General features: G+C 57.9%; 62 protein-coding genes (2 of these 62 cut by a window edge). 34 read left to right on the top strand and 28 right to left on the bottom strand.

Features of this window, described 5'->3' with window-relative positions; translation table 11 throughout:
* On the top strand, positions 1–62 hold the end of the coding sequence (locus ACR0M2_RS07630; protein ID WP_480704431.1) for an MATE family efflux transporter. Its footprint begins 1,291 nt before the window's first position; 62 of the gene's 1,353 nt are visible here — the last part of the coding sequence; the start codon falls outside the window, past its left edge; the stop codon is at positions 60–62.
* An 8-nt stretch (positions 63–70) separates the two neighbouring features.
* Here the strand turns inward: ACR0M2_RS07630 and ACR0M2_RS07625 are convergent, their stop codons facing one another.
* The gene (locus ACR0M2_RS07625; RefSeq protein WP_480704429.1) at positions 71–472 is read right to left on the bottom strand and encodes a hypothetical protein; all 402 of its coding nucleotides are present in this window, start codon (positions 470–472) and stop codon (positions 71–73) included.
* 14 nt (positions 473–486) lie between these two features.
* Positions 487–1,689 (bottom strand): pyridoxal phosphate-dependent aminotransferase, encoded by a 1,203-nt coding sequence (locus ACR0M2_RS07620; protein WP_480704428.1) that lies wholly within the window; start codon positions 1,687–1,689, stop codon positions 487–489.
* 90 nt (positions 1,690–1,779) lie between these two features.
* On the opposite strand from ACR0M2_RS07620, the gene ACR0M2_RS07615 reads away from it, so the two are divergent.
* From ACR0M2_RS07615 to ACR0M2_RS07605, 3 genes are all read left to right on the top strand, one after another.
* Positions 1,780–2,172, top strand: coding sequence for a helix-turn-helix domain-containing protein (locus tag ACR0M2_RS07615; protein WP_170359165.1), 393 nt, complete (start codon positions 1,780–1,782; stop codon positions 2,170–2,172).
* Positions 2,173–2,201: 29 nt separating this feature from the next.
* Positions 2,202–2,426: a succinate dehydrogenase assembly factor 2 gene (locus tag ACR0M2_RS07610; protein WP_170359163.1), complete on the top strand. Its 225-nt coding sequence runs from the start codon at positions 2,202–2,204 to the stop codon at positions 2,424–2,426.
* Between the two features lie 77 nt (positions 2,427–2,503).
* Positions 2,504–3,001: a MarR family winged helix-turn-helix transcriptional regulator gene (locus ACR0M2_RS07605; RefSeq protein ID WP_480704426.1), complete on the top strand. Its 498-nt coding sequence runs from the start codon at positions 2,504–2,506 to the stop codon at positions 2,999–3,001.
* On the opposite strand, the gene ACR0M2_RS07600 is transcribed toward ACR0M2_RS07605, so the two are convergent.
* The 3 genes from ACR0M2_RS07600 to ACR0M2_RS07590 are packed head-to-tail and all read right to left on the bottom strand — an operon-like array spanning position 3,002 to position 4,838.
* A complete protein-coding gene (locus ACR0M2_RS07600) occupies positions 3,002–3,712 on the bottom strand; it encodes a DUF1194 domain-containing protein (RefSeq protein ID WP_480704425.1) in 711 nt (236 codons plus the stop codon). It abuts the gene before it with no gap.
* Positions 3,709–4,413 carry a DUF1194 domain-containing protein gene (locus ACR0M2_RS07595; protein ID WP_170549583.1) on the bottom strand — a complete coding sequence of 235 codons (705 nt, stop codon included), beginning with the start codon at positions 4,411–4,413 and terminating at the stop codon, positions 3,709–3,711. The genes ACR0M2_RS07600 and ACR0M2_RS07595 overlap by 4 nt, the downstream gene beginning before the upstream one ends.
* Positions 4,410–4,838, bottom strand: a complete 429-nt coding sequence (locus ACR0M2_RS07590; protein ID WP_170349169.1) for a VOC family protein — start codon at positions 4,836–4,838, stop codon at positions 4,410–4,412. The genes ACR0M2_RS07595 and ACR0M2_RS07590 overlap by 4 nt, the downstream gene beginning before the upstream one ends.
* A 175-nt stretch (positions 4,839–5,013) precedes the next feature.
* Between ACR0M2_RS07590 and thyX the strand changes: the two genes are divergently transcribed.
* Positions 5,014–5,925: an FAD-dependent thymidylate synthase gene (gene thyX, locus ACR0M2_RS07585; protein WP_170375946.1), complete on the top strand. Its 912-nt coding sequence runs from the start codon at positions 5,014–5,016 to the stop codon at positions 5,923–5,925.
* A gap of 156 nt (positions 5,926–6,081) precedes the next feature.
* Here the strand turns inward: thyX and ACR0M2_RS07580 are convergent, their stop codons facing one another.
* Positions 6,082–6,288, bottom strand: a complete 207-nt coding sequence (locus tag ACR0M2_RS07580; protein WP_010439113.1) for a cold-shock protein — start codon at positions 6,286–6,288, stop codon at positions 6,082–6,084.
* Between the two features lie 215 nt (positions 6,289–6,503).
* On the opposite strand from ACR0M2_RS07580, the gene ACR0M2_RS07575 reads away from it, so the two are divergent.
* Positions 6,504–6,821, top strand: a complete 318-nt coding sequence (locus ACR0M2_RS07575; RefSeq protein ID WP_170375945.1) for an ArsC/Spx/MgsR family protein — start codon at positions 6,504–6,506, stop codon at positions 6,819–6,821.
* Positions 6,822–6,862: 41 nt separating this feature from the next.
* Positions 6,863–7,231, top strand: coding sequence for a hypothetical protein (locus ACR0M2_RS07570; protein ID WP_170349165.1), 369 nt, complete (start codon positions 6,863–6,865; stop codon positions 7,229–7,231).
* A 1-nt stretch (position 7,232) separates the two neighbouring features.
* Here ACR0M2_RS07570 and ACR0M2_RS07565 read toward each other — a convergent pair whose 3' ends face one another.
* From ACR0M2_RS07565 to thrS, 5 genes are all read right to left on the bottom strand, one after another.
* Positions 7,233–7,760, bottom strand: coding sequence for a DoxX family protein (locus tag ACR0M2_RS07565; RefSeq protein ID WP_170349164.1), 528 nt, complete (start codon positions 7,758–7,760; stop codon positions 7,233–7,235).
* Positions 7,757–8,518 carry an HvfC/BufC N-terminal domain-containing protein gene (locus tag ACR0M2_RS07560; protein ID WP_226688275.1) on the bottom strand — a complete coding sequence of 254 codons (762 nt, stop codon included), beginning with the start codon at positions 8,516–8,518 and terminating at the stop codon, positions 7,757–7,759. The genes ACR0M2_RS07565 and ACR0M2_RS07560 overlap by 4 nt, the downstream gene beginning before the upstream one ends.
* On the bottom strand, positions 8,515–9,372 hold the full coding sequence (gene bufB, locus ACR0M2_RS07555; protein WP_480704422.1) for an MNIO family bufferin maturase: 858 nt from the start codon (positions 9,370–9,372) through the stop codon (positions 8,515–8,517). The genes ACR0M2_RS07560 and bufB overlap by 4 nt, the downstream gene beginning before the upstream one ends.
* 70 nt (positions 9,373–9,442) lie before the next feature.
* Complete coding sequence (locus ACR0M2_RS07550) at positions 9,443–9,745, bottom strand: BufA1 family periplasmic bufferin-type metallophore (protein WP_170349161.1); 303 nt, start codon at positions 9,743–9,745, stop codon at positions 9,443–9,445.
* 222 nt (positions 9,746–9,967) lie between these two features.
* Positions 9,968–11,926 carry a threonine--tRNA ligase gene (gene thrS / locus ACR0M2_RS07545; protein WP_170375939.1) on the bottom strand — a complete coding sequence of 653 codons (1,959 nt, stop codon included), beginning with the start codon at positions 11,924–11,926 and terminating at the stop codon, positions 9,968–9,970.
* A gap of 193 nt (positions 11,927–12,119) precedes the next feature.
* Here thrS and ACR0M2_RS07540 point away from each other — a divergent pair, with 193 nt between their 5' ends.
* The 5 genes from ACR0M2_RS07540 to ACR0M2_RS07520 all read left to right on the top strand — a co-directional run bounded on the left by ACR0M2_RS07540 (position 12,120) and on the right by ACR0M2_RS07520 (position 15,723).
* Positions 12,120–12,869, top strand: a complete 750-nt coding sequence (locus tag ACR0M2_RS07540; protein WP_480704420.1) for an alpha/beta hydrolase — start codon at positions 12,120–12,122, stop codon at positions 12,867–12,869.
* Positions 12,869–13,861 carry an alpha/beta hydrolase gene (locus ACR0M2_RS07535; protein WP_480704418.1) on the top strand — a complete coding sequence of 331 codons (993 nt, stop codon included), beginning with the start codon at positions 12,869–12,871 and terminating at the stop codon, positions 13,859–13,861. The genes ACR0M2_RS07540 and ACR0M2_RS07535 overlap by 1 nt, the downstream gene beginning before the upstream one ends.
* On the top strand, positions 13,861–14,289 hold the full coding sequence (locus ACR0M2_RS07530) for a VOC family protein (RefSeq protein WP_480704417.1): 429 nt from the start codon (positions 13,861–13,863) through the stop codon (positions 14,287–14,289). The genes ACR0M2_RS07535 and ACR0M2_RS07530 overlap by 1 nt, the downstream gene beginning before the upstream one ends.
* Positions 14,290–14,306: 17 nt before the next feature.
* A complete protein-coding gene (locus ACR0M2_RS07525) occupies positions 14,307–14,921 on the top strand; it encodes a hypothetical protein (protein WP_170376126.1) in 615 nt (204 codons plus the stop codon).
* A gap of 85 nt (positions 14,922–15,006) precedes the next feature.
* Entirely contained in the window at positions 15,007–15,723 is a 717-nt protein-coding gene (locus tag ACR0M2_RS07520; protein ID WP_480704416.1) for an alpha/beta fold hydrolase, read from the top strand.
* On the opposite strand, the gene ACR0M2_RS07515 is transcribed toward ACR0M2_RS07520, so the two are convergent.
* Both ACR0M2_RS07515 and phaZ read right to left on the bottom strand, forming a co-directional pair.
* Entirely contained in the window at positions 15,714–16,274 is a 561-nt protein-coding gene (locus ACR0M2_RS07515; RefSeq protein WP_480704415.1) for a DUF6151 family protein, read from the bottom strand. The genes ACR0M2_RS07520 and ACR0M2_RS07515 overlap by 10 nt on opposite strands.
* A 29-nt stretch (positions 16,275–16,303) precedes the next feature.
* Positions 16,304–17,575: a polyhydroxyalkanoate depolymerase gene (phaZ, locus tag ACR0M2_RS07510; RefSeq protein ID WP_170349154.1), complete on the bottom strand. Its 1,272-nt coding sequence runs from the start codon at positions 17,573–17,575 to the stop codon at positions 16,304–16,306.
* 114 nt (positions 17,576–17,689) lie between these two features.
* Between phaZ and ACR0M2_RS07505 the strand changes: the two genes are divergently transcribed.
* The 4 genes from ACR0M2_RS07505 to ACR0M2_RS07490 all read left to right on the top strand — a co-directional run bounded on the left by ACR0M2_RS07505 (position 17,690) and on the right by ACR0M2_RS07490 (position 21,530).
* Positions 17,690–19,492, top strand: coding sequence for a PHA/PHB synthase family protein (locus ACR0M2_RS07505; protein ID WP_480704414.1), 1,803 nt, complete (start codon positions 17,690–17,692; stop codon positions 19,490–19,492).
* 131 nt (positions 19,493–19,623) lie between these two features.
* Positions 19,624–20,070 (top strand): phasin family protein, encoded by a 447-nt coding sequence (locus ACR0M2_RS07500; RefSeq protein ID WP_170349152.1) that lies wholly within the window; start codon positions 19,624–19,626, stop codon positions 20,068–20,070.
* Between the two features lie 135 nt (positions 20,071–20,205).
* Positions 20,206–20,760: a polyhydroxyalkanoate synthesis repressor PhaR gene (phaR, locus tag ACR0M2_RS07495; protein WP_170375923.1), complete on the top strand. Its 555-nt coding sequence runs from the start codon at positions 20,206–20,208 to the stop codon at positions 20,758–20,760.
* Positions 20,761–20,864: 104 nt separating this feature from the next.
* Positions 20,865–21,530: a trypsin-like serine peptidase gene (locus ACR0M2_RS07490; RefSeq protein ID WP_480704413.1), complete on the top strand. Its 666-nt coding sequence runs from the start codon at positions 20,865–20,867 to the stop codon at positions 21,528–21,530.
* A 6-nt stretch (positions 21,531–21,536) separates the two neighbouring features.
* On the opposite strand, the gene ACR0M2_RS07485 is transcribed toward ACR0M2_RS07490, so the two are convergent.
* The gene (locus ACR0M2_RS07485; protein ID WP_170349150.1) at positions 21,537–22,751 is read right to left on the bottom strand and encodes a DegT/DnrJ/EryC1/StrS family aminotransferase; all 1,215 of its coding nucleotides are present in this window, start codon (positions 22,749–22,751) and stop codon (positions 21,537–21,539) included.
* 257 nt (positions 22,752–23,008) lie between these two features.
* Between ACR0M2_RS07485 and ACR0M2_RS07480 the strand changes: the two genes are divergently transcribed.
* Positions 23,009–23,944, top strand: a complete 936-nt coding sequence (locus tag ACR0M2_RS07480; protein WP_170549566.1) for a formylglycine-generating enzyme family protein — start codon at positions 23,009–23,011, stop codon at positions 23,942–23,944.
* Between the two features lie 16 nt (positions 23,945–23,960).
* On the opposite strand, the gene ACR0M2_RS07475 is transcribed toward ACR0M2_RS07480, so the two are convergent.
* The 6 genes from ACR0M2_RS07475 to ACR0M2_RS07450 form a co-directional block, all read right to left on the bottom strand.
* Positions 23,961–25,265: an NAD(P)/FAD-dependent oxidoreductase gene (locus tag ACR0M2_RS07475; RefSeq protein WP_170533004.1), complete on the bottom strand. Its 1,305-nt coding sequence runs from the start codon at positions 25,263–25,265 to the stop codon at positions 23,961–23,963.
* Between the two features lie 8 nt (positions 25,266–25,273).
* A complete protein-coding gene (locus ACR0M2_RS07470) occupies positions 25,274–26,632 on the bottom strand; it encodes a glutamine synthetase family protein (RefSeq protein ID WP_170349147.1) in 1,359 nt (452 codons plus the stop codon).
* Positions 26,632–27,312, bottom strand: coding sequence for a type 1 glutamine amidotransferase (locus tag ACR0M2_RS07465; protein WP_425080404.1), 681 nt, complete (start codon positions 27,310–27,312; stop codon positions 26,632–26,634). Before ACR0M2_RS07465 ends, ACR0M2_RS07470 begins: the two co-directional genes overlap by 1 nt.
* A gap of 58 nt (positions 27,313–27,370) precedes the next feature.
* A complete protein-coding gene (locus ACR0M2_RS07460) occupies positions 27,371–28,690 on the bottom strand; it encodes a glutamine synthetase family protein (RefSeq protein ID WP_480704412.1) in 1,320 nt (439 codons plus the stop codon).
* A gap of 137 nt (positions 28,691–28,827) precedes the next feature.
* Positions 28,828–31,014 (bottom strand): xanthine dehydrogenase family protein molybdopterin-binding subunit, encoded by a 2,187-nt coding sequence (locus ACR0M2_RS07455; protein ID WP_480704411.1) that lies wholly within the window; start codon positions 31,012–31,014, stop codon positions 28,828–28,830.
* 3 nt (positions 31,015–31,017) lie between these two features.
* Positions 31,018–31,482, bottom strand: coding sequence for a (2Fe-2S)-binding protein (locus ACR0M2_RS07450; protein WP_170349143.1), 465 nt, complete (start codon positions 31,480–31,482; stop codon positions 31,018–31,020).
* Positions 31,483–31,621: 139 nt separating this feature from the next.
* Between ACR0M2_RS07450 and ACR0M2_RS07445 the strand changes: the two genes are divergently transcribed.
* From ACR0M2_RS07445 to ACR0M2_RS07425, 5 genes are all read left to right on the top strand, one after another.
* Positions 31,622–32,224 carry a TetR/AcrR family transcriptional regulator gene (locus ACR0M2_RS07445; protein ID WP_480661593.1) on the top strand — a complete coding sequence of 201 codons (603 nt, stop codon included), beginning with the start codon at positions 31,622–31,624 and terminating at the stop codon, positions 32,222–32,224.
* A gap of 154 nt (positions 32,225–32,378) precedes the next feature.
* Positions 32,379–33,404 (top strand): tRNA dihydrouridine(20/20a) synthase DusA, encoded by a 1,026-nt coding sequence (dusA, locus tag ACR0M2_RS07440; protein ID WP_480704410.1) that lies wholly within the window; start codon positions 32,379–32,381, stop codon positions 33,402–33,404.
* A 39-nt stretch (positions 33,405–33,443) separates the two neighbouring features.
* On the top strand, positions 33,444–34,268 hold the full coding sequence (locus tag ACR0M2_RS07435; RefSeq protein ID WP_480704409.1) for a sulfite exporter TauE/SafE family protein: 825 nt from the start codon (positions 33,444–33,446) through the stop codon (positions 34,266–34,268).
* A complete protein-coding gene (locus tag ACR0M2_RS07430) occupies positions 34,265–35,047 on the top strand; it encodes a hypothetical protein (protein WP_480704408.1) in 783 nt (260 codons plus the stop codon). Before ACR0M2_RS07435 ends, ACR0M2_RS07430 begins: the two co-directional genes overlap by 4 nt.
* A 34-nt stretch (positions 35,048–35,081) precedes the next feature.
* A complete protein-coding gene (locus ACR0M2_RS07425) occupies positions 35,082–35,810 on the top strand; it encodes a SpoIIAA family protein (protein ID WP_480704407.1) in 729 nt (242 codons plus the stop codon).
* Positions 35,811–36,060: 250 nt separating this feature from the next.
* Here the strand turns inward: ACR0M2_RS07425 and ACR0M2_RS07420 are convergent, their stop codons facing one another.
* From ACR0M2_RS07420 to ACR0M2_RS07405, 4 genes are read right to left on the bottom strand one after another with little or no spacing between them, the layout of a single operon-like run.
* Positions 36,061–36,294, bottom strand: coding sequence for a DUF1289 domain-containing protein (locus ACR0M2_RS07420; RefSeq protein ID WP_170359116.1), 234 nt, complete (start codon positions 36,292–36,294; stop codon positions 36,061–36,063).
* A gap of 18 nt (positions 36,295–36,312) precedes the next feature.
* Positions 36,313–36,777 carry a Holliday junction resolvase RuvX gene (gene ruvX / locus ACR0M2_RS07415; RefSeq protein ID WP_480704406.1) on the bottom strand — a complete coding sequence of 155 codons (465 nt, stop codon included), beginning with the start codon at positions 36,775–36,777 and terminating at the stop codon, positions 36,313–36,315.
* Complete coding sequence (gene ccmI, locus ACR0M2_RS07410; RefSeq protein ID WP_480704405.1) at positions 36,774–37,994, bottom strand: c-type cytochrome biogenesis protein CcmI; 1,221 nt, start codon at positions 37,992–37,994, stop codon at positions 36,774–36,776. Before ccmI ends, ruvX begins: the two co-directional genes overlap by 4 nt.
* A gap of 26 nt (positions 37,995–38,020) precedes the next feature.
* Positions 38,021–38,191 (bottom strand): hypothetical protein, encoded by a 171-nt coding sequence (locus ACR0M2_RS07405; RefSeq protein WP_170349134.1) that lies wholly within the window; start codon positions 38,189–38,191, stop codon positions 38,021–38,023.
* Here ACR0M2_RS07405 and ACR0M2_RS07400 point away from each other — a divergent pair.
* The 5 genes from ACR0M2_RS07400 to ACR0M2_RS07380 all read left to right on the top strand — a co-directional run bounded on the left by ACR0M2_RS07400 (position 38,190) and on the right by ACR0M2_RS07380 (position 44,090).
* A complete protein-coding gene (locus tag ACR0M2_RS07400; protein WP_170375896.1) occupies positions 38,190–39,434 on the top strand; it encodes a sarcosine oxidase subunit beta family protein in 1,245 nt (414 codons plus the stop codon). The two genes, ACR0M2_RS07405 and ACR0M2_RS07400, sit on opposite strands and share 2 nt — an antisense overlap.
* A gap of 76 nt (positions 39,435–39,510) precedes the next feature.
* On the top strand, positions 39,511–39,840 hold the full coding sequence (locus ACR0M2_RS07395; RefSeq protein ID WP_170349132.1) for a sarcosine oxidase subunit delta: 330 nt from the start codon (positions 39,511–39,513) through the stop codon (positions 39,838–39,840).
* Positions 39,841–39,883: 43 nt separating this feature from the next.
* Positions 39,884–42,898, top strand: coding sequence for a sarcosine oxidase subunit alpha family protein (locus ACR0M2_RS07390; RefSeq protein ID WP_480704404.1), 3,015 nt, complete (start codon positions 39,884–39,886; stop codon positions 42,896–42,898).
* Positions 42,891–43,457, top strand: coding sequence for a sarcosine oxidase subunit gamma (locus tag ACR0M2_RS07385; protein WP_480704403.1), 567 nt, complete (start codon positions 42,891–42,893; stop codon positions 43,455–43,457). Before ACR0M2_RS07390 ends, ACR0M2_RS07385 begins: the two co-directional genes overlap by 8 nt.
* A 204-nt stretch (positions 43,458–43,661) precedes the next feature.
* A complete protein-coding gene (locus ACR0M2_RS07380) occupies positions 43,662–44,090 on the top strand; it encodes a hypothetical protein (protein ID WP_170375888.1) in 429 nt (142 codons plus the stop codon).
* Between the two features lie 67 nt (positions 44,091–44,157).
* Here ACR0M2_RS07380 and ACR0M2_RS07375 read toward each other — a convergent pair whose 3' ends face one another.
* The gene (locus ACR0M2_RS07375) at positions 44,158–44,547 is read right to left on the bottom strand and encodes a hypothetical protein (RefSeq protein WP_480704402.1); all 390 of its coding nucleotides are present in this window, start codon (positions 44,545–44,547) and stop codon (positions 44,158–44,160) included.
* Positions 44,548–44,647: 100 nt separating this feature from the next.
* Positions 44,648–45,409, bottom strand: coding sequence for an FkbM family methyltransferase (locus tag ACR0M2_RS07370; RefSeq protein ID WP_480704401.1), 762 nt, complete (start codon positions 45,407–45,409; stop codon positions 44,648–44,650).
* Between the two features lie 101 nt (positions 45,410–45,510).
* Here ACR0M2_RS07370 and ACR0M2_RS07365 point away from each other — a divergent pair, with 101 nt between their 5' ends.
* The 3 genes from ACR0M2_RS07365 to ACR0M2_RS07355 all read left to right on the top strand — a co-directional run bounded on the left by ACR0M2_RS07365 (position 45,511) and on the right by ACR0M2_RS07355 (position 47,649).
* On the top strand, positions 45,511–46,110 hold the full coding sequence (locus ACR0M2_RS07365) for a superoxide dismutase (RefSeq protein WP_113789565.1): 600 nt from the start codon (positions 45,511–45,513) through the stop codon (positions 46,108–46,110).
* Between the two features lie 3 nt (positions 46,111–46,113).
* Entirely contained in the window at positions 46,114–46,992 is an 879-nt protein-coding gene (locus tag ACR0M2_RS07360) for a metallophosphoesterase (protein WP_480704400.1), read from the top strand.
* A 207-nt stretch (positions 46,993–47,199) separates the two neighbouring features.
* Positions 47,200–47,649: a host attachment family protein gene (locus ACR0M2_RS07355; protein WP_170349125.1), complete on the top strand. Its 450-nt coding sequence runs from the start codon at positions 47,200–47,202 to the stop codon at positions 47,647–47,649.
* 44 nt (positions 47,650–47,693) lie between these two features.
* Here the strand turns inward: ACR0M2_RS07355 and ACR0M2_RS07350 are convergent, their stop codons facing one another.
* On the bottom strand, positions 47,694–48,245 hold the full coding sequence (locus tag ACR0M2_RS07350; RefSeq protein WP_480704399.1) for an LOG family protein: 552 nt from the start codon (positions 48,243–48,245) through the stop codon (positions 47,694–47,696).
* A 126-nt stretch (positions 48,246–48,371) separates the two neighbouring features.
* On the opposite strand from ACR0M2_RS07350, the gene ACR0M2_RS07345 reads away from it, so the two are divergent.
* From ACR0M2_RS07345 to ACR0M2_RS07330, 4 genes are all read left to right on the top strand, one after another.
* Positions 48,372–49,718, top strand: coding sequence for a LysM peptidoglycan-binding domain-containing protein (locus ACR0M2_RS07345; protein ID WP_480704398.1), 1,347 nt, complete (start codon positions 48,372–48,374; stop codon positions 49,716–49,718).
* Between the two features lie 79 nt (positions 49,719–49,797).
* A complete protein-coding gene (locus ACR0M2_RS07340) occupies positions 49,798–51,603 on the top strand; it encodes an ABCB family ABC transporter ATP-binding protein/permease (RefSeq protein WP_480704540.1) in 1,806 nt (601 codons plus the stop codon).
* A gap of 64 nt (positions 51,604–51,667) precedes the next feature.
* A complete protein-coding gene (locus ACR0M2_RS07335; protein ID WP_480704397.1) occupies positions 51,668–52,072 on the top strand; it encodes a DUF2147 domain-containing protein in 405 nt (134 codons plus the stop codon).
* A 153-nt stretch (positions 52,073–52,225) separates the two neighbouring features.
* Positions 52,226–52,549 (top strand): hypothetical protein, encoded by a 324-nt coding sequence (locus ACR0M2_RS07330; protein ID WP_480704396.1) that lies wholly within the window; start codon positions 52,226–52,228, stop codon positions 52,547–52,549.
* A gap of 46 nt (positions 52,550–52,595) precedes the next feature.
* Here the strand turns inward: ACR0M2_RS07330 and ACR0M2_RS07325 are convergent, their stop codons facing one another.
* Positions 52,596–54,705, bottom strand: partial view of an efflux RND transporter permease subunit gene (locus tag ACR0M2_RS07325; protein WP_480704395.1) — the 3' portion only. 1,667 nt of this gene lie beyond the right edge of the window; only the last 2,110 of its 3,777 coding nucleotides appear in the window; its start codon lies beyond the right edge, outside the window; the stop codon is at positions 52,596–52,598.

The raw sequence follows: 54,705 nt of genomic DNA, 5'->3' as shown, positions 1-54,705 counted from the left end.
TCTTGCTGATGGCCCGTTTCTGGATGCGCTCGGTTCAGACCGTAGGGGTGCCTGCGGAATAGCCGCGCTTTCAGCCTTTGCTTAGCCGATCCGCCTTTTTGCGCACCAGAACGCTACGCAGGTCGTGCATCGCCAGCAACAACCGGTCGGTGATATCCTCAAGCTGTTCGTCCGACGCCTTGGATTGTGCCCATTGCGTGGTCAGATTCAAATAGTCGACCGCGCGGTGAATGTCGTCGATATCCCGTTGCGCCAGCAGGGCTTTGCGGGCGTCCATCCAACGTGCGATTTCCGCCTGATCCGCCGCTGTCAGGGTGCGCTGGCCCTGTGGCTTGACCTCGCCATTGCGGATGTTGATGACCGCGATCTGATCCATCTCGATCCGCCGTTGACGGTTTTCGGTATCGATCCGAAAAACCGCTGCGCCATTCTCGCGGACACGAAAGTAGTATTCAGGCAGTTCTGCGGTCATCAGAGGCCTCCGGATCAGGTCAGGGACGCGCAAAAGCGCTGGATGCGGGTGCAGGCCTCGGTCAGGGCTTCGTCCGAGGTCGCATAGCTGACCCGGAAATTCGGCGACAGGCCAAAGGCCGCGCCAAATACAACGGCCACGTCGGCCTCTTCCAGCAGAGCAGTGGCGAAGGCCTCATCCGAGTCAATTCTGGTGCCGGCCGGAGTGGACTTGCCGATCAGTCCTGCGATCGACGGGTAGACATAGAACGCGCCTTCGGGCGTGGGGCAGGTGATACCGTCGATCTGGTTCAACATCTCGACCACCAAGTTTCGGCGGCGTTTGAACGTCTCGTTGTTCGGGGCCAGGAACGCTTGCGTTCCATTCAGCGCCTCGACCGCCGCCCATTGGCTGACCGAGCAGGGGTTCGAGGTCGACTGTGATTGAATCTTGCGCATGGCGGCGATGATCTCGACCGGTCCCGCCGCATAGCCAATGCGCCAGCCGGTCATAGCATAGGCTTTCGATACGCCGTTGCAGGTCAAGGTACGCTCATAGAGGCCCGGTTCGATCTCGGCCGGAGTGCAGAATTCGAACCCGTCATAGGCCAAATGTTCATACATGTCGTCGGACATAATCCACACATGCGGGTGTCGCATCAGTACATCTGTCAGGGCCTTCAATTCCGAACGGCTATAGCCCGCCCCCGTAGGATTCGACGGAGAGTTGAAGATGAACCACTTGGTCTTGGGCGTGATCGCCGCCTCAAGCTGTTCGGCGGTCAGTTTGAAGCTGTTTTCGAGCGTCGTCTCGACCACGACTGGCGTACCTCCGGCCAGCAGAACCATGTCCGGGTAGCTGACCCAATATGGCGCGGGGATAACAACCTCGTCCCCGTCGTTCATTGTCGCCATCAACGCGTTATACAACGTCTGCTTGCCGCCAGTCCCGACCGAGATCTGTGCGGGCGTGTAATCCAGCCCATGATCACGCTTCATCTTGGCGCAGGCGGCTTGTTTCAATTCGGGAATTCCGTCAGGGGCGGTATACTTTGTCTTGCCCGCTGCAATGGCTGCAACAGCCGCGTCCTTGATGTTCTGTGGCGTGTCGAAATCGGGTTCACCCGCGCTCAGGCCGATCACATCACGCCCCGCCGCCTTCAACTCGGCTGCTTTGGCGGTCATCGCGATGGTTGGTGATGGTTTTACGCGTGACAGTGTCGCAGACAGGAAAGTCATGTTGGCCTCAGTTTGTATGTTCAACCTGTCTGTCATAGGGTGCGCCCGAATGACGATCAAGCAGTATGAGGCCGAGACATGGAGACCCTGATGACCGACGAAAATGACTGGTATAGCCCAGAGGCAGCGACATTTGGGGACCGGCTGGCAGGCGCGCGCGAGGCCGCTGGTATGACTCAGACCCAACTGGCGCGTCGGCTGGGTGTCAAAAAAGCGACTATTGTGGCCTGGGAAAACGATCTGTCCGAACCGCGTGCCAACCGTTTGTCGATGATGGCGGGTATGATCAACGTTTCGATCATGTGGTTGCTGACCGGCGAAGGCGAAGGTATGGACGCCCCCGTCGAAGACGGCGAGGCCAATATCGAGCTGGCGGATGCGGTGGCCGAGCTACGCGCAATCCGGGGCGAGATGCGCGCCAGCGCCGAACGGGCCGCGCGGCTTGAGAAGAAGCTGCGCTTGATGTCGGAGCAGGGAAAGTGACCGAAACACGGGAAGTCAGGATCAAACGCATGAAAATGCGGTCCATGCGACGCGGGATCAAAGAGATGGATTTGATCCTTTCGGCCTATGCCGAACGTAATCTCGACGCGATGGATACAGCGGGTCTGGATCAGTTCGACGCGCTGCTACACGAAAATGATCAGGATCTGTATCAGTGGGTCACCGGGCAGGCCCAGCCGCCCGAGGGGTTTGTCCATCTGGTTTCGGATATCGCGCAGACGTTTCAAAAATAAAGAAAATCCAGCTTAACCGATTCTTGGGGATTTCGATTCATGCTGCCTGAAACAGCGCGACTGAATCGGAGGATCGGATGAGTATGGAAATGCAGGTCTCCGCGCCGGAAACCAAGGGTTTCATGACCAGCTATCTTGAAGCGCTCGCTTTGGTCGAGCGGCTGCACCGTCTACTACTGGACGTTATCAAGGATGAGTTCGAGCGGGTGGGCGTGTTGGAAATCAACGCCGTTCAGGCCCTGCTTCTGTTCAATATCGGCGATCATGAGGTGACGGCGGGTGAGTTGAAAAGCCGTGGCTATTATCAGGGCAGCAACGTCAGCTACAACCTCAAGAAGTTGGTCGAAATGGGCTATATGCACCACCAAAGGTGTGAGATTGACAGGCGCTCGGTTCGGGTTCGGCTGACGCCGCGCGGGCGGGAAATTCGGGATATCGTGTCCGAACTATTCTTGCGCCATGCCGAAGGGCTGCAGACCCGTGGCGTGCTTGGGATGGAGGGAATTGATGACATCACAACCTCTCTGCGCCGGGTTGAGCGGTACTGGACGGATCAGATCCGCTATATCTACTGATCAGGGGTGCAGGTCTGACAGTATCAACCCTTCGAGTTCTCGGATCAGTTTTCGGGTCATGGCGTCCTCGTAGGCCTCAAACCCAAGGGCAACCTCGACAAAGGCATCCGGCCCCAGGATGACCCAAGCGGTGTAATAGGCAGACAGCTCTCCAACCTGCACATAGCGTTTGTCGCCGTGGCTGGGATCATCCGCGCCGATGACCAGGCCGTTGATGGTGATGCCCGAAGCTTCAAGCGCGCTTTTGGCTTCCCGCGGGTGAGTGCCCAGATTGTGTTTGCCGTCGCCGGACAGATCGAGTGTTCGTTTCCAGCAACTTGTTTGGTTGGACAGCAGGTCAGCCCCAAACAGCATCGCTGAGCCAACAGCCGTACCTTGCGGGGCGGCACTGCGCTTGGTTCGGTTCAGTAAAAAGGCGATCCGGTCAAGATCGTTGCCCGAACGTATGGCGATCCAGTCTTGCAACAGACGTTGATGGCCCGGCTCGCTCCACTCGAAAATCGCCAACCGCACAGGGGCAGCAGGGTTTGACAGCAATAGCTGCACCACTTCAGGACGCTGCAAAGCGGCTGCCACACCGTCAAGTTGCAGTCGGTATTCGTGACTGTCCACCGAACCAGAAACATCCAGCCCCAGCGCCAGAGCTTGTCGGCACTCTGCCGTGGCCGAACCAGCGATCAAACTAATGACAAATGCCAATAGCCGCGTCATCTGGGCGAGAAGTCCTGCAGCACGCCGATTTGCAAGCTTGTCAGTTCACGTTCCAGCTTCCGCCGCATGGCGCGTTCGAAATCCTCGAACCCCTGTGCGACTTCTAGAAATGCGCCAGGCCCGTACAGAACATTGTTTTCGAAGTAGGGAATCAGATGAACTTCGCCCTCGAAATCGGCAGCATTGATAACCAGCCCGTTGACCACAATGCCCTCGAACGGAAAGTGGCGATAAGCGGATGCAGGTTGGAAACCGTCATTATTTGCGCCGTCCCCAGACAGGTCGATGGTCTGAAACAAACATGGTGGTGCTTGCTGCATCAGGGTCGCACCAAAAGCCAAAGCTTGCCCCATGGCAGTGGCCGAGTCACCGTCAGATCGGACTGAACGCTGTATGGTCTCTGCCGCCGTTAGCAAATCAGCTTGCGTGTTGATCATCGTCCAGTTCAGGATCATGCGCTGGGTCGAGCGGCTGCCCCACTCATACACAGCCAATGCCACGGGCAAAGGAGAGGAAAAGAACGCCTCGGTCACCTCAGGGGCGATCAGGGCAGCGGCCAGGCCCTGCCGCTGCAGGGTATCCTCGGTTGCATCCACCGAGCTTGAGATATCCATAGCCAACGCCAGGGCCAGGCGACAGGTTTCGGCCCGAAGCGGGCTGGCCAGTCCGGCCAGTCCCAGTGCTGTCAGCCAGCGGATCACCAGTGTCCGGTGCTTTCCATGCTGACCCAGGGTTCGGCGGCTTCCAGCGCGTCACCGTTCTGTAGCAACTCGACCGAGATATTGTCGGGCGACCGTACAAACGCCATACGGCCGTCGCGGGGCGGGCGGTTGATCACCACACCATTGTCCTGCAAGTGCTGGCAGACCTCGTAAATATTGTCGACGCCATAGGCCAAATGCCCGAAATGCCGACTGTCGCTGGGCAGCGCATCGTCACCATCCCAATTGTGGGTCAGCTCAATTGGGCGATCCTCTTGCCCCGGGGGCGCCATGAAGATCAGCGAAAACCGCCCCGCCTCGCTGTCATAGCGGCGGGTTTCCTTCAGGCCCAGCAACTCAAAAAACGCCATCGACTTTTCCAGATCCTTCACGCGGATCATGGTGTGAAGATATCTCAGCCCCATTGTGGCTTCCTTTCCGTTCAGGTGATGGGCTGCAGCTTAGCGCGCGGAAAATGCGTGTCGAGGGGCAGGGCGGACACAATTTTGAAAATGCGCCGCTGGGTGTACATGTCGCGGTTCCGGTCGGGGAATTGCCGATATATAGTGGTGGGCGACTCATTGCTGGAAAGGAACTTTTATGCCGCTGTCCTCTGACCAACTGGCCGAGATCGAAGCGCAACGGGCGCAATCGCATCCAACACGCCGCGTTGTGGCTGCGGGTATGGAAGATCACCTTTATACCGCTCATCAGGTGCTGGACCACGGCTTTGTGCGCGTGATCGACTATATGGGTGACGATGCGGCGATCTGTCAGGCGGCGCGGGTGTCGTATGGCAAAGGCACAAAATCGGTGCAGAACGATGAGGGTCTGATCCGCTATCTGATGCGTCACTGGCATTCGACCCCGTTCGAGATGTGCGAGATCAAGCTGCACGTCAAGCTACCTGTCTTTGTCGCCCGGCAGTGGATTCGTCACCGCACGGCAAATGTGAACGAGTATTCCGCGCGCTATTCGATTCTGGACCGCGAGTTCTATATCCCCGCACCCGATCACGTTGCCGCGCAGTCCGAGGTAAACAACCAAGGCCGGGGTGATGCGCTGCAAGGGGAAGAGGCCGCGCGAGTTCTGGATATCCTCAAGGCCGATAGCGCCCGGTGCTATGACAACTATGAATCGATGATCAACCAAGACGGCCAACAGGGTCTGGCGCGTGAACTGGCGCGGATGAACCTGCCCGCGAATATCTATACGCAGTGGTATTGGAAGGTTGATCTGCACAACCTGTTCCACTTCTTGCGCCTGCGTGCCGACCCGCATGCGCAGTACGAGATCCGGGTCTATGCGGATACCATGTGCAAGATCGTCGCCGACTGGGTGCCCTTCGCCTACAAAGCGTTCGAGGATTATCGGCTGGGTGCGGTGAACCTTTCGGCTCAGATGGTCGACAGCCTGCGCCGGATGCTGGCCGGGGAAAATGTCACGCAGGAAAATTCGGGCATGACCGCTCGGGAATGGCGCGAGTTCGAAGCGGTCATTCGCAAAAGCTGATCTCGCGCATTGCGCATTATTGTGATGGAAAAAGCTAATCCTCTCGCGCCTAAGCCGACCCGGCGCGAGGGTAAGGTTTCTAACCTTTGAATATTGGTCAACGGCCGGAAATTGGCCGTTGGCCTGTTTTGATCACCCGCAGCATGCGGGACTGTTTTACAGTGGCTTTAAATCAGATGCCATTTGTCGGCCGTCGCGTCCGTCTTCCAACTCATACGAGACTTTCTGATTGTCAGCGAGCCCGGTCAGACCGGACCGTTCAACGGCCGAGATATGAACAAATACGTCCTTGCCGCCCTCATCAGGGGCAATAAACCCGTAGCCTTTCGTGGTATTAAACCATTTCACGGTGCCAGTTGGCATTTCCCGTGTCTCCTTCTACTTACGCGTTGTCCCACATAATTGGTGGGGGCAGTGATTGACGTCGCCGCAATTGATTACCGTATCGCCGTAACGATACAGCGCGAATTGTGAGTTTCGTCTTTTTCAACATTGCATGGTGAAGTAAAAAATCAAGAATTTCTGAAACGTGCAGGCAAATTTGCTGAAAATTGAACCAGATACAGGAGACACCCGAAATGCGCCTTTATGGTCTGAAGAACTGTGACACGTGCCGCAAGGCTTTGAAATCACTTCCAGATACTGAGTTTGTCGACGTTCGGACCGATGGCGTACCCAAAGCGATGCTGACGCAGGCGCTGGATCGCTTCGGCGAGGCTTTGCTCAATACCCGTTCGACAACCTGGCGTGGATTAGACGATGCACAACGCGCGCGGCCTCCGCTGGAACTGCTGGCAGATCACCCGACCCTGATGAAGCGCCCCCTGATCGAGCAAGACGGTACCCTGTATCTGGGATGGACGGCGGAAACGAAGGCAGGGCTTGGCGTTGCGTGACCTGATGACTATCTGAATTGACGCAAGTTAGAGGATTTTGAATGCGTAACGCTGCTATGATTTTGGGTGTCATCGCCGGTTTGATCGGGATGATTGTTGGCTTTTTCGGCTATGGCTATGTCGAACTGATTGATCGGTTTGGTGAGATCGACGGGCTGGCCGAGCAGGTGGACAACGCGCAACTCATACAGTTCGCGTCGATCATTGCGCCGCTATTGGCGATTGCTGGCGGTGCAATGGCCCATGCACGGGCCCTGATCGGAGGGGTCTTGTTGCTGATCTCAGCGGCTGGGATGTATTACGCCTTTGGCTTTAACGTGTTCACTATGTTCCCGGTGGCATTTGCGGGTGTTGCGGGCCTCCTTGGACTGGCCGCGGGTAAACCGGACGAGCCCAAGGCGCATTTCTAGATCACTTGATGTGCAGGATGCGATCAACGGACAGCGGCCCTGCGCCGTTGATCACGATCACTGCCAGCAGGAAGGACCAGAGTGTCCGATCATCCAGCAGGCTTACGGCGTTGGTGAAGTAGCTGCCCAATTCCGTACCGTGGCCCGTGACATCTACGATCGTCTGAACCCAGACAAATGCCAGCATACCCAATGCCGCGAACCGCGACAGAAGGCCGATCACGATCAGCGTAGGTAGAAGAAACTCAGCCCAGGTCCCCGCAACAGCAATGGCCCAATGCATGATCCCCAATTGCGAGCTGTCATAGCTGACGGCTTCCATGGCTTTGGGGAAAATCTGCACATAGGCACCGTCGGACGGGAACAGGAACCCAAAGAATCCGCTGCCCAGTTTGGTGGTCGCCGAATTCCAATAATACACCAGCAATGTTGCCGCAAAAACCAGCCTGGCCAAGGTCGGTGTCAACCAGCCAGAGGTCATCTCTAACCGTCCCAGGGTGTTGTTGTGCAATGAGATCAGGGCAGTCATGTTGCCAGCCTTTCGATAGTCACAGAGGTTATTGCGCCGCCTTGTAAAAGCAGCGCCAGAGTGGCCCCAAGGTCAAATTCGGGGAAATGGTTTGCAGTATCTTCAAACGCGCCACCAATGGTTTGCCCGGCCTGAAGGCCCGCAATCCAGTGCGCGCCGCCTTCGGGCAGCAGATGTGGAACCGGGTCATACTCGGCCCGGGTGATCAGAACGTCTTGGGCGGCGGGATCGGGTTTGGGGGCGTTGTCTTCGGTGTTGAAACGCCAGATCGAATAAATCGGCCAGTCCGAGCGCAGAACCCGCATCGACGGGGCAAATCCCAGCCGCGCCCGCATGATGTCTTCGGGCGGAACAGCCAGTGCGTCCGCTGGGGCTGGTTCGCTGTCAGCGGCGTGGTAGGAACGGCGCAAGGCAAGCTCCAATTGCGCCACGTCAGGCAGGTATCCAATATGCGAGAGCTGCTCCATTCCGGCAAGAAATTCGGGGAATTCTTCACCATAAAACATCATCAACGGCGATGAAGGGGGATGTTTGCGCAGGAAAATACCCGACAGCCCATCCATGTTCTGAGCCCCCAGCAATTTGGTGATGACCGGAAATGCCTGATGCATCGCTTCGGTCAGTGACACCGCCACGTTGTTGCGATACACACTGAACCGCCGCCCGGCAGGTTGTGCGACCGCGTCCAGCAGTCCTTTAGGGATGGCGGCTGACGGGTTCATCAGCGCGGCGTGAAAACTCTCTTGCGAAACGCTCATGCCGGGACGCGGTCCAAGGCCGCTTGCGCACGGTCGGCTTCGGCCCGCAGTACGGGCCATTCTGGAACGTCCGTGTCCCACTCGACCAACACGGGTTTGGGGCCAGATCGCTCTAGCACGTAGTCCAGCAGCGCCCAAACCGGATCAACGACTTCGCGCCCATGGCTGTCAATCAGCAGGGGGCGACCATGGTCGTCCTCATCCTCATCATGCCCGCCTAGATGGATTTCCCCCACCTTTTCAATAGGGTAGGCATCGATATAGCCCTGCGGTGAGAATTCCAGATTGGTGGCTGAGACAAAGACGTTGTTCACATCCAGCAGCAGGCCGCACCCAGTGCGACGTGCAACTTCGCGCAGAAAATCGGGCTCGGACCAGGTGCTTTCTTCGAACGCCAGATAGCTGGACGGATTCTCTAACAACATTTGGCGATCGACGGTTTCCTGTACCTGATCGATATGCGCGCAAATGCGTGCAAGCGAGGCATTAGTATAGGGCAGGGGCAGTAGGTCGTTCAGAAAATGGCTGTCATGGGTCGACCATGCCAGATGTTCCGAGAAACTGGCCGGTTTCAGCCAGCCAACCAGGTGTTTCAATCGTGCCAGATGGTCGGCATCCAGCGGGCCTTCGCTGCCGATGGACAGGCCAACCCCATGGACCGAGATCGGAAACTTTTCCGAGAGATGGCGCAATTGCGCCAGCGGACGACCACCGTCACCCATGTAGTTCTCGGCGTGAATTTCCAGCCAGGCAACTGGCTGTGCGTGTTCAAGGATCTGTGCGAAATGCTGCGGCTTGTACCCGACGCCGGGTGCCAGAGGCAGGCGGTTCGAACGGAGTGTGTCATCCAACATTTGGCAGCTCCTTGTTCTAGAAGTAAGGGGCGGGCGAAGTCGCCCGCCCCCTGACTAGCTTAGGCCGGACTTATGCCGGCAGATCGCGGTCCTGAGCTTCCAGCGAGCCTTTGCGCGGTGTGCCGTCAGCCTCGGCCGGCAGTTCGATATCGGCGCAGGTACCTGCATCGACCAGAGTCCAGGCGTTGCCCTGATAGTCTACGGTCGAGGTGCCCGCGCAGGTTGTGCCGGGGCCCGCGGCGCAGTCGTTCTGACCGGCCAGCGAAATGCCATAGCATTTCTCTTTGGCTTGTGCGGTGGCAGTTGTGGCTGCGCCCGAAACGGCGGCTGCGACTGCGGTTGCGATAACCAGTGATTTTGCGGTGTTCGACATCTCGGTAATCCCTTTTGATGACTGCGTATGTCTGCTTGTGACAATGACAAAGGTAGTGGCTTGCGGCCCAGAGTTGAATTCACGAGCCCGTGTCTCACAAGCCCGTCAGGGCGCACAATGCCCCCTTGTAAGTTAATATACTGTTTTTGAATAAGAAAAGAGGAAATATTTCAATTCGGCCCCAAAAGCGGGGCCGAATTCAGGGCAATTCCATGCCGAATGTTACAACAGATCCGGCGGTGTCGCGGCCTGTGAAAGCTCATTTGTTACAGCTTCAAGCGATTGAACCTGCGTTTGTTTTTCGCCCAGCCGGCGAACGCTGACGGTGCGTTCGTCAACTTCGCGATGACCGACGGCCAGAATGACCGGAACCTTGCCGACCGAATGTTCGCGAACCTTGTAGTTGATCTTTTCGTTGCGGATGTCTGCCTCGGCGCGGACACCGGCGGCCTTGAGCGTCTCAACCACTTCGGCCACATAATCATCGGCTTCTGACGTGATCGAGGCGACGACGACCTGACGCGGGGCCAGCCAGAAAGGCAGCTTGCCTGCGTGTTCTTCGATAAGAATGCCGATGAAGCGTTCGAACGAACCCAGCGTTGCCCTGTGCAGCATGAACGGGCGGTGCTTGGCGCCGTCGGCACCGATAAAGCTGGCATCCAGCCGCTCGGGCAGGTTGGGGTCCACCTGCAGGGTCCCGCATTGCCATGTCCTGCCGATCGCGTCGGTCAGAGTGAACTCCAGCTTGGGCCCATAAAACGCGCCTTCGCCTTCTAGCAGCTCATACTCATATCCGGCGGCCTTACAGGCATCGCCCAGCGCCTTTTCGACCAGATCCCAGCTTTCATCCGACCCGATCCGTTTTTCCGGACGAGTAGACAGTTTGATCGTCCAGTCATGGAAGCCCAGATCGGCATAGACCTTAGACAGGAAGGCAATGAACTTGGCGGTCTCGGATTCGATCTGATCCTCGGCACAGAAGATGTGACCATCATCCTGTGTGAATCCACGCACGCGCATGATTCCGTGCAGCGCGCCCGAAGGCTCATAACGGGCACAAGACCCGAATTCAGCCATCCGCAACGGCAGATCACGATAGGATTTCAGGCCCTGATTGAACACCTGCACGTGACAGGGGCAGTTCATCGGTTTCAGCGCGTTGATTGCCTTTTCGCGGGCATGTTCCTCGTCGACTTCGACGATGAACATATTTTCCTGATATTTGTCCCAGTGGCCCGAGGCCTCCCACAGTTTGCGGTCGACAACCTGAGGCGTGTTCACCTCGACATACCCATCGCGCTCCTGCATCCGGCGCATATAGTCCTGCAGGGTGGTGTAGATTTTCCAGCCGTTCGGATGCCAGAAGATTTGGCCGGGGGCCTCTTCCTGCATGTGGAACAGGTTCATTTCGCGGCCCAGCTTGCGGTGGTCGCGCTTGGCGGCCTCTTCCAGCATGTGCAGGTGAGCTTTCAGCTTTTCCTTGCCGGTGAAGGCCACGCCATAGATACGCTGCAGCATCGCGCGGTCGCTGTCACCGCGCCAATAGGCTCCGGCGATGGACATCAGCTTGAACGCATCGCCTGGAACCTGACCGGTATGCTGCAGATGCGGGCCGCGGCACAGGTCCTGCCAGTCGCCATGCCAATACATGCGCAGCGGCTCGTCGCCGGGGATGGCCTCGATCAACTCGACCTTATAGGGCTCATTATTCTGCGTGTAGAAATCAATCGCGCGCTGACGGTCCCAGACTTCGGTGGTTACGGGGTCGCGCTTGTTGATGATTTCCTTCATCTTTTTTTCGATCAGGCCAAGGTCTTCGGGCGTGAAAGGTTCCGCCCGATCAAAGTCATAATACCAGCCATTTTCGATGACGGGGCCGATGGTGACCTTGGTATCGGGCCAGATCTCCTGCACCGCGCGGGCCATGATGTGCGCCAGGTCGTGGCGGATCAGTTCATTAGCCTGAACCTCATCCTTCATGGTGTGAATGGCGATATCGGAATCGGATTCGATGGGCCATTGCAGGTCCCAGTGCTGGCCATTCACCGTGGCCGAGATGGCCTTTTTCGCCAGCGAGGTCGAGATATCGGCAGCCACCTGCGCGGGCGTTACGCCTGCGTCATAAGAACGTGCATTGCCATCGGGAAAGGTGAGTGAGACGGATTTTGCATCCAGGGCCATATCGGCTCTCCTCGTCGGTTTGGCGCCCACTGAACGCCCGGTTGCGGGTTATGGTGTCCGGCTCATGTGGCAGGTGCAGCAAAACCTGTCAAGTGTCGAAGGAAGCAGGACTGACGCTGCGAGACTGCAAAAATCGGGAATTGCGACCACTGGTCTGCCGTGCATGATGTGATGCAAATGGAAAGAGGGTTTCATGGCAGCTACGGAATTTCTGATCACCGCAAAAGACCGGCGGTTGGCCTATCACAAAAGTGAGGGCCATGGCCCGACCGTCGTTTTTCTGGGCGGGCTCAAATCTGACATGGAAGGCACCAAAGCGGTGCATCTGGAAGACTGGGCACAGGCGCGCGGGCAGGCGTTTTTGCGGTTCGACTATTCCGGTCATGGTGAAAGTTCCGAGAAATTCACCGATGGCTGTATCGGCGATTGGCACGAAGATACGATTGAGGCTGTGGCAGCCTTGACCGAAGGGCCGTTAATCGTTGTCGGGTCATCCATGGGCGGGTGGCAGGCGCTGTTGCTTGCCAGAATGATACCCGAACGGATCGCTGGTATGGTGACCATTGCCGCCGCGCCTGATTTCACTGAGGACGGCTATTGGGCGTCGTTCAGCGCCGAACAAAAGGCTGCGCTGGATAGTGTTGGGCATGTGGAACTGCCCTCGGATTATATGGAACCCTACATCATCACCAAGCGGATGATCGAAGACGGGCGGCAACGGTTGGTGCTGCGCGACGCGCTAGACCTGCCTTTCCCGGTGCGCTTTCTGCAGGGCACGGCGGATACGGCGGTGTCCACCGAAACGGCTGTGCGGTTGCTGGAACACGCCAGTGGGCCAGATATGCGTTTATTGCTGGTCAAAGACGCAGATCACCGGTTCTCGGACGGCCCCTGTCTGGGGTTGATCGAAAATGCGGTGCTTGAGGTGATGGAGGCCAGCTGATGCAGCGCTTTGGGTGGTTTCTTGGGCGTCTGCTGCTGGCACTGATTGTTGTCGGTGGCCTGATCTATTGGTTCGGGCCGCGTGAACAGGTCGACCTGCATCCCCGCTTTGATCCGCGCAAATTCGGCGAAGGGGTTCAGGTCTACTTTGAAAGCACAGAATCCGCCTATGACGACATCGTGCCCGGAGTGGAAAAGCGCGTGGTCTGGCAGGACGGGTTCAAAGAACAACGCACGCCTGTTTCGGTTCTCTATGTGCATGGCTTTTCGGCCTCGTCCGAGGAAATCCGTCCGGTGCCGGATAAGGTGGCCGACGCGCTGGGGGCCAATCTGGTCTATACGCGCCTGAAGGGACATGGTCGCGATGGCCCGGCAATGGCCGAAGGGACGGCTACGGGCTGGATGCAGGATATGGCCGAGGGGTTGGCCGCGGCGCGGGCCGTTGGCGACAAGGTTGTTGTCATCTCAACCTCGACCGGCGGAACGCTGGCCGCAGCAGCAGCGTTGGATGAAGAACTGAGCCAAGACGTGGCGGCTTTGGTCTTTGTGTCTCCGAATTTCGGGGTGAACACACCGGGCGCGTGGATTCCCGGCTTGCCGTGGGCGCGGAAGTGGCTGCCCTTGGTGATGGGGGAGGATCGGGATGTCTCAGGGCCGGACCCGGAAAAGAACACCTATTGGACAGCCGTTTACCCGTGGGAGGCCGTGGTACCGATGACCGTACTGGTCGAGACCGTCTATGCGCTGGATTTTTCGGACGCACAGGTGCCGGCGCTTTTCTGGTTCTCGGATGACGACCAGGTCGTGCGGTCCGATCTGACGCATAAAGTGGCCGAGGCCTGGGGTGGACCGAAGACGGTCAATCTGGTGACAATGGGGCCAGGGGATGATCCGGCGTCGCATGTGATCGCGGGTCGGCTGATGTCCCCGGGGCAGACGGACGCGACTGTTGCAGGTATTCTGGACTGGCTGAGTGAGCAGGGGACCGAATAGTGGACCAGCGAGTAAGCTTGATCACAGTTGGGGTGGATGACCCCGAGCTTGCCGCCGGGTTCTATGAGGACATGGGTTGGAAACGGGTCAGCAGCCCCGACGGGGTAATTGCCTTTGACCTTATCGGCCAGACTTTAGGTTTGTACCCGTTGTCTGCATTGGCTGAAGAGATCGGAGTTGACGTTGACACTCTGGGCCATGGTGCGCTGACGCTCAGCTACAATTGCCGGTCAAAGGGCGAGGTTGCGCAGGTGTTGGACAAGGCCGGAGAAGCCGGAGCCGAGATATTGAAACCGGCATCTGATGTTTTCTGGGGCGGGCATCACGGGTATTTCCGCGCCCCCGATAGGACGATCTGGGAAGTGGCCTTCAATCCTTTCTCTGCGCTTGCACCGGACGGTGCCTTTTGCTGGAACGGGTATGGGTAATGCGCAAGCCGGGCAGCATGTGGAGCCTTGAAACGCTTGGGCGTGTACGTCTGTCCCGGCATTTCTTCATGCGGGAATTCCTGTATTCTGAGATTGGAAATTTCCATGAAAAGCAAAACCTCCCAGACAATCCTGACCTTGCCATCGAAACGGGGCGCTCCTTTTGCCAGACCCTGCTGGACCCGCTTGAGGAAACCTTTGGACGTATCGCGGTCCGGTCCGGGTATCGATCACCCTCGTTGAATCAATTCGGGAATGAGAACCGATTGAACTGCGCCCGCAACGACAACCCGTTGGAATGCCATATCTGGGATCGGGGCGAAGGGGATGCCCGGATCGCCGGGGCGTCAATCGTCATCCCTTGGTTCGCCGATCAATACGATACGGGACGTGATTGGCGTGATTTGGCGTGGTGGATGCACGATCATCTGGACTATTCCGAAATCTGGTTCTTTCCCAAGCTCTGCGCCTTTAATCTGGTGTGGAGGCCACACCCCCATCGCCGGATCGACAGCTATATTGCGCCGCGCGGGTGTTTGTTGCGCACCGGGGCTGAGCCGGGCGAAGACCTGAAAACCCGTCGCAACCGATATGCAGATTTCCCGCCTTTCCGGGACATCAAATATCCCTGAAGTTTAACTTGCCCGAACCTGCAAAACCCCTCATCCTGAGTGCAAAGAGCATTGCTTATAAAGTTGAAGTGTTGCGAGGCCCCGCGTGATTGAGCCGCTGGTTTTACTGCCAGAAATGATGTGCGACGCACGGTTGTTTGAACCCCAGATCAACAGCTTGTCGCGGCAGCGCGCGGTTACGGTTGCACCGATTTCACTGGGCGAACGTATCGAAGAGATTGCGTCGTCCCTTCTGGACCAACTGCCGCGACGATTTGCGCTAGCTGGGTCGGGCATGGGGGGCGTGGTTGCGCTGGAGCTGGTTCGGCGCGCGCCGGATCGGGTGTCGCGTCTTTGCCTGATGGCGACGGATGCGCAGGCCGATACACCTCAGACCGCGGCGGCGCGCGAAGAGTTGTTGGTCGCCACGAAAATGGGTCGGCTGGAAGAGGTGATGCGTCGGATAATCAGCTCGAACACGTTGGCACCGGGACCGCGGCGCATACCCATTCTGAACGATTTGGTCGCAATGGCGCTGGATCTGGGGCCCGAGGTGTTCGAACGTCAGATTCGCGCTCTGCAACGGCGTCCCGATCAGCAAAGTGAGCTGCGGCGTATCAAGGTGCCAACACTGGTACTGTCCGGCGCGCATGACACCCTTACACCGCTACGCAAACATACCTTTATGTCCGAACTGATACCGGGTGCCGATTTGAAAGTTATTGACGAGGCCGGGCACCTGCCGACGCTCGAAGCGCCCGATTTCGTGAATGACGCGCTGACACAATGGCTAAGCGCACCCGCTCGCGCAGCTTATGTGTAGAATTTCGCGCGCTCAGTCTTGCTGAGTATCGTTGGTGCGACCACAGGTTTGCCGTCGTCTAGGTCAAAAAACGGCGTGTTTCTCCAACTTCCGGACAGCCACGATTTGCTGAGGCGCGTCAGCATCCCAACCGCCGCATATCGCAGTTTTTCATGCGATTGCTTGCCGTTTGGCTGCGGAACAAAGCCACGGGTTGTGATCGGACCAAGCCCGCTTGGATCGGAGATGCGCTTGACGTCGAACCCCGCAAAAGGAAACTTCGCGGTCCGCGCGGTAGTCGCCAGCGGCGCATTGCAGCAACTGGAATACCACCGGAACATCCCTTTGGGGCTTAGCTGCATCAGCGCAAGTTTTTCCGAGCCCCCTTCGAAGCAGATCTCCTCTGGGCTCATCTGTAGGATGTTGACAGGGCCGGGGGCTGGATCGGGTTGACCGAAGTACAGCTGTGCTGCGCGGCAGTCGCGGCAAAAGCAACCGACATGGGTGCCCGAATGCACTCCTTCAGCGGTGATATGCCCGTGCAAAGTACCGCATTCGCAGGAGAAGGGCATTGGGTGGGCCGCTCTCCTACGCATTTTTGTCAGGCGATCTTGTTCTTATTGGCGGCCCGGCGTTGTGGTTTGCGGGCGTTGGCGGTCATGAAGTCGATCACCAGTGGCCGGATATTGTCACGCCAGCTGCGTCCGGCGAAAATGCCATAGTGCCCGGCTGCTGGTTCAACATGACTGGCCTTCTTCGATGCGGGCAAACCGGTGCAAAGGTCCAACGCAGCGATACACTGGCCGGGGGCCGAGATATCGTCATTTGCGCCTTCAACCGTCTTGACCGCAACATTGGTGATTTTGCCGATGTCCACCTTGTGGCCCGCGACGACGAATTCGTTCCGCGCAATTTCGCGGTTCTTGAACACACGCTCAACCGTCGACAGATAGAATTCGGCGGTCATGTCCATAACGGCCAGATATTCATCGTAGAAACGGTTATGCGCATCATGGTCCGAAGCTTCGTCTTGCATAACGCGCTGAATCTGCTCTGAGAACGCTTTGGAATGACGCTCTGCGTTCATCGACATAAAGGACGCTAGCTGCAACAAGCCGGGGTAGACCATGCGGCCAACGCCTTTGTACTTGAAGCCGACACGCTGGATCATGGTCTCTTCCAGCTGCCCCATGGTGACGCGGCGGCCAAAATCGGTCACATCGGTCGGGGTGGCATCGGGGTCTACCGGTCCACCTATCAGGGTCAGCGTGCTGGGTTGCGCTTTGGGCTCAACCTCGGCCAGATAGGCCGTGGCGGCCAGAGTCAGCGGTGCAGGTTGACAAATCGCCACCACATGAGTGTCGGGACCAAGTTCTTTCATGAAATCGACAAGATAGAGTGTATAGTCCTCTACATCGAACTTGCCTTCGGAAACAGGAATGTCGCGCGCGTTATGCCAATCAGTGATATAGACTTCGCAATTCACCAGCAGGCTTTTCACCGTCGAGCGCAACAACGTCGCATAATGCCCGGACATCGGCGCCACCAGCAACACCTTGAGGGGCTGTTCCTCGCGCCCATTGACCCGGAAATGCACCAGATCACCAAAGGGACGTTCGACAACGGTCGTGATATCGACCAGATGGTCTTTGCCATCCTCGCATGTAAAAGTGCGGATGCCCCAGTCCGGTTTGACGATCATCCGTTGGAAAGTACGTTCGGTGACATCACCCCAGGCAGCCATCATACTAATTGCGGGGTTGGGAATCATGGAAAACGCGGGGTAGGATGCGATTGCGCTGGCAGTTGCGCCCATCCATTGGTTGGTGTTGCGCATCGTTTCCATCAGGTCGTATGTCATCATGTAGCGCATGGAAAAAGGGGCCTCCTAGATGTCAGCCAATAAGATTGGACCATTCGCCGCTTTGCCCCCCGACACCCACGACGTTATTCTGCGTAGCAGCGAGGTTAGGGGGGAATTGTTAAAATGACAACAAGTGAAGATCAGATGCCAGAACTGACCGAAGAAAACGTTGAACGCCTTAAAGAAAATATGGAAAAGGTCGAGGCGCTTTCGAAGCGGCTGATCGAAGTCATGTCGGCCAAAAAGCCTCATACCCCCGCTTTGGATGGCCCGAATCAAGAGCTTTTCGCACGAGCAGCAACAGCTTATTGGGCCGAAGCTTGGCAAAATCCGGCAAAACTGCTGGAACAACAGATAGAATACTGGGGCAAGTCGGTTCTGAACTTCGCCGAAGCCCAAAAAGCAATGACCACGGGCGAGGCTGACGATGACCAGCCCAAACCTCAGGACAAGCGTTTTTCCAACCCCTTATGGGAAACCAACCCCTATTTCCGTCTGATCCGGCAGCAATACCAGACCAACGCAGAAGCCATTGCGCAGGCCGTGGCCTCGGTTGAGGATCTGGATGCCAAGGACAAACGCCGCCTCAAGTACTTCTCGCAGCAAATTGTCGACATGATGTCCCCCACGAATTTCCTGGCGACCAATCCAGACGCCCTGCAAAAGGCGGTTGAAACCGAAGGGCAGTCATTGATCAAAGGGCTGGAAAACCTTGTCTCGGATCTTGAGGCCAATGACGGCGAGCTGGTTGTCAAACTGGCCGATGAAAGCGCGTTTGAGGTCGGCGGCAATCTGGCGACCACTCCAGGCGATGTGGTCTATCGCAATCGTATGATGGAACTGATCCAGTACAAACCCGCGACTGAAACGGTGTATGAAACACCGATCGTGCTGTTCCCGCCCTGGATCAACAAGTTCTATATCCTTGACCTTAAGGCCCAGAACAGCCTGATCAAATGGATCACTGAAAAAGGCTATACACTGTTTGTGGTCAGTTGGATCAATCCTGATGAAAGCTATGCGGATGTTGGGATGGAAGACTATATCGAAGATGGCTTTCTGACCGCGATCGAAGAAACTAAGAAAATCTGCAAGGTCAAGCAGGTGAACGCGATTGGTTATTGCATTGCTGGTACTACTCTAAGTTTGACCCTGGCGTTGCAGAAGCAGCGCGGCGACAAGTCGATCAAATCGGCCACCATGTTTACTGCGCTGACGGATTTTTCCGAACAGGGCGAGTTTACGCCATTTCTGCAGAACGACTTCATCGACGGGGTTGAAGCAGAGGTAAACAAAGAAGGCATTCTGCGCTCATGGATCATGGGGCGCACCATGTCCTTCCTACGTTCGCGCGATCTGGTCTACGGTCCAGCCATCCGCAGCTATATGCTGGGCGAGATGCCGCCAGCCTTTGATCTGCTGTACTGGAATGGGGACGGGGCCAACCTGCCTGCCAAGATGACGGTGCAATACCTGCGCGGGCTATGCCAGCGCAATGAGTTCGCCGAAGGCGGGTTCGAACTTCTCGGGCACAAGCTGCATGTCAGTGACGTGGACGTGCCGTTGATGGCGATCACCTGTCAGACGGATCACATTGCTGCTTGGAAAGACTGCTATCGTGGTGTGCAAAAGATGGGGTCACGTTCCAAGACTTTTGTCGTCTCGGAATCCGGTCACATCGCAGGCATCATCAACCCGCCCAGCAAGAAGAAATACGGCCACTACACCAACCCCGATCTGAAGGTGGACGCGGACACCTGGATGAAAGAGGCCGACTTCCACGAAGGTTCGTGGTGGCCCCTGTGGGAGGCCTGGTTGAAGAAGCGATCCGGCAAGCAGGTTCCTGCCCGCGATACCGGCGATTCGGATCACCCACGGCTTGCACCAGCACCCGGGACCTATGTGGTGGCCGATCCAAACAACTGATTTCATTTTGAAACTTAAGAATTTCTGCAATGCAGCAAGAAAAAACTTGCAATGCTGCATTGCAGCAATCATATTGTCCTCAAGCTGATGAAAGCCGGGGTGGGCCCGGTTCGGCAAAAAGGATTAGGACAATGGCAAAGACTCAAGACTTTACCGCGACCCTGAAAGACATGATGGGTGCATTCCCCGTTGACACCACCGCTCTGGAAGGTGCCTTCAAATCGACCGCTTCGCTGAACGAAAAGCTGTCCGGTGTTGCTCTGGAAGCAGCAGAGAAGTCGGCTGAAATCTCGAACAAATGGACCAAAGACACACTGTCCAAGCTGACCGAGATGTCGAAAGCAAAGGCCGAGCCTGCTGAATACGCAAAAGCCGCAACCGACTTCGCAAGCGCGTCGGCTGAAGTTGCTGCTGAAAACATGGCTGCTTTCGCTGAAATCGCGAAAAAACTGCAGACCGAAACCGTCGAGCTGCTGATGGCTGCTGGTAAAGACGCTGCTGAAGAAGCAACCGTTGCTGTTCAGAAAGCCACCAACGACGTGACTGCTGCTGCCAAAAAAGCTGCAGCCACCAAGTAAAATTTGGGCGCGAGGCGCACCCACTCCTCCCATTTGGTGCAATCGCGCAGGGCAGGTCTTAGGACCTGCCCTTTCTTTTTGTTCTGCGGTCGCATAATCTCTGCTGCAACGCATCATCCTTGGGGAGGGCAAACGGTGCCAGAACAAGAAAAACCGCTGTTGATCAAGCGCTATGCAAGCCGCAGGCTGTATAACACCGAGACCAGCGACTATGTTACGCTCGAAGATATCGCGACCTTCATCCGCGATGGGCGCGAAGTGCAGATCATTGACCTGAAATCTGGCGACGATCTGACTCGGCAATATCTACTGCAAATCATCGCCGAACACGAAAGCCGGGGTGAAAATGTGCTACCGGTCAACGTGCTGAACGATCTGGTGCGCAGCTACATGATTCCGGGTGGCGGGATGATGCCGCAATTCCTGCAAAGTTCATTTGAAATGCTGCGCGAAAGCCAAAGCAAGATGATGGAGAATATGAATGCCATGAACCCGATGTCGCAGATACCGGGTTTCGAAGCGATGCAGGCGCAGCAACAGGCATTCCTCAAGGCGATGACCGGGGGACTGTCAGGCAATTGGTCAGGCCCAGAAGAAGGTGAAGATGCCAATCCGGAATCGAAAGAAGATCTGGATGACATCAAAAAGCAGCTGGCTGAGTTGCAGAAAAAGCTCTCCAAGTTGAACTGACGTCTGTTGTGTTGCGCTGGCTGGTCCTGAGTGTTGCGGTGCTTTGGGCCCACCCGGTGTCATCACAGGGCGTTTTTTCAGAAGGCTGGTCTGCGGTTTGCACGATGGGCACCCAATCTGATGAAGGGTGCGATGCCATTCGTGCGCGCGAGATCCTGGATGCCGATCAGCCTCCATGGCGTGCCATTGGGCGCCTCAATTTCGCCAGCAGGGATCGGCGGTCACATTGTACTGGCGTATTGGTGTCTGACCGGCAGGTCCTGACTGCTGCGCATTGCCTGTACAATTCCCCACGCAAACGCTGGATACCGCCCTCTAGCATCCGGTTTGCCGCTGGCTATCAACGCGGAGAGGCCGCGGCCGTTGCGGGTATCGATGGGTATAAGTTGCATCCGGAACAAGGCGCTGACGGGGCGTTCGACGACCGTACCGAATTGGACTGGGCAGTTCTGGAATTGACCGAGCCTATTGGTCAAACGGTTGGTTATCTGCCGTTGGCACCTGCGTTGACGCCTTCGTCGTTTGTTGCGGGGTATCCCGGTCTTCGGCCTCATGTCCTCAGTCGGACTTTGACCTGTGCGCCGCTCCCCCTTGAAGGTGGAATGGTCTTGTCGCTGTGCCCGGTCATGATGGGAGATTCCGGTGCGCCGCTTTTAGTGGACACGCCGACCGGCCCCCAAGTCGCGGCGATCCTGTCGCGTGTGGGTGTAACCCCCGAGGGGATTACAGCCCTGTTTCTGTCGACCGAGGTGTTTGACCTCGATCCGTAAGCCTTATCAAGTTCCGTAGACGGGAACCGGACCGGTCACCTCGCCGACCGAAGCCAGCAGAATATCGGCGATCACGTCTAGTTCTTCCTTGGTCAGCCGTACAGGCAGACGGACGTCGCACGCTTTCATCAGCATGTCCCGTGTCTGCGGCAAGTCGAACTTCTCGGGCAGGAATTGCCAGTTCCAGAAGGCGCGGGCGTTGTCTTCGCTCAGGCCGAAAACCTGAACTTTGACACCGCGTGCCTCTGAAGCCGCCGCAAAGGCGCGGATTTCGGCCTCATTCATTCCGACCAGATTGAACTGGATCGAATCCGGTGCCCGGCGTTCGGGTGTCAGGGGGGCAGGGACGTCGATATGGGACGAGGTGTTCAGCCGTTCGGCCACATAGTCGTGGTTAGACAGGCCATCACGCACGCGCCGCGCCAGTTCGGGGATTTGGGGGCGGATCACGGCAGCGCTCAGGTTGCTCATCCGCAGGTTATACAGCGGCAACTGGTTCTGCCAGCGGGCAAAGGCTTGCTCCAACTCGGGCGAGTTGTCGCCATGCGGGGTTTTGTGCTTCTTCCAGTTGTGCTCATAAGCGCCCGACATGATCACGGCCTGGGCCACCAGGTCGGCATCGTCGGTGATCAGGATGCCGCCTTCCCCCGCGTTGATCATCTTGTAGGACTGGAACGAAAAGCACCCCACCTTGCCGATGGTGCCAATGTTCTGCCCATGCCAAGTTGTGCCCAGCGAATGAGCCGCATCCTCGATCACCGGGATGTCGCGTTCGTTGCACAGCGCCATGATGGCATCCATGTCGGACGTGTGGCCGCGCATATGGCTGATGATTACGGCCTGTACGCCGTCCAGCTTGGTGGCGAAATCTTCCATGTCGATGCGATAATTCTCGCCGACCTCACACAGCACCGGAATGCAATCCGCATGCACGACAGACGAGGGCACAGCAGCAAAGGTAAAGCCGGGGATCAGAACCCGTGCATCTCGCGGCAAGCCCAACGCTTTGAGAGACAGGAACAATGCGGCCGAGCACGATGACACGGCCAACGCGTATTTTGTTCCCAGCAAAGCGGCAAATTCCGCCTCGAGCAGAGCCACCGGCGCATCCTGCGGCGCGGTATAGCGGAACAGGTCGCCCGACTGCATCAGGGCGTCGATGGCTTCTTTTGCAGCTGCGGGGATGGGTTCGGCGTCATGAACGTTTGGAGGAAGCGTCATATTTGATTTTCCCAAATTCTAACTTTGGGAAAGATAAAGCTAAATGGGGGGCAATAAAACCCCTCAATCGCCATGTTGGCGAAATTTCACCAATCCGTCACAATCAAAGGGTCACTGGTTGGCTTGCAATACGCCCCAGGTAATTGTTTTGAGCTTGCAACTTTTGAGAAAGTAAGGTGCCAATTACCCAACTTTTGCGTTGCTCTAGGTTGCAAGGTGGGATCACTATTTTGATTATCGGACGGTTCATATTTCTCTTGGCGCTACTAACGTACGCGCCAGTGGCAAATGCTCAGTTTGTTCTGTCAGACGGCGTGGAAGTGGCTCCGCTTGAGATATTTCAGGAATGCTATGTTTGCCCTGAAATGATTGCCTTGCCTTTGGGTGAATTTCTGATGGGTGGCCCTCCGGGTGAATCGAAACTGCATTATAATTTCGATAAAGAGGGCAACTGGATACGTACCACCCCAGAATTGTCCTACAGCTCGATTCACGAAGGGCCGGTTCACAAGGTCACGATAGACTTGCCCGTGGCGATGGGCCGAAACGAAATCACCTACGATCAATGGATGGCTTGCGTGGATGATGGTGGTTGCGGAGGGTATGAGCCGGAGGACTTTATTCGGTTACCCAAATCGCAGCGCGCAAAGGTCATTGGAAACCATCCAGTTATCATGATTTCTTATCTGGACGCTGTTTCCTACACCGATTGGCTAAACAGTAAAGTGGGGAAGGATGTCTATCGCTTACCGACAGAGGCTGAATGGGAATACGCCGCGCGCGCCGGGACGCAGACCCCTTTTGCACAAGGCGAGGAAGTCACAACCGATCAGGTGAACTTTCTGGGAAGCGCAACAGAGATCATGCTGGGGGAAGAGCGCCCAGACCTCGTGTCCCGCGGAGTCCCAGTACCGGTGGATTTGCTGGACGCGGCCAATGCCTGGGGCCTGCGCCATATGTCCGGCAATGTTGTGGAAGTAACGATGTCCTGCAGGACGGATCAATATGCCGGTTGGGAGACGTCCAACCTTTACCTGGAAAAGGCACTTGAACCCAATTGTGAAAGACGCGTCACACGGGGTGGAGCGTACTATGCCGCAATGGACGCCTCACGTGTCGCTGGACGAGGGAGTGGTTTGGAAAGCTCTCGGACAGCCGGGGCAGGGTTCCGTGTCCTGAGAGAATTTAAGTAATCAGGTTTGCCTGGGATCACACCCCTAACCGATCCCTCAGCGCAAACCATGTCATCGCCAACACCAGCAGCGGGCTGCGCAGGGCAGGACCGCCGGGGAAGGGCAGGGCGGGGACGCGGGCCATGGTGTCAAAGCCTTCGGCTTGTCCTTGGACAGCCATTGCCATCAGCTGACCGGCATGGGTGGCCGTGCCGACACCGTGGCCTGAATAGCCCGAGGCCGACAGGATATTCGGCGCAACCCGCGTCAGGTAGGGCATGCGGCGCATGGTGATGGCCAGCGTGCCACCCCAGGCATAGTCGATCTTCACATCATGCAGATGCGGAAAGATCTCCGTCATAGGTTTGCGCACCTTGGCGGCTATGTCGGCGGGGAAACGGTAGCCATAACTCTCACCACCGCCAAACAGCAGGCGACCATCTGCGCTGAGGCGGAAGTAATTCACCACGAATTTCGTGTCGGCGACCGCAACGTCCTGCGTCAGGACGCGGGCGGCGTCGGCCCCCAATGGCTCGGTCGCCGCAATGAAGTTATTGATCGGCATGACCCTTGAGGCCACCTTGCGATTCAGATCGCCAAGGTAGCCGTTGCAGGCCAGAATAACGTGGTCGGCACTGACCGTTCCGTTCGCCGTCTGCACCTTGGCGGGTTGGCCTTCGTCGATACCGGTGACCTCAGTGCCCTCAAAGATACGCACCCCGGCCTTTACCGCGGCTTGTGCCAGACCCAAGGCAAAGTTCAACGGATGCAGATGTGCCGCACCCATGTCCAGATACCCGCCTCTGTAAGAGGGCGATGGGCACAGCGCGTGGCCGGCGGTTTCATCCAACAATTCGATCTGATTGTAACCGTAACGGCCGGATAGATGTGCGGCATGTTCGTGCAGGTCTTGCTGCTCGCCTGCGCTGAGGCCCAGAACGGCAACGCCCGGTTTCAGGTCGCAGTTGATCTGGTGCTTAGCGATCAGAGATTTGACCAGATCTTTCGCATCCTCGGCCAGATCCCACAGCTTGGCGGCATCATCGTCACCGACCAGCCGCTCGAGGTCTTCCTGATCCATACGCTGGGCGCTTCCCAACTGACCGCCGTTGCGACCGGACGCGCCGAACCCCACACGGTGCGCCTCAAGCAGTACCACGTTGAGCCCGGCTTCGGCCAAATGCAGCGCGGCGGACAGGCCGGTGTAGCCTGCACCGACAACACAGACATCGGCTGTCTCGTCTTTGCATAGTGCCGGAAACCGATCCACCGGGTTGGCCGTCGCCGCATACCAACTGGCCGGATACTCGGCCTTGCGGTCGTTGGAATAGAGCAGGTTCATCGCGTACCTCAGACGTTCAGCAATAGATGCTCACGCTCCCACGGAGAGATCACTTGTAGGAATTCCTCGTATTCTGCGCGTTTGACGATGCTGTAGACGCGAGCGAATTCTGGGCCAAGGACCTCATGCAGGGCGTCGGCCTCATCAAACAGGTCAAGCGCGCTGCCCATAACCTGCGGGATATCGCCTTCGCCTTCATAGGCGTCGCCATAGAATTGACGGCGGGGACGTTCCTGCTGTGTCAGGCCGAGATAGCCACAGGCCAACGACAGCGCGATGCCGAGATAAGGGTTGCAGTCCATCCCGGCGATACGGTTTTCGACCCGCCGCGCCTCAGGCCCGGACAGGGGCACGCGGATACCCGTGGTGCGATTATCACGCGCCCATTCCAGATTGATCGGCGCGGCGTGGTCTTTCACGTAGCGCCTGTACGAATTCACATATGGTGCCATTACGGCCAGCCCGGCGGGCAGGTGGTTCTGCAGCCCGGCAATGAAGTTATAGAACGCATCTGTCTCACCGCCCTGTGGACCAGAGAAAATGTTTTGCCCGGTCTCAGTATCGATGATCGAGTGGTGGATATGCATGGCCGAGCCCGGCTCATCCTCGATCGGCTTGGCCATGAAGGTGGCAAAGCAATCGTGACGCAAAGCGGCTTCGCGGATCAGGCGTTTGAAGTAGAACACCTCATCCGCCAGCTTGACCGGATCGCCATGGCGTAGATTGATTTCCAGCTGACCCGCGCCGCCTTCTTGCGTGATGCCGTCGATCTCAAACCCTTGGTGTTCGGCGAAATCATAGATGTCGTCGATCACTGGGCCGAACTCGTCCACTGCCGTCATTGAATAGGCCTGACGAGCCGCCGCTGGACGGCCCGAGCGACCCATCATCGGCTTGATCCCCTGCGCCGGATCGACATTGCGGGCGACCAGAAAGAACTCCATTTCAGGTGCGACAATCGGCTTCCAGCCCTTGTCGTGATACATCTGCACCACCCGTTTCAGCACGTTGCGAGGGCTGAAGGGGATCGGCTCTCCATCCCGGTCATAGGCGTCGTGGATCACTTGCAGTGTCCAGTCGCCCGTCCAGGGCGCGGCTGAGGCGGTCGAAAAGTCAGGCTTGAGGATCATGTCCCGTTCGATAAACCCATCCTCGCCCGCGGCCTCACCCCAGTCACCGGTGATGGTCTGGTAGAAAACGCTATCGGGCAGATGGAAATAAGCCTGCTTTGCAAATTTTGAGGCGGGCACAGCCTTACCACGGGCGATACCGGGTAAGTCCGAGATGATGCATTCAACCTCATCCAGCCGTTGGCCGTCGATATAAGTTCGGGCTGCCTGTGGCAGTTGATCTTTCCAGTCGGCCATCAGGCCCTCTCTTTCTTCAGAAACTCGGCCATCAACTGCCCGATCTTCGGATTGTCATTCTGGGCGGGCAGGCGGTTGGCTGCCGCCTCCATCAGCGCATCGGGCACAACGCCTTTTCCGCGCGTGTTCATGAGGCCCTGAATGAAGGCATCGCCGTATTCCGGATGCGCCTGCACCGTCCAGACGTTGTCGCCATAGGCCACCATCGCGTTATGGCAGAATGTGTTTGTGCCCAACACACGCGCGTCTTCGGGCAATTCAATCACCTGATCCTGATGCCAGGCGTTTAGCGTTATGGTCTGGCCGTCATATTCATAGTCTGTGCGTCCAACGGCCCAGCCGCCTTTGAATTTCTCGACTTTCCCGCCAAGCGCCTGCGCAATGATCTGGTGGCCGAAACAGACGCCGATCAGGGGGCGTCCGCTTTGGCGAATAGCGCGGATCAGATCTTCAAGAGGCGGTATCCACGGGTGGTTCTCATACGCGCCGTGGCGCGAGCCAGTGATGACCCAGCCATCGGCCTGAAGCTCATCTTTTGGGAACTGCCCGTCCACGACGGCGAAGGTTTCGTAGGTAAAGCCATTGCCGTCCAGAAGCGCGCGAAACATCGCGTCATATTCGTCGAACTGGTCCTGCAATACGTCAGGAGGGTGGCCGGTCAGTAGGATGCCGATTTTCATGGGTCACCAAATTTGATCAAATTTATTCTAGCCCACCGGGTTCACGCGGGCAAGAGGGTCATACCGCTTCGAGATAGCTTAGCCAGTGTTCTTCCACCGGGCGGTCGGCAAAGCGGCGCATTTCCTGCCGCTTGGTCATGGCGAAAAAGCGGATCAGATCGGCGGGGAAGATGCGCGCTACGTTCGGGTCGGTTTCGAACGCGGTAATGGCTGCACCCCAATCTGCCGCCAGGTGCGGCAGGCTGTCGATCTCATATGCATTGCCCGAGATTGGGGCGGGGGGTTCGGTCTCGTCCTCGATCCCGTTCAGCGCGGCACCCAGCACGGCCGCCAGCATCAGATAAGGGTTGATGTCGCCGCCCGCGACGCGATGTTCGATCCGCCGCGCGGCAGGGGCGCCGCCGGGAATGCGAAGGGCGGCGGTGCGGTTTTCATAGGCCCAACAGGCACCGGTCGGGGCGTGCGCGCCGGGTATAAGGCGCGTGTAGGAATTGCCGTGGGGCGCAAAAATCAGCGTACAGCCCGGCATCGCCGACAGACATCCGGCAACGGCCCAGCGCAGCAGATCAGTGCCCTCAGGCCCGCCATTGTCGAATACGTTCCGGCCTTTCTCATCAACGACCGAAAAATGCACGTGCATCCCGTTGCCCGCGTCATCGGCGTACGGTTTCGACATGAATGTGGCCGTAAACCCATGCTTGCGGGCAAGGCCACGCGTCAAGGTCTTGAAAAGCCACGTATCATCGGCGCAGCGCATGGCATCCTGATGGTTCAGGTTGATCTCGAACTGGCCAATGCCGCTTTCGGATATCGCTGTCTGGGCTGGTATGCCCATGGCTGCGCATCCGTCGTAGAGATCGGTGAAAAACGCGTCGAACGCGTCCATCTCAGCCATGGACAAAACTGCCTCATCCGCCAGCCGCCGATCTGTGACCGGGTTGATTGGAGGCTGCGGCTGGGGGCCGGATGCGTCCAGCAGAGTGAACTCCAGTTCGGTCGCTGCGATGACAGACCAACCGCGCTGGGTATAGCGTTCCAGCACAGCGGCCAACGCGTGCCGGGGATCCCCAGCAAAGGGCACACCTGCGTCATCATGCAAACACATCGGGACCAGCGCGGTGTCTGCTTCCAGCCAAGGCATCGGCACCGGTCCGCGGTCCGTCGGCAGCAGCATTCCATCGGCGTCACCGGATTCAAAGACCAGCGGGCTGCCGTCGATATCCGCGCCCCATAGATCCACGTTCAACGCGGAAAAGGGCATCCGCACCGCGCCTTTAGTCAGCTTGTCGGCATATGAGGGCGGCACTCGCTTGCCGCGCATCTGACCGTTTAGGTCACATGCAGCAACACGAAAACTGTGCAGGGCGCTCAGGTCCATCGGGGTCTCCATCCTTCGAGTTACCCGAGATGTAATGGGTTAAACGCGCCTTGTCACTAAATTTGATCAAATTATTGCCGCAGTGGTTTTGCAGCAAGTTGCTCCGCGCCAGAGGGGGACGGCGCGGAGCAGGGGCTTTAAACGAAGCTGACGCCGTTTTCAGCCATTGGCAGTTCGGCTACATGCGTGCCTGACAATGCGTTGATTGCATTGGCCAACGCCGGGGCCGAGGGAGGGGTGCCTGGTTCGCCAACACCTGTGGGTGCCTCGGCTGATGGAACGATATGTACGTCAATCGCGGCGATGTCGCCAATCCGCAGCGGCTCATAATCCGGGAAGTTGAATTGATCCACAGTGCCATCTGTCAGCGTGATCTGATCGCGCATGACATGCCCGATGCCGTAACCGATGCCGCCTTCCATCTGCGCGCGCACCACATCGGGGTTCACCGCAATGCCACAATCGACTGCACAAGTGACCTTTTCGATCTTGATGCCGTTTTCCGGATCTCCCGATACCTCGACAACCTGAGCGGCATAGGAACCAAAGGACTTGTGAACTGCGATACCCTGCGCGCGACCTGCAGGCGCGTTGCCCCAGTTGCCTTTTTCAGCCGCCAGTTTCAGAACCGTAGCTTTGCGTGCCTGATCCGGGTTGCTGGCGTCGGCAAGGTGCGACAGTCGGAACTTCACCGGATCGCGCCCTGCGGCCTCGGCAACTGCATCCATCATCGTCTCCATGACATAGCCGGTGTGGGTGTGGCCCACAGAGCGCCACCACAGTACCGTCGTTGCCTTCGGCGTGTCGGTCAGCCCAAGCGCCATTCCGGGGATGGCATAAGGACTGTCGGCGATACCTTCGATCGAGCTGTGGTCGATCCCGTCATGCACCAGAACGGATTCAAACGGAGTGCCCTTGATGACCGATTGGCCAGCTACCTGATGTTGCCAGCCAACGATGTCGCCATTGGCATTCAGGCCCACACGGACCTTGTGACCAAAGGCAGGGCGGTAATAGCCGCTGCGGATGTCATCCTCACGCGTCCAGACCAGCTTAACCGGGCGCGAGCGGTCGGTGACCACAAAGGCCAGCGCTGCCTCGACTTGGTAATCCGCATCAGGTGTCGCGCGACGCCCGAACGACCCGCCTGCCAGCATCGTCTTGATGTGAATCTTTTCGGGCGGCAGTTGGAAGATTTGCTGATACGCCATGTGCGGGCCGGTCGGCATTTGCGCACCGTCATGCAAGACGATGTCGCCCTCGGCGGTTTGTTCGATGGTGCAGTTCAGAGGCTCCATCGGAGCATGCGCCAGCAGCGGGAAGTAAAAGGTCTTTTCGATGACCTTGTCTGCCCCGTCGATTGCTGCTGCGACTGCTGCGAAGTCCGCCTTGTTCACGTTATAAGTTGGTTCGGCATCCAGTGCGGCCATGATCTCGGCCTTGATCTGATCCGAATGGCGGGTTTCCGCGCCCGACATATCCCAATCAACCTCAAGCGCGTCACGCGCCTGGATCGCGGCCCAGGTGTTTTCGGCGTAAACCGCGACCCCTGCCTGATTGGGTAGAACGGCGGCTGAGATATAGCCTTTGACTTCTTTCGACGCGCTGTCGTCAAAGCCGTTGGCGATACCGCCTTTTGACTCAGGGCGCTTGATCATGGCGACCATCTGGTTTGGCAGGTGAACGTCCATGGCGTACATGGCCTGACCGTTGCCCTTGATGGCGGAATCCTTGCGGCGCACGGATTCGTTGCCGATCAGACGGAATTCCGATGGGTCTTTCAGGCGCGGCTCGGCGGGCGCGTCTAGCTGAGAGGCCGCAGCCACAAACTCGGCAATCGGGGCGGATTGGTCGCCCGCTTTGACGATGCCTTCGTCGATGGTGATACCCGCGGCATCCACGCCCCAGCTTTGGGCGGCGGCGGCGATCAGCATTTCGCGCGCGGTGGCACCAGCCTGACGATATTGCATCCACGAATTCGCCATCGCGGTCGACCCGCCGGTGCCCTGAAAGGGGCCGAACAGAAGGTTGTTGTAAACCTGCGCGTTAGATGGCGCGAATTCGTAGTCGATCTGATCCATGCGAAGACCGATTTCTTCGGCGATCAACGTCGGCAGGCCGGTTGCGGGGCCCTGACCTTTTTCAAAGTGTTTGACGATGGCCGTCACTGTGCCATTCGCATCAATCTTGACGAAGGGGTTGAATTGCGCAGCCTCGGATGAGGTCGCAGCCAGCACGCCATCGGCACGCGCACCAACCAGCAGAACAGCACCGGCAGCGGCGGCCCCTTTCAGAAACCCACGGCGAGAGGTGTTGATGGTCATAGATCAGGCCTCCAGAATTTCGGACGCGCGCTGAATGCCGGCGCGAATGCGTTGATAGGTGGCGCAGCGGCAGGCATTGCCGTGCATGTAATCGTCAATCTCTTCGACGGATGGGGTGGGATTTTCGGACAACAGCCCAACGGCCGACATCACCTGACCCGATTGGCAATAGCCGCACTGAACGACGTCCAATTCAACCCAGGCCTGCTGAACGGCGGCGCCGATCTTGTCATTGCCGACGGCCTCGATTGTGGTGATCTCGGCATCTTCGACGTCTTCGATATAGGTCTGGCACGAGCGTACGGGCTCGCCATTCAGGTGTACGGTGCAGGCACCGCAAGAGGCGACGCCGCAGCCGAATTTGGTTCCAGTTAGTTTTAATTCATCCCGGATTACCCACAGCAAGGGCGTGCCGGGTTCGGCGTCAACCGTGTGGGTTTCGCCATTCAGTTTCAATGTCAGTGCCATGAGGGGACCTTCCGTGTTGGGCTGGTTACCTGAGTCGGTAAACTGGCGCGTTTACTAGTGGCACAGAATGTCACCCTTGTAAACTCTTGCGTTTACCTGGGATTTGACCGCCCCCTGTCAATAGGTCTATAGCTCTGACATGACCGAATGCAGCGCACCGAATGCGACCAAATACGCGCAGATCATCGAAGCTGCTGTGACCGAGTTCCAGGACAAGGGCTTTGCCGCAGCCAGCATGGATCGCATCTCGGCGCAGGCCGAGGTGTCTAAGCGTACGCTGTATAAGTATTTTGAAAGCAAGGAAAACCTGTTTCGCTCGATTGTGATCGAGCTGTCCAGCCGCTTTGCCGAAGTGGTCGAAATCCGGTACAAAAAAGGCCGTGATATTCGCGAACAACTGACTGAACTGGCCTGGGCCGAAGGGCGCATCCTGATGATGCCGGATGTGATGGCGATGTCCCGGATGGTGATCAGCGAAACCTTGCGCAGCCCGGCCCTTGCTGCCGAGGCGACAGGCAAACTAGACAAAACTGCCGCCTTCATCGGCATGATGCGGGATGCAGCCGAGGACGGGCAATTGCGGATCGACGATCCGGAACAGGCGGGGCGCGAATTCATCGGCCTGATCAAAGCGCGCGCGTTTTGGCCCCTTTTGTTCACCGGGTCTGTGCTGAGCGAGGCCGAAATGGCCGAAACCATCGAAAACAGCGTCGAAATGATGATCAGCCGTTATGCGGTGTAAGGGTCAAAACCCGTCACATATCATCCGCCCTGGCTGAGATTCGTCACGAAACTGACAATTTGGCATTCCGAGTGGCACTCGATCCCGAAATAGTGCTACAGGGCTGTTCTGAAATGATCCCCTGAGGAACAAGGCCAAGACGGGCGCGGAAAGTATGTCGAATTTAGCAGAAAACACAGCCCTGAAAGGGGGTGGACTTAGGCGCGCGGCCCGTCTGTCCGTTGCCCCCATGATGGACTGGACGGATCGGCACTGTCGCTATCTGCACCGGCTGCTCAGTGGGCAGGCGTTGCTTTACACGGAAATGGTGACGGCCCCAGCGCTGGTGCGCGGTGGGGCGATGCATTTGCTGAGATACAGCCCTCAGGAACACCCCGTAGCGCTGCAACTGGGCGGGTCCGACCCAAAGGAATTGGCGCAGGCAGCGCGGCTTGGGACCGAGGCGGGCTATGATGAGGTCAACCTGAACTGCGGCTGCCCTTCGGATCGGGTGCAGTCCGGCACATTTGGAGCGGTTTTGATGAAGGACCCGGGTCGGGTTGCCGAATGCGTATCTGCTATGCGTGAGGTTGTGGATGTTGACGTGACGGTCAAATGCCGGATCGGCGTGGACGAGCAAAACCCCGAAGAGGTTCTGCCAACCTTTCTGGACCAAATCCGCGCGGCCGGTTGCGAACGGGTGACGATCCACGCGCGTAAGGCTTGGTTGCAGGGTCTCAGCCCCAAGGAAAACCGCGATATTCCGCCTTTGGATTATGATCTGGTTCACCGGATGAAGGCGGCATTTCCCGATCTGCATATCTCGATCAATGGGGGCATTACCTCTCTGGATCAGGCGCGAACGCATCTTGAGGCAGGGCTGGACGGCGTCATGATCGGGCGCGCGGCCTATCATCAGCCGACCGACATTTTGGCGGAAGCCGACCCGCTCATCTACGGCACCGGGCAGGCCGCTGATCCTGTCGAAGTTGTACAAAAAATGGTTCCCTATGTTGAGGCTCACCTTGTCGAAGGGGGCCGGTTGCACCAGATCACTCGTCATATGCTGGGCTTGTTTGCCGGTCGCCCCGGTGCGCGGGCCTGGCGGCGGGCCTTGTCCGAAGGCGCGGTGCATGAGGGCGCAGGCCCTGAGGTAATGTTGCAGGCACTGGAGCGCGTGGGGCCTCTGGTCGAGGTTTGAGCGGAATAAGACACGGCCACAGGCCGCTATGGGGGGAAGATGCCCGAGACGATGTTGCTGGCCCAGATGCTGGGCCTTTTGCTTGTAATCGGGGCGCTGGCCGGTGTGCTGGCCGGATTGCTGGGCGTTGGCGGGGGTATCGTGCTGGTGCCCGCCTTTTTCTATGCGTTTCAGACGCTTGGCTATGGCGGCCCGCAATTGATGCAGCTGTGTCTGGCGACCTCTTTGGCGACGATCATCGTGACCTCTGTGCGATCGGTGCTGTCGCACAACAAAAAAGGCGCTGTGGACTGGGAAATCCTGCGCGGCTGGGGGCTTGGGATTGCGGTCGGGGCGATCATCGGCGTTCTGGTGGCCTCGGCGCTGCGGACCGAGGTTCTGCAGATTTTGTTTGGCGTTCTGGGAATGGTCATTGGTGCCTATCTTGGGCTAGGCAAATCTGAATGGCGGTTGGGTGACGCCATGCCCAAAGGGATCAAACGTGCCGTACTGTCGCCCCCGGTGGGCTTTCTTTCGGTGTTGATGGGGATCGGAGGCGGCAGTTTCGGCGTGCCACTGATGAGCCTTTACAACACGCCCATTCATCGCGCGGTAGCAACTGCTGCCGGTTTTGGCGTGATCATCGCGGTGCCTTCGGTTCTGGGCTTTCTGTTTCTGGACGTTCCGCCGGAACACCGCCCGCCTCTGACCATCGGGGCGGTCAATCTGGTCGCCTTTGGTATCGTTGTCGCCATGACGACAATCACCGCGCCGTTGGGGGTAAAGCTGGCTCATGCGATGAACCCCAAACCCCTCAGACGCGTGTTTGCCGTGTTCCTGACGCTGGTCGCGCTGAACATGCTGCGTAAGGCACTGGGGTTATGAGTGATTTTCACGAAAATGGCTGGATCAGGTTCCCCTTCGATCCGGCGCTGGCCGAGTGGGTAGGGCACGCGCTGCCCGCTGCCCGGGCATCTGTCATTGACCCAGCCCATGCCCAATGGCTGGATTGCGAGGGGACATGGTTTATTGGCGTCGACGCGTTGGACAATGACCCGCGGGGCAGGGTTGGGCAATCGGGGGTGTTGTCCGGCCAAGCCATGGATTTCATTACCGATCATTACGGAGAACTGCCGCTGCACAAGGGGCAGGTCTCGGTCATCTACCCCGGCTATCCACGCCCGCGGCAGGGCGAAGGCACCAGCGCCGGGCAATATAGGTTAAAGCGGGACGCCGCACATGTGGACGGGTTGCGGCCAGCGGGACCGGATCGGCGGCGGCGGGTGGATGAGCCGCATGCGTGGATATTGGGCATTCCACTGAACGATGCCAGTATTGATGCCGCCCCCATGGTGCTGTGGGAAGGCAGTCATAAAATCCTGCGCGCCGCGTTCAAACACGCGCTGGACGGGCACCCACGCAATAGTCTGCATCAGGTGGATATAACCGAGGCGTATCAGGCTGCGCGCCGCGAAGTATTCGACACTTGCCCACGCATCGAATTGCCCGCCAAACCCGGTGAGGCCTACCTGTTGCACCGTCATTGCTTGCATGGGGTGGCCCGATGGGGCGCCAATGCCTCGGCCGGGGAGGATGGACGCATGATCGCCTATTTCCGCCCCGAGTGCGCCGGGGGAGTAGCCGAATGGATCGAATCCGCCTAACCTCCTGCCATTATTCGGATTTGGAGGTTTTTTGATGATTATAGTCCACAGGAATTCGGACGGAGCATTGCTGGAAGTCGAACTGTCCGGCGAGGTGACCAGTACTGATTACAGCGAGGTTCTGGTGCCCGCTATCGAGGCCGCATTGACCGAACATGACAACGTGCGTCTGCTGGCCGTCGTTCAGCCGGAATTCAAGGGTTACGATCTAAGTGCCGCTTGGGCCGATACAAAGCTGGGGCTGAGCCACTGGCGCGGATTTGATCGCATTGGCGTGGCGGCGGATCAGGGTTGGGTAAAGATCAGTATCCGCTTGGCTGCCCCGATCTTGCCATGCCCGGTGCAAGTCTTTGCGCTTTCCGAACTGGAGGCCGCCCGACGCTGGATGCGCGAATCTTTGGGGTCGATTCACGTGGTTGATCTGGGTGGGCCGTGCATTCAGATCAGCCTCTTGGGAAAGCTGGACCCCGACGAATTCAGCCGGGCGGAACGGGACCTCGATAACCTGTTGCAAGCCAAGGAGGGGTTCCGGTTGTTGATCGACTTGCGGGAATTTGACGGCTGGCAGGGTCTGTCAGCGCTGGCATCACATTTCAAACTGGTTCGGAAACATGCCGGGATGCTGGATCGCGCGGCCATCGTTGGGGACAAAACGTGGCAACATATGGCGCAACGGGCGGCCAGTCATGTTCTGGGCACGAGAACTCAGTTCTTTGCATCTGAGGATATCGAAAATGCCAAATCCTGGCTGGCTGCCGGGTAGGCCAAGATTAAACCTGACGCTTACGTCAGGTCATGTTAGGTCAGGCTTTGTTTTTCTTGATTGAATGGTCAAAAAACGATTAGCAATGCCTTGTTCTTCCGCGTAACCACTTCGGAGGAACCTGAAAACTGAAGCGCGTCGCTGTGGGTTGCCACTCACTCACCACAAGTGTTCGAACTTGATCCCCCTCGAAGTTCAGACCAACCTGCAGCGGCGCAGATTCAGTCCATGTCCAGGATCTGGATAGAATTTAAGACTTTTTCAGGCGTGCGGCACGACCACCCCTGCGTTTGGTCAGCTGGGGTTTGCGTGAGGGCAGGTTTTCCATGATCTCAGCACGCTCGTTGCTGTCCATTTTGGACCATCGCGAGATTTCATCAATCGTGCGGTAGCAACCGGTGCAGATACGTTCGGTCGGGTGAACGACACAGATCTGGATACAGGGGCTTTCGACCTCGTTCCTTTTCCAAACCATGTTCGTCATTGCCGTATCCCGTTGCAACTAAAGAAAGCGCAGCCTGTCCAGCGCCCCTTGCAGAATATAACCAGCCGCGACGTGATCGATAACCTGTCCGCGACGTTTTCGTGTCGTATCCGCCTCAAGCAGTGCCTTTTCGGCCGCAACCGTGCTCAGCCGTTCGTCCCAGAACCCGATGGAAACCTCGGTCAGCCGCGACAGGTTTCGGGCAAAGGCGCGGGTGGATTGGCAGCGGGGGCCTTCGGTTCCGTCCATGTTTTTCGGCAGACCCAGAATGACACCGCCAATCTCGCGGTCAGCGATCAGTTCCAGCAATCGCGCGGAATCCAGGGTGAATTTGTTGCGCCGCACGGTCTCCAACGGGCTGGCCACACCGCGCATCCGGTCCGAGACGGCGACCCCGATGGTTTTTTCGCCCAGATCCAGACCCATCAGCGCAGTCATCGGCGGCAGGGCGGCAGCAAATTCTTCGAATGCGTCGTGAATCATTGTGCAATTCCGGCCTGCAATGCGGCGGCGTCGATCAGTTCGATGGCATCGGCATTTCCGGCAAAGACTTCCATAGCCTCGTTTTTGATGTCGATGGCCCGCTGACCTTCGCCCAACACGCCAAGGGCCGCAATCAGACGCGCCCATTCCTCGGGTGAACCGCCCTCAGAGGCCAGACGTTCAGACAATTGGTTGACCATGCCCTTGATCATTTCTTGCCGTTCTTCCGGTGTCAGTTCGGCAGCGGCGTCGACGTCACCTTGGCTGGGGCCGGGGGCAGCAGGTATTTCAGGCGCGTTGAATACTCCGGCGCGGAAAGCCAGCTCGTCCAATTGGGCCCGAATGGCATCGGCCCATGGCGCGCCGGCAGGGGCATCGCGGAGGGCATCGACCCAGACCCGGTATCCAACGTCGGGGCGTCCGATCTGCACCATCATCTGCCCTAGATAGTATTGCGCCGGCCCATGGCGCGGGTCGCGTTTCAGCGCCTGCCTCAATGCCTCTTCGGCCTCGGGCGAGACATAGCCGCCCACGGACAGGATCATCATCTCGGCCAGATGTGAAAAGGCATCGGCGGGGATATCGTCGCCAGACAGCTCGATCACACGTTGCTGGGCTGCGTAAGCGGCGGGAAAATTGCCTGCATTCGCCTCGTGTTGAGCCAGCAGGATATGGCCTTGCAGATCATCGGGGCGTGCTGCAACAGTCTCGCGCAACTGATTCAGAAGATTGGCATAACTCTCATCCAGCTGCGGCAATTGAGCGGGCGGGGCGGCTGCTTCGGCTTCGGCCTGGCTGGGGCGTTCGGCACGCAGGGTTTCGGCTTGCTCCAGCCGCAGCGACAAGGGTTGATCCGGCAGCCCTGCGGCACCCATCTGGCGATACATCCAGATCGCACCGCCCACGACGACAAGTGCGATGACAGCAAAGGCGGTAACGCTGGCCCAGCGAGGCGGTCCGGCGCGATCAACCCCGGCCTGCATCTGCGCGTCGGCGGCCAGAATGCGGCGTGAGATTTCCGTGCGGACCCGGTCTGCGTCGGCCTCGCCGATAACGCCACGGGCCAGATCCTTGTCCACGCCCGCCAGCTGCTCGCGATAGACACGCAGATCATATGCCGCCGCAGGCTCACGTGTTTTGCGGCTACGGAGCAGGGAAAAGCCCAGGAATAGGGCAATCAGCAGTGCGGTTAGAATGGTGACGACCAGGAACGACATGGTTTCTCCGATATGGCTGCCCTGACTTAGACCTCTCGGCGGGGCGACAAAAGGGACAAATGGCCGCGAGAGGACGTCATGTCGCAATAAAAGGGCGGATGTCGCAATAGTTCGATATTGTGGCGCTGTGCGGCAGGGGTAAAGTGTTCGCGCACGGCATATCTGCGCCAATCACCGAACCGGATGGATTCGCTCATGAAACACTACTCAGCCTTTGCTGTGGCGCGGGAGGCCCTGCGCTATCACACCGGATGGGAGCGCGCGTGGCGCTCGCCCGAACCGAAAAAGCGGTACGACGTGATAATCGTCGGCGCAGGGGGGCATGGTCTGGCGACCGCCTATTATCTTGGCAAGAATTACGGCATCCAGAACGTCGCCGTGATCGAAAAAGGCTGGCTGGGCGGCGGCAACACCGGGCGCAACACGACCATCATCCGGTCGAACTATCTGCAGGACCCGTCGGCGGCGATCTATGAAAAGGCGCGTGGTCTGTACGAGGACCTGAGCCAGGACCTGAACTATAACATCATGTTCAGCCCCCGCGGTGTGATGATGCTGGCGCAGACACAGCACGAAATCCGCGGTTATCAGCGCACCGCCCATGCGAATGCGCTGCAGGGCGTGCAGACGGAGTGGATTGAGCCCGAACGTGTCAAACAGCTGGTTCCGATCATCAATATCGACGGTCCGCGCTATCCGGTTCTGGGGGCTCTGTGGCAGGAACGCGGCGGCACCGCGCGGCACGATGCTGTGGCGTGGGGCTATGCCCGCGCGTGTTCGGCCATGGGCATGGACATCATCCAGCAATGCGAAGTCACAGGTGTGCGTTCTCAGGACGGGCGTGTCGTTGGCGTAGATACCACCAAAGGCGCGATTGACTGCGAAAAGCTGGGCATCGTGGTCGCAGGCCATTCAGGTCAGCTGGCCGAGATGGCAGGCTTCCGTCTTCCGCTTGAGGCGATCGCCCTGCAAGCGCTGGTATCTGAACCGATCAAGCCTTGCATGGACGTGGTCGTGATGGCCAACACCGTGCACGGTTACATGTCTCAGTCCGACAAGGGTGAGATGGTGATTGGTGGCGGTACTGATGCCTATAACAACTTCACTCAGCGCGGGTCCTTCCACCATATCGAGGAAACCGTCCGCGCGTTGGTCGAGACCTTCCCGATGATTTCGCGTCTGAAGATGCTGCGCCAGTGGGGTGGTATCGTGGACATGACCGGTGACCGCTCGCCCATCCTGTCGAAGACGCCGCTACAAGGCTGCTTCATCAACGGTGGTTGGGGCACAGGTGGCTTCAAGGCAATCCCGGGGTCCGGCTGGGGGATGGCGCAGTTGATGGCCACCGGCCATTCGCCGCTGACCGAAGCGTTTTCGCTGGACCGTTTCAAAGAGGGCCGCTTCATCGACGAAAGCGTTGCTGCCGGGGTGGCGCACTAGGGGCGCTGCTCGAGGTTGCCCACAAACAGAATTCAGGTCGGCCATTGTGCCGACCGACCGCCAAAAGGATGAACACATGCTGATCCTGAATTGCCCGTATTGCGGCGTCGACGCCGAAGAAACCGAACTGGCCGCTGGTGGCGAGGCGCATCTGAAGCGTTTCGGTCCGGGCTCGTCGGATGACGAGTTCCACGACTACCTGTTCATGCGCGAAAACCCCAAAGGCGTCCATTTGGAACGCTGGCGCCACGCAAATGGCTGTGGCAAGTGGTTCCACGCCGCGCGCTGTACCCAGACGCTTGAGGTGTTTGGCACGTATTCCGCACAGGTCACCGAACCTCCGAAAGAGATTAAGGATGCCATCTCGGCCAAGCGCCCCGGCTGGACTTGGAGAGAGTTCGAATGACCCGCGTCACCACCCGTAATTCCGCCTGCGAAAGGTCCGCAACATGAGCACCCGTCTCGCAAAACAAGGCCGGCTGATTGACCGGTCGAAACAGGTCACCTTTACCTTCAACGGCACCTCGATGCAGGGGTACGAGGGCGATACGCTCGCCTCGGCTCTGCTGGCCAATGATCAGATGATGATGGGCCGGTCGTTCAAGTATCACCGCCCGCGCGGCGTTGTCGCCAGCGGCGCGGAAGAGCCGAACGCACTGGTCGGTCTGGGGCAGGGCAACCGGTTTGAGCCGAACCAGCGCGCCACCACGACCGAGTTGTTCAACGGTCTGACCGCGATTTCACAGAACCACTGGCCGAACCTTGAATTCGACATCGGGGCGGTGAACACGCATCTGTCTCGCTTTCTGCCGGCTGGCTTCTACTACAAGATGTTCATCCACCCCAAGCCGTTCTGGAAACACGTTTATGAGCCGTTCATCCGCCAGTCGGCCGGTCTGGGCAAAGCGCCCGACAAAGACAACCGCGACGCGGACACCTATGAGCATTTTTATGCCTTCACCGATGTTCTGATAATCGGCGGTGGTGTGGCTGGTCTGCAGGCCGCAAAGGCGGCGGCTGCGTCCGGCGCCAAGGTGATGCTGATCGAACAGACAGCCCATTGGGGCGGGCGCGCTCCGGTCGATGGGGGCACCGTTGATGGCGCACCTGTGGATAAGTTCGTGGATCAATTGGTTTCCGAACTGGAAACAATGGACAACGTTACCATGCGATTGCGCTGCATGGGCGCGGGTGTCTATGACCACGGATATGTGCTGGGATATGAGCGTCTGACTGACCATACTCCGGGCATTCAGGGCCCACGCCACCGCCTGTGGCGCATCCGTGCCAAGCAGGTTGTGACCGCAACCGGTGCAATTGAACGTCCGCTGTCTTTCGCGGGCAACGATGTTCCGGGTGTGATGCTCGCTTCGGCCATGCGCGACTATGTGGTGAACTGGGGTGTCACCCCGGGCGAGCGCGTGATCGTTGCCACCAACAATGACGATGGGTATCGCACCGCGATCATCCTGAAACAGGCCGGAGTGGACGTCCTGCGCGTGATAGATGCACGTGCCGCTGCGGGCCCGATGGCCGAAGAGGCGCGTCAGCTCGGTATCCGGGTGGACCCCGGAAAAGCCGTCGCCAAAGTCAAAGGTGGCAAGCGCGTCAAAAAGGTCGCGATCTGCAATCAGGAAGGTATCGGTGGTGCTCGCGAAGAAGTTGAGTGCGATGCCGTTGCCATGTCGGGTGGCTGGTCTCCGGTCGTTCATTTGTGGTCGCATTGCGGTGGCAAACTGATCTGGGACGACGCGAACGCCCATTTCCGTCCTGACCCCGAACGTCCACCGCTGGGCGCGAACGGCGAAGGCTTTGTCGTGGCCGCCGGTTCTGCCAACGGCCCGCTGGCGCTGGGCGATGTTCTGGCTGACGCACAAACTGCAGGTGAGGCCGCAGCCAATGGCGCAGGTTTCAAACCCAAGACGTCCGACGCGCCGAAGGGTGAAACCACGGTCGAGGCCGCAATGGAGCCGGTCTGGCTGATGCCCGCCAATGCCGAGGTTCAACTGCGCATGAAATCCTGGCTGGATTTCCAGAACGACGTCAAAGTGTCCGACGTCCAACTGGCGGCGCGTGAAGGCTATGAAAGCGTTGAACACACCAAGCGCTACACGACGCTGGGCATGGCAACGGATCAGGGCAAGTTGAGCAATATCAACGGTCTGGCGATCCTTGCTGATGCGTTGGAGTCCGAGATTCCGAAAGTCGGTACCACCACATTCCGCCCGCCTTATACTCCGATCTCGATGGGGTCGATTGGCGGCGAAGCGCGGGGCGACGTGTTCCAACCGATCCGTCAAACCCCGATGCACGACTGGCACGACAAAAACGGTGCCGATTGGGAGCCGGTCGGCCACTGGCGCCGGACCTATGCTTATGTCCGCCCCGGTGAATCCGTACATGACGCGGTGAATCGCGAGGTCAAGAACACGCGCGAAAACCTCGGCCTGCTGGACGCATCGACGCTGGGCAAGCTGATCGTCAAAGGCCCGGACGCAGGCAAGTTCCTGGACATGATGTACACCAACATGATGTCCACGCTGAAGGTCGGCAAATGCCGCTATGGCCTGATGTGCTCGGAAAACGGCTTTCTGATCGACGATGGCGTTGTTGCCCGCATCGATGAGGACACATGGCTGTGCCACACAACCACCGGCGGAGCGGAACGTATCCACGGCCATATGGAAGAATGGCTGCAGACCGAATGGTGGGACTGGAAAGTTTATGTCGCCAACGTGACCGAGCAATACGCTCAGGTGGCCGTTGTCGGCCCCAACGCCCGCAAGGTATTGGAGAAGCTGGGCGGCATGGATGTGTCCAAAGAGGCGCTGCCGTTCATGGAGTGGCGCGATGGCAAGATCGGCGACTTCGACTGCCGTGCCTATCGCATCTCGTTTTCGGGCGAGCTGTCCTATGAGATCGCCGTTCCTGCGTCTCAGGGGCAGGCGTTCTGGGATGCTCTGGTCGAGGCAGGGCAGGAGTTCGGAGTGATGCCTTATGGCACCGAATGTCTGCACATTCTGCGGGCCGAGAAGGGCTTTATCATGATCGGGGATGAGACCGATGGCACCGTGATCCCCCAAGATCTGGGGCTGCACTGGGCACTGTCCAAGAAGAAAGAGGACTACCTCGGCAAACGCGCCCATTCGCGCACCCATATGGCCGATCCGGACCGCTGGAAACTGGTGGGCCTTGAGACTGTGGATGGTTCCGTTATTCCCGACGGTGCTTACGCAGTAGGCGACGGCGTCAACGCCAACGGCCAGCGTAATATGATCGGTCGCGTTACCTCGACCTATTACTCGGCCAATCTGGGCAAAGGCATCGCCATGGGCTTGATCAAGCACGGACCCGACCGGATGGGCGAGATCGTCGAGTTCCCGGGTACCGACGGCAAAACCTATAAAGCCAAGATCGTGGACCCGATCTTCTATGACAAAGACGGGGAGAAGCAGAATGTCTGAACCCATCAGCGCACTGAATCACGCCAGCTATGACGGTATTGTCAAAGTCGAGGAATGTGGCCTGCAGGGTATGATCACCCTGCGAGGCGACCTGTCCGATAAGGTGCTGGTCAAGGCGGTCAAGGATGCCACAGGCCAGAAAGTACCCGGCCAGCGTGAATCTCTGGTCAATGGCGACACCGGCGTTTGCTGGATGTCCACGGACGAATTGCTGGTGCTAGTGCCGTATGCCGAGGTGGAGGCCAAGTTGGCCGCAATGGCAAACGCGCTTAGCGGCACACACGCGTTGGCGGTCAATGTCTCGGACGCGCGGGCCGTATTCCGCATCTCGGGCGCCAGCGCGCGCGAGGTGGTTGGCAAATTGGCCCCGGTCGATCTGTCGGTCGAGGCGTTCCAACCTGGCCAAATCCGCCGCTCGCGCTTGGCGCAGGTGGCAGGGGCGTTCTGGATGGACGACGCCGAGACCTTCCGTGTTGTCTGTTTCCGGTCGGCCGCGGATTACGTGTTCAAACTGCTCAAGGTTGCGGCGCAGCCAGGCAGTGAGGTTGGATTTTATTGACCTCATAAACCCCGCAGAAAAGTTACAAATAACAGCCGCCTTTCCCAAAAAAGGCGGCTGCTTTCTTTTTCATCTTGCGCAACATTTCGATGCCCTTTTATGAGGGAGGTGCAAAGGCAGTCTCCCCTTAAGATTGTATTGAGTTTTAAGTGGGATAAGGCTGCAAGCTATAGTGTTATTGGTAAAACTTGAAAGCGTAAGAAGATGAAGAAAGCGATAGCCGCCTTGGCTTTGACCTTGGCTGCAACCACAGCGAAAGCTGAAGTCGTCACCTATGACTGCAACTTGCACCGGATGGAAGAAGGATGGATCGCCGAGCGTGTGATCCTGAGTGTTGATGCGGAAAACAAGCGTGCGCGGGCTTATGACGCCTACATTCATCACTATGATGACAAGCAGCCCAAAGATGTGAAATTCAAAACAACCCGCACGGGCGAATACAGGCTCATGTGGAAAATGAAAATCCCCGCCAGAAATAGCGGGCTTGTGTATGTAAGTTATACAGCCACACTGAACCCGGAAAAACAGCGTCTGGACATGATCGCAAGATTTCCTCAAGCCAATGTGCTTAACCGGCCATCGGGTTTCGGAGAGTGTTCAATAAACACGATCGAGTCCCTTTACGCTTCCTGAGTTCTGCAAGCTCGCTGGTTTTGTATACTCGAAAAAAGAAAATCCCCGGGAATTCCGGGGATTTTTTTTAACTTTCAACGCTGCAAGTGCCAAGACCGTAAGGCTTGTTAGAGGCGTTTGTACTGACGAAAGACATACGAACTTTGAGGCTGTTATCAGCGGGATTTAGGTTTGCCTGATACTTGACACGCAAATTACCACCGGCAGAAGCGCGTCGTGTTTCGGTCCAGACCATCCGAACACCCTTGTTGCCACGGCTTTTGTATTTAGTGTCGATCCATTCAGGTCTGCTCGCTACCTTTGCCCAACCGTCTTCGGCGTCCACTTGAAAGGCATAGCTCCGCGCGATCCAGCCGTGGCTGTCCTGTTTGGTCATTTTGCAATTGTAGGTAACTGTTTCCGCCATGGCGCCGTGTGCAAAAAATGTGGCCAAAGCAACAATGCTGAGATATTTCATATTTTTCCGATTTCCTTGTATCCGGGTACAGGAAATTTCAAAAACGGGCAGAAAGAACAAGAGGTTCCAGGCAGTTATTCAGAACGTTTTTGGGATACTGTCAATCGCGCAACAACAGTGTTTTGTATTGCGCAAGAGCGTTCGGATTCAATAGTTGTTCCGCTGTAATTGGTTGGGAGTTTTCGTCAGCGACCGCGGAATAGAAACCCAAAAGATCCAACAGGTTTTTCGTCTTCTCCAATCGATTATCCGTTGCCAACAGCGGGGCGTGCAGTGATAACAGCAGGGCGGGGCGCTGTTTCTTCAACCAGGCAATCAGAGTGGGCAATACGAAATATTCGGCCCCTTCGATATCCATTTTGACCAGAGATACGCCGGACAGGTCATTTGCGGCCTCAAACTGATCCCATGCAATTGTCAGGGCGTCGCTGCCATGCTTGCCGTCATGCAGTAAGGAACTGGTAGAATCGCCCGGCTCGCCGCGTACCGAGGCCATGCGGGCCACGCCGAACTGGTTGGACAGCGCCACCCCAAAGGCCGACACGTTGTGGATGTCGTTCAGGTCCAGATTCCACGCCAGATACCTAAATGCAGTCGGATCGGGCTCAAAACACCACACGTGCCGGGCGCGGCGGGCACCGTAAAGCACGGTGGGGCCGATCCAGGCGCCGATATCCAGATAGTCGCTGTCGGACGAGAGATATTCGTCGAGAATGGCGAAAGTTTCGGGCTCCCACGCACCGGCTGAGGCTTTGCGCCAGAATTTCGAATGATAGGGGTCCAGATGAAACGGCTCGCCATTCAGGCTGCCTGCATAGTACCCGCGGGCGCGGTAAAACATCTTGCGCGCCTGTGTCAGCATCGCGGACCTCCGGGTTTTATTGTCACGGGCCTTGACCTATGGCGACTGTCAAAGCATTTAACCTTGGGAACCGCAACTTACATTTATAACAGGGGGCCGACATGGCTTTTGAACTTCCTGATCTTCCTTATGCACATGACGCGCTGGCAGCCAAGGGAATGTCCGCAGAAACGCTGGAATATCACCACGATCTGCACCACAAGGCATATGTCGACAACGGCAACAAGCTGATCGCCGGAACCGAGTGGGACGGCAAATCGCTGGAAGAGATCATCGTTGGCACCTACGACGCAAACGCAGTCGCGCAGAACGGCATCTTCAACAACATCAGCCAACTGTGGAACCACAACCAGTTCTGGGAAATGATGGGCCCCGGAGGCAACGCCATGCCTGGTGAGTTGGAAAAAGCCCTGACAGAGAGCTTTGGCTCGGTTGACGAATTCAAGTCGCAGTTCAGCGCTGCTGGTGCTGGTCAGTTCGGTTCGGGCTGGGCGTGGCTGGTCAAGAACGCGGACGGTTCGCTGGCTGTAACCAAGACCGAAAACGGCGTGAATCCGCTGTGTTTTGGTCAGACAGCGCTGCTGGGTTGTGACGTCTGGGAGCACTCGTATTACATCGATTTCCGCAACAAACGCCCGGCTTACCTGTCGAACTTCCTCGACAATCTGGTGAACTGGGAAAACGTTGCATCGCGGATGTAATCCTTGAACCGCAGAAGGTTCATAAAGGGCCTGCTGGCGACCACGCTGGCAGGCCTGTTTGTTGCAGCCTATGGGTTTTTTATCGAGCCCTCGCTGCGATTGCGCGTGCGCAAGTGGCGCGTGCGGCGCAAGGATTGGACAGCGCAGCCGCTACGGATCGCGGTTCTGTCCGATCTGCACGTTGGTGAGCCTTATGTCGGCCTTGATCGTGTCCGGCAGGTAGTGCGGCGTACCAATGCACTGGCCCCCGATCTGGTCTTGCTGTTGGGGGATTATGCGGGTCACTACGACGGCATCACCGCTAAAGTCGAAGCTGAAGATCTGGCTCCGGTTCTTGGACAGCTTGAGGCGCGCAGCGGAGTTTATGCTGTTCTCGGAAACCACGACTGGTGGGATGATGAGGATGCCCAACGGCGTGGCGGTGGGCCGAACAAATTCGCCACCGCGTTTCAGGGGCAGGGCATCACAGTGCTGTCCAACGAGGCAATGCGCCTGGACGATTTGGGCATCTGGCTGGCCGGGCTTGAGGATCAACTTGCCTTCAGACGCAATGGCAAGCTTGTGGGTCTGGATGATCTGCCGGGAACCATGGCGCAAGTGACCGACGACGCGCCCGTGGTAATGATGGCGCATGAGCCTGATATCTTTCCCGACATCCCGGAAAATGTGGCGCTGACTTTGTCCGGCCACACGCATGGTGGGCAGGTGCGGCTGTTTGGTTGGTCGCCGGTGGTGCCGTCCAAGTACGGAAATCGTTATGCCTATGGGCATGTACACGAAGGCGGACGCGATTTGGTCGTGTCTGGTGGGATCGGGTGTTCGATCCTGCCCGTTCGTTTTGGTGTAACGCCCGAAATCACGGTGATCGAACTGTCAGCCTGACAGGAGAAAACCCGCCTATGAACAAAGTTTCATACTGAGACGGGTTTGCACGCAACCTCGCAGTGCCTACCTTGGGTGTGGCGGAGGGAGAGAACCGCTAACCATATGAAAATGCACAGGCAACGCGCCGGAAACCTTTGGTTGCGTCAGGGTAAACCTATGCCTGTTAATTGAGGGATGGCCGTAGAAACATGACAGGAGATCACGATGGTCGCACTTGAACAGGGAACCTGGGTTGTTATTGCCGATGGGGAAAAGGCGTTGTTCGTCGAGAACATCACCGATGCCGAAGACCCCAATCTGGTGGTTGTTTCGGTTGAAGAACAGGATGGGGTTAGCCGACCCACCGACCGGGCCGGGCGGCGCTTTGATACCGGGCCGAACCAGAAATCGTCGGTTGAAGAGCCGAACTGGAAAACCCACGCCAAATCCCTTTTCGTGCAGGATGTTGCCAATCTTCTAAACCGTAAGGGATTGAAAGGGGCCTTCAATCGGTTGGTTCTGGTTGCCAGCCCGCATGTGCTGGGCCTGTTGCGCCGTCGCCTGCACAGCGAGGTACTTGCCAAGGTCGTGGCCGAGGTGGACAAGACCCTGACCAACCACCCAATGCACAAGGTCGAAAAGCTTCTGACCAGCCGCCTGAACCCGGCAGTTTAGCCGATTTATCCCCCGGTGGGTGGTCTCAGCCGTCCGTCCACCGGTCAGGTCAGGAACCCGCGCAGTGTCGACATCGCCGAGGCCGGATCATCAACCCAAGTGATGTAATCCGCCAACGACTCATCCGCGAACCTCTGACCGATGACGCGCTGCACCAGCTCGTGCAGCGCGTCCCAGTAACCATCCACGTTCATGACCAGAATGGGTTTGTCATGCAGGCCCAGCTGCCGCCATGTCAGCGCCTCGAACAGCTCATCCAGCGACCCCGGGCCGCCCGGAAGCACGACCACAGCATCTGCATTCATGATCATGACCTTTTTGCGCTCGTGCATCGTTTCGGTGACCACAAAGCGGGTCAGGTCGGTTTTGCCGACCTCGCGTTTCAGCAGGTGAACGGGGATCACGCCGAATGTGTCGCCGCCAGCGGATTGCGCAGCACGGGCAACTTCGCCCATCAGGCCGACATCCCCGGCGCCATAGACCAAACGCCAGCCTTCTTGTGCCAGCATCGTTCCGAAGGCCCTTGCGGCTTCGGAATAGGCGGAAATTGCGCCATTGCGTGACCCGCAATACACACAAACAGATTTCTGAGACATCGTGAACGCTCTCCGGGGTTGTGCCTGGGCTTTTGACCCCTGATAGCGGGATTGATAGATTGGCTCAACCGCCGGGCAGAATGTGTTGAAGGCACGGCACTTGCGCTGCGGAGTGAAAGGAAAAGAATGAACGCCGAGTCGGGAAGCGGAAGCTCTGGCACCTTCACCTGGGGGGTGATCGCCGGTATCGCAGTTTTAATCGGAGCGGGTGGATTGTACTGGTCCGGTATGGTCGGGGGGGACTCGGAAGAACCGGCACCAGAGGTCGAAGTCGCAGTTCAGACCCAGGAGGACAGCGCTGAGCCCGCTGAGCAACCTGCCGAAAGTTCCACACCACCTGCCGCAGAAGATGAGCAAAGCGTCGAGGCTGCGGCCCCACCTGCTGCCGAAGAGGCGGTGCCTGAAACACCGGCTGAGGAAGAGACAGCCCAAGCTGAGCCGCCTGTGAAACCGCTGTTGGATCAAATTTTTGTTGAATCGGACGGCAATACGGTTCTGTCAGGTTCTGCCGAACCGGGTTCCGAGGTCAACGTGCTGCTGGACGGAGAAGCGGTGCATAGTTTCACGGTCGATCCTAGCGGTCAGTTTGCCGAATTCGTTTCGATTCCATTCGCCGATACAGCGCGCGGTTTGACGTTGGAGACGCAGGGCGATCAACCGGTGCGCTCGGACGACTACGTGATTGCTGCACTGCCCGAACCTGAAGCTGCGGATGACGCTGTTTCTGTCGCGGATACGGCTGAGGACGCAACGCAAGAACCCGAAGTAGCGCGGGCAACCGAAACGGATCAGGCGGCGTCGACCGACACGGCTGCCACTGACTTGCCCTCTTCCGACACGGCTGAAACTGACGCGTCGTCGACCGAAGATCAAACGGAACAGGTTGCCGAGGCTCCGGCTGAGGACACGCCGGACCAACAGGTCGCTATCCTGCGGTCTGGGGAGGAAGGGGTTGAACTGGTGCAAGGTCCAACAAGCCAACCGCAGGAACCGGAACAGATCGCACTCGACACCATTGGGTATTCCGATGCTGGCGAGGTTGAACTGACAGGCCGGGTACCGGATGGATCGGCTGTGCGCCTGTATTTGGACAACCGGCTGGTCGATGATCTGTCCCCGGCCGATGACGGCAAATGGCGCAGCGAGTTGGACGGGGTCGAACCCGGCGTCTACACCCTGCGCGCTGACGAGATTGCACCGGATGGTACCGTCGTTAGCCGTATTGAAACGCCATTCAAACGTGAGGCCACCGAAGTGCTGCGCGCCGCCGAGGCGACGGATAGCCCCGGGGCAGCAGAGGATGCTCCGCCGATCCGGTCAGTCACTGTGCAGAAGGGTGACACGCTCTGGGCCATTTCCCGCGAACGGTTTGGCGACGGTGTTCTTTATGTGAAGCTGTTCGAGGCCAACCGGGCTGCTATTCGTGACCCGGACCTGATCTATCCCGGGCAGATCTTCACGATCCCCGAATAAGCTTTAGCCTCTGGCCCCTGCGGGGGCGGGGGGCTATCTCTGACCGCAGACCAGGAACGTGATGAGACGATCAGCCCCGATGCATTCAGACAATACGCCAGAAACGAACGAGCGCCGCTCAGGCTGGCGAACGATCCGCAAGGTATCACCATACCTCTGGCCCGAGGACGAACCTTGGGTCAAACGCCGTGTTGTGTTGGCAATGGGAATGTTGGTTCTGGCCAAGCTAATCGCGGTGTACACGCCAATTTTGTACAAGGGCGCGGTCGACGGTCTAGCCGGTGAAGGCGTACCGCCACTGGCGCTGGGTGCGGTAGGACTAACCGTAGCCTACGGTGTTGCACGGATGATGACCGTGGGATTTCAGCAGCTGCGCGACGCGTCTTTTGCCCCGGTCGGGCAACGGGCGTTGCGGGCGCTGGCGCTGGAAACCTTCCAGCACATCCACCAACTCTCGATGCGCTATCACGTAACCCGTCGAACCGGCGGTCTCAGCCGGATCATTGAGCGCGGGGTGAAGGGCGTGGAATTCCTGTTGCGGTTCCTGTTGTTTTCCATCGGACCGCTGATCCTGGAATTGCTACTGGTCGCGATCATCCTTATGTGGCTGTTCGATGTCTGGTATCTGGTCGTCGTCGCGGTGACCATTGCACTTTATATCTGGTTCACCTTCGCGGTGACTGAGTGGCGCGTTAAATTGCGGCGCGAGATGAACGATCAGGATACTGAGGCCAACCAGCGCGCTATCGATAGTTTGCTGAACTTTGAAACTGTCAAATATTTCAACGCTGAACAGCGCGAAGCTGAACGCTATGATGTCTCGATGAAAGCCTATGCTGGCGCGGCGCTGAAAACGGCTTATTCGCTGGCCTTCCTGAATTTCGGGCAGTCTTTTCTGATCACCTGCGGACTGATCGGCGTGATGGTTTTGGCCGCCATCGGTGTGCAGAATGGTACGCTGACCGTGGGTGATTTTGTCATGGTCAACGCCTACATGATCCAAATCACCGTGCCATTAAACTTTCTGGGCACGGTGTATCGTGAAATCCGTCAATCGCTGGTCGATATGGGGCAGATGTTTGATCTGCTGGAACAACCTACCGAGGTAACAGACAAGCCCTGCGCGCCGAACCTTGCGATCAATGGCGGTGAGGTGACGCTGGACAACGTACGGTTTGGTTATGATGCGGATCGTGAAATCCTCAAAGGCATCTCACTGACCGTTCCGGCGGGGCAGACCGTGGCTATTGTCGGGGCTACCGGCTCGGGCAAATCCACAATCGGACGGCTGCTGTTCCGATTCTATGACGTGACTGGCGGAGCGCTGAGGATCGACGGGCAGGATGTGCGCGACGTGACCCTGAACAGTCTGCATGCCTCCATCGGTGTGGTGCCACAGGATACGGTGCTGTTCAACGATACGATCCGCTACAACATCGCCTATGGTCGCGATGGCGCCACTCAGGAAGAGGTCGAAGCCGCAGCCAAGGCAGCCCAGATTCACGAATTCATTGTAACGCTACCCGAAGGGTATGACACCAAGGTTGGTGAGCGTGGGCTGAAACTGTCTGGCGGTGAAAAACAGCGGGTCGGTATTGCGCGCACGTTGTTGAAGAATCCCCCGATCCTGTTGCTGGACGAGGCGACCTCGGCACTGGATACCGACACCGAGCAGGACATCAAGGATGCTTTGGCGCGGGCCGGAGAGGGGCGTACGGTTCTGACCATCGCGCATCGTCTCAGCACCATCGCCGAGGCCGACCGTATCGTTGTTTTGGAGCAAGGCGAGATATTGGAGCAGGGCACCCATGATGAGCTGCTGCAACGCGAGGGTCGTTATGCGCAACTGTGGAGCCGTCAGCAATCGGATGCGCAGGCTGCCTGAACCGAAACCGGCCTCCGACTGGACTATGTGATATACTGAATGGGTTTTTGGAGGAGTTGGTTTGATGCGCAGATTAAAAAGAACCTCTGTTGTTCCGGTCGTTATTGCCGTGCTGATGCCAGTGATGGCGGCGGCTGATCCCATTGTCGGTGTCTGGAAAACCGAACCGGATCGCAAGAACCTGATTTCGCATGTCCAGATATCTGCCTGCGGAGACAAGTTCTGTGGTCAGATTCAATCGGCCTATGACAAATCTGGGAAAGAGGTGCAGACCCCCAACATCGGCAAAAAGCTATTCTGGGATGTGGCCAGCGAAGGGGGCGGCAAATATGGCGGCGGTGATTTCTGGATTCCCATGGTCAATGTGGATGTGGTGCCGCAAATGACGCTGAGCGGTGACACCTTGACCGTGCGCGGATGCGAGCATGTTGTGTGCGGGCACCAGAAGTGGACACGTCTGTCCAAGTGACCCGCTCCTTCTGACAAGATTTTGTTGCAACTAAGTCTTGTGCTACGACCAGCACTCTGACTGTGGGTGATTGCCGATTGACCGATGATATTGCTCCATTATGACGGGCAGTACCAACCGAGTGGTGTTGGGCAATAAATCAGGGAAACACTAATGAAGAAATTCTTTGCTGCGCCGATCGTTCTGGCGTCGCTGTTTGCGTCGACCGCCTCCGCCGAGGATCTGGTATTTTTGCTGGGTAATGAAAGCAGCGTCGATCTGGTCGAATTCAATGTCTCGGCAAGTGCGTCCAATGAATGGGAAGCAAACTTGCTGCAAGGCGATTACATCGCGCCGGGATACGAAGCAGACGTGTTGATTGCTGACGGTCTGACCACCTGCGTCTATGATATTCGCGGCGCGTTTTCCGACGGGTCCAGCGCCGAAGACTACGGCGTAGACCTGTGCGATCTGGGTGAATACGTCTTTACTGACTAAGCCTGTCTGAAACGAATAATGGCGAACCGTTGGGCTCGCCATTCTTTTATTCTGCCGCCTTTAGGGGTGATCCCGGCGGATGTTCGGGCGCTTGGGTATCTTTGGACGCAGGGGGCGTTTCGTCGCCCCAGACCACCTCGGTCGCTTGTGCCTGACGGACGGCTTTGCCAATCGCCATATCCTGCGCCAATTGGCTGGATCGACCGGATGTCGCGCGCGCCAGTGCCCGGCCCAGCCATATCGTGTAGGTTGAAACCCAAACGCGCAACGCCAACAGTGAAGGCGTCACGATCAGCGTCAGAACCGTCGCAATGCCCAATCCGAAGACCACCGCCGTTGCCAGCTGCTTCCACCACAACGCGGTGGGGCTGTTGATCGAATAACCACCATTGATGAAGTCCAGCGACAGGCCGAACATCATGGGTGTCAGACCAGCCATCGTGGTCAATGTGGTCAGCAGAACCGGACGGATACGCGCCTCAGCCGTGCGGATGATGGCTTCGATCCGGGGCATGTAGCGGCTGTATTCCTGATAGGTGTCGATCAGAACGATGTTGTTGTTCACCACGATCCCTGCCAGCGCCACGATGCCCGTGCCGGTCATGATGATCGAGAACGGTTGCCCCATAACGATCATTCCGATCAGAACCCCGGTGGTCGACAGAACAACCGCCAGCAGCACCAGTACCGAGTTGTAGAACGAGTTGAACTGCGCCAGCAGGATCACGAACATCAGGCCCAAAGCACCCAGGAAAGCGCTTTGCAGGAAGGCCCCGGATTCCTCTTGATCCTCCTGATCGCCGGTCCACTCCCAGGCAATCGCGTTCGAGAAGGGGCTGGTGTTCAGCCATTCCGTCAGCACTGCGATCCGTTCATTCGGGTTGACCAGCGCGAACCGCGCCCCTTCTTCCGCAATAGCTGTGCGCAGGTCCTCGACGGTTTCGGCACCGGTTAGTTGGAACAGCTCGAATACCGTGCCATCGGAGCTGGTGATGGGTGTCCCGTTGGGTTCCGCGCCTTCTTCGACCGCACGCACAACGGCCAGCCGCTGTTCGGTTCCGTCAGGGTCGTCGACTACCACCTTGGATAGGCCCGGCTCGACATCTGCTTTGACGTCATAGTAACGCTGCTGGTCGATCCGGTTGATCTCGGCCAGCTTGGCCACCGGTTGGCGGGTGACAAAGTTAGACAGCGGCACTAGCCCGTCAGGGGTGCGGACCTTGAGCGAATCCAATGTGGACAAAACTCGGTCCTGTTCAGGCAGGCGCACGCGAATCTCGACTTCTTCATCGGTGTTGTCCGGACGCATCTCGCCGAGAAGAATGCCACGGGTGACCAACTGTACCATTGCGCCAACCGTGGCGACATCAGCCCCGAAACGTCCGGCCTTGGCGACGTCCACGTCGATCTGCCAGTCGATGCCGGGCAGGGGCATGGTGTCTTCGATCTTGATCAGACCGGGCGTTTCGTCAAACACAGCCCGCGCGGCTTCGGTCGCTGTGGTCAATTCCTCCCAACCGTCGCCTTTGATACGCAGATGTACGGGCTTGGCCGAGGCCGGACCCTGTTCCAGCGGCAGGATTTCCACGATAAAACCGGGCAGTTTGGCAAGTTCTGCATTCAACTCGTCTAGAACGAAATCACCGTCGTACTCCGGGGCGATGATTTCGCGATCGAACAGACCGAAAAACGCGGGTTCGGTCAGCGTTGGGCGGTCCTCCCACGGAGTGATTTCGAACTGCACACGACCGACGGTATCCGCCGGAGCTTCGGCACCGCCGTTGTTCTGGTTCAGGCCGCCTTCACCGGCAAAAGCGAAAACGTTGGTTACGGCTGGGTGTGCCCCGATCACCTCTTCGGCGGCCAGCACCATCGCGTCTTTTTCCTGCAATGACAGGTTGCCCCGGGCCCGGACATAGGCGGTGGCCTGTTCCGGTTCGGTTTCGACAAAGAACTCAACGCCCTTGGATTCATTGGGGTACCAGATGAAGGCCACAAAGAATACAGATGCAAACACGACCATCAGTGAGACAACAGGCATGATCGGGTTGCCGACCAGGAACTTGACTAGGTAGCCGAACACAGAGTGTTCACGCGCTGTGTGGACGCGTTCTTCCTTTTGTCGCTCGATTTTGGCGGCGCTCAGGGTCACCGAC

The sequence above is a fragment of the Ruegeria sp. BE10 genome (assembly GCF_056538905.1).
The sequence above is the reverse complement of the archived record's forward strand: the minus strand, read 5'-3'. Positions and strand labels throughout refer to the sequence as shown.

Coding starts and splice junctions, on each gene's coding strand:
- ACR0M2_RS07625 (WP_480704429.1), bottom strand. CDS start 472: ATGACCGCAGAACTGCCTGAATACTACTTTCGTGTCCGCGAGAATGGC.
- ACR0M2_RS07620 (WP_480704428.1), bottom strand. CDS start 1,689: ATGACTTTCCTGTCTGCGACACTGTCACGCGTAAAACCATCACCAACC.
- ACR0M2_RS07615 (WP_170359165.1), top strand. CDS start 1,780: ATGACCGACGAAAATGACTGGTATAGCCCAGAGGCAGCGACATTTGGG.
- ACR0M2_RS07610 (WP_170359163.1), top strand. CDS start 2,202: ATGAAAATGCGGTCCATGCGACGCGGGATCAAAGAGATGGATTTGATC.
- ACR0M2_RS07605 (WP_480704426.1), top strand. CDS start 2,504: ATGAGTATGGAAATGCAGGTCTCCGCGCCGGAAACCAAGGGTTTCATG.
- ACR0M2_RS07600 (WP_480704425.1), bottom strand. CDS start 3,712: ATGACGCGGCTATTGGCATTTGTCATTAGTTTGATCGCTGGTTCGGCC.
- ACR0M2_RS07590 (WP_170349169.1), bottom strand. CDS start 4,838: ATGGGGCTGAGATATCTTCACACCATGATCCGCGTGAAGGATCTGGAA.
- thyX (WP_170375946.1), top strand. CDS start 5,014: ATGCCGCTGTCCTCTGACCAACTGGCCGAGATCGAAGCGCAACGGGCG.
- ACR0M2_RS07580 (WP_010439113.1), bottom strand. CDS start 6,288: ATGCCAACTGGCACCGTGAAATGGTTTAATACCACGAAAGGCTACGGG.
- ACR0M2_RS07575 (WP_170375945.1), top strand. CDS start 6,504: ATGCGCCTTTATGGTCTGAAGAACTGTGACACGTGCCGCAAGGCTTTG.
- ACR0M2_RS07570 (WP_170349165.1), top strand. CDS start 6,863: ATGCGTAACGCTGCTATGATTTTGGGTGTCATCGCCGGTTTGATCGGG.
- ACR0M2_RS07565 (WP_170349164.1), bottom strand. CDS start 7,760: ATGACTGCCCTGATCTCATTGCACAACAACACCCTGGGACGGTTAGAG.
- ACR0M2_RS07560 (WP_226688275.1), bottom strand. CDS start 8,518: ATGAGCGTTTCGCAAGAGAGTTTTCACGCCGCGCTGATGAACCCGTCA.
- bufB (WP_480704422.1), bottom strand. CDS start 9,372: ATGTTGGATGACACACTCCGTTCGAACCGCCTGCCTCTGGCACCCGGC.
- ACR0M2_RS07550 (WP_170349161.1), bottom strand. CDS start 9,745: ATGTCGAACACCGCAAAATCACTGGTTATCGCAACCGCAGTCGCAGCC.
- thrS (WP_170375939.1), bottom strand. CDS start 11,926: ATGGCCCTGGATGCAAAATCCGTCTCACTCACCTTTCCCGATGGCAAT.
- ACR0M2_RS07540 (WP_480704420.1), top strand. CDS start 12,120: ATGGCAGCTACGGAATTTCTGATCACCGCAAAAGACCGGCGGTTGGCC.
- ACR0M2_RS07535 (WP_480704418.1), top strand. CDS start 12,869: ATGCAGCGCTTTGGGTGGTTTCTTGGGCGTCTGCTGCTGGCACTGATT.
- ACR0M2_RS07525 (WP_170376126.1), top strand. CDS start 14,307: ATGTGGAGCCTTGAAACGCTTGGGCGTGTACGTCTGTCCCGGCATTTC.
- ACR0M2_RS07515 (WP_480704415.1), bottom strand. CDS start 16,274: ATGCCCTTCTCCTGCGAATGCGGTACTTTGCACGGGCATATCACCGCT.
- phaZ (WP_170349154.1), bottom strand. CDS start 17,575: ATGCGCTACATGATGACATACGACCTGATGGAAACGATGCGCAACACC.
- ACR0M2_RS07505 (WP_480704414.1), top strand. CDS start 17,690: ATGACAACAAGTGAAGATCAGATGCCAGAACTGACCGAAGAAAACGTT.
- ACR0M2_RS07500 (WP_170349152.1), top strand. CDS start 19,624: ATGGCAAAGACTCAAGACTTTACCGCGACCCTGAAAGACATGATGGGT.
- ACR0M2_RS07490 (WP_480704413.1), top strand. CDS start 20,865: ATGGGCACCCAATCTGATGAAGGGTGCGATGCCATTCGTGCGCGCGAG.
- ACR0M2_RS07485 (WP_170349150.1), bottom strand. CDS start 22,751: ATGACGCTTCCTCCAAACGTTCATGACGCCGAACCCATCCCCGCAGCT.
- ACR0M2_RS07475 (WP_170533004.1), bottom strand. CDS start 25,265: ATGAACCTGCTCTATTCCAACGACCGCAAGGCCGAGTATCCGGCCAGT.
- ACR0M2_RS07470 (WP_170349147.1), bottom strand. CDS start 26,632: ATGGCCGACTGGAAAGATCAACTGCCACAGGCAGCCCGAACTTATATC.
- ACR0M2_RS07465 (WP_425080404.1), bottom strand. CDS start 27,312: ATGAAAATCGGCATCCTACTGACCGGCCACCCTCCTGACGTATTGCAG.
- ACR0M2_RS07460 (WP_480704412.1), bottom strand. CDS start 28,690: ATGGACCTGAGCGCCCTGCACAGTTTTCGTGTTGCTGCATGTGACCTA.
- ACR0M2_RS07455 (WP_480704411.1), bottom strand. CDS start 31,014: ATGACCATCAACACCTCTCGCCGTGGGTTTCTGAAAGGGGCCGCCGCT.
- ACR0M2_RS07450 (WP_170349143.1), bottom strand. CDS start 31,482: ATGGCACTGACATTGAAACTGAATGGCGAAACCCACACGGTTGACGCC.
- ACR0M2_RS07445 (WP_480661593.1), top strand. CDS start 31,622: ATGACCGAATGCAGCGCACCGAATGCGACCAAATACGCGCAGATCATC.
- dusA (WP_480704410.1), top strand. CDS start 32,379: ATGTCGAATTTAGCAGAAAACACAGCCCTGAAAGGGGGTGGACTTAGG.
- ACR0M2_RS07435 (WP_480704409.1), top strand. CDS start 33,444: ATGCCCGAGACGATGTTGCTGGCCCAGATGCTGGGCCTTTTGCTTGTA.
- ACR0M2_RS07430 (WP_480704408.1), top strand. CDS start 34,265: ATGAGTGATTTTCACGAAAATGGCTGGATCAGGTTCCCCTTCGATCCG.
- ACR0M2_RS07425 (WP_480704407.1), top strand. CDS start 35,082: ATGATTATAGTCCACAGGAATTCGGACGGAGCATTGCTGGAAGTCGAA.
- ACR0M2_RS07420 (WP_170359116.1), bottom strand. CDS start 36,294: ATGACGAACATGGTTTGGAAAAGGAACGAGGTCGAAAGCCCCTGTATC.
- ruvX (WP_480704406.1), bottom strand. CDS start 36,777: ATGATTCACGACGCATTCGAAGAATTTGCTGCCGCCCTGCCGCCGATG.
- ccmI (WP_480704405.1), bottom strand. CDS start 37,994: ATGTCGTTCCTGGTCGTCACCATTCTAACCGCACTGCTGATTGCCCTA.
- ACR0M2_RS07400 (WP_170375896.1), top strand. CDS start 38,190: ATGAAACACTACTCAGCCTTTGCTGTGGCGCGGGAGGCCCTGCGCTAT.
- ACR0M2_RS07405 (WP_170349134.1), bottom strand. CDS start 38,191: ATGAGCGAATCCATCCGGTTCGGTGATTGGCGCAGATATGCCGTGCGC.
- ACR0M2_RS07395 (WP_170349132.1), top strand. CDS start 39,511: ATGCTGATCCTGAATTGCCCGTATTGCGGCGTCGACGCCGAAGAAACC.
- ACR0M2_RS07390 (WP_480704404.1), top strand. CDS start 39,884: ATGAGCACCCGTCTCGCAAAACAAGGCCGGCTGATTGACCGGTCGAAA.
- ACR0M2_RS07385 (WP_480704403.1), top strand. CDS start 42,891: ATGTCTGAACCCATCAGCGCACTGAATCACGCCAGCTATGACGGTATT.
- ACR0M2_RS07380 (WP_170375888.1), top strand. CDS start 43,662: ATGAAGAAAGCGATAGCCGCCTTGGCTTTGACCTTGGCTGCAACCACA.
- ACR0M2_RS07375 (WP_480704402.1), bottom strand. CDS start 44,547: ATGAAATATCTCAGCATTGTTGCTTTGGCCACATTTTTTGCACACGGC.
- ACR0M2_RS07370 (WP_480704401.1), bottom strand. CDS start 45,409: ATGCTGACACAGGCGCGCAAGATGTTTTACCGCGCCCGCGGGTACTAT.
- ACR0M2_RS07365 (WP_113789565.1), top strand. CDS start 45,511: ATGGCTTTTGAACTTCCTGATCTTCCTTATGCACATGACGCGCTGGCA.
- ACR0M2_RS07355 (WP_170349125.1), top strand. CDS start 47,200: ATGGTCGCACTTGAACAGGGAACCTGGGTTGTTATTGCCGATGGGGAA.
- ACR0M2_RS07350 (WP_480704399.1), bottom strand. CDS start 48,245: ATGTCTCAGAAATCTGTTTGTGTGTATTGCGGGTCACGCAATGGCGCA.
- ACR0M2_RS07345 (WP_480704398.1), top strand. CDS start 48,372: ATGAACGCCGAGTCGGGAAGCGGAAGCTCTGGCACCTTCACCTGGGGG.
- ACR0M2_RS07340 (WP_480704540.1), top strand. CDS start 49,798: ATGCATTCAGACAATACGCCAGAAACGAACGAGCGCCGCTCAGGCTGG.
- ACR0M2_RS07335 (WP_480704397.1), top strand. CDS start 51,668: ATGCGCAGATTAAAAAGAACCTCTGTTGTTCCGGTCGTTATTGCCGTG.
- ACR0M2_RS07330 (WP_480704396.1), top strand. CDS start 52,226: ATGAAGAAATTCTTTGCTGCGCCGATCGTTCTGGCGTCGCTGTTTGCG.